This window comes from Micromonospora sp. WMMD1155, assembly GCF_029581275.1.
Taxonomy (GTDB): Bacteria; Actinomycetota; Actinomycetes; order Mycobacteriales; family Micromonosporaceae; genus Micromonospora.
This window is the reverse complement of sequence record NZ_CP120742.1, coordinates 1,536,212-1,592,143: the sequence shown is the minus strand read 5'-3', so window position 1 is coordinate 1,592,143 and position 55,932 is coordinate 1,536,212. Positions and strand designations below refer to the sequence as shown.

Sequence of the window (55,932 nt, the reverse complement as noted above, 5' to 3'; positions counted from 1 at the left end):
GCGGCGGGACGTCTTCGCTGTCGCCGACGCCCACCAGGCTGGCGAGGCGAGTCCACGGCAACTGCTGACCGCCGTCCTGGCCTGGGCTTACGGGCCCATCGGGTACGGCCCGTGGCGCGCCACGAGGTCGCTCGACGCCGATCCGGACGGCAAGCGCCTGGCGTACGCGCTGGAAGAGGCACCCGACGAGGCTCGGTTGCGGTCGGCGTACCACCGCTTCCTCGACCGCGATCAGGCGCGGCTGCCGTGGTTGGGGCCGGGCCTGTTCACGAAGGTGCTCTACTTCGCCGGTTATCGGCGCGGGGTGGGTGGGGTGCAGCCGCTGATCCTGGACCGCGTCGTGGCCGGCGGGCTGCCCGCCGAGGCCGGCGTCGTGCGCCGCAACGGGTGGTCGTCCGAGGAGTGGCTGGCCTACCTGCGGTGGGCGGCCGAGCAGGCCCAGGTCAGAGGGGTCGAGCCGGACGCGGTGGAGCTGGCGCTACCGCGTGGCGCGCAGGCGTAGACGGTGGTTGGGCGAATAACCCGCCCGGCTTGTCAGACGGTTCCAGTACCGTCTGGAAACCATGGACGCGCGGCGCGGCGACGCGATCATCGGCCGGGATCACCCCGTGGGTCTGCTGCGCGCCGAGATGGACCGGGCGACGACCAGTCATGGCGGTCTCGTCCTGGTCACCGGTGAGCCGGGCATCGGCAAGACGACACTCGTCACGGCGGCGGCGCGGGAGGCTCGGCAGCGCGGCGCGCTGGTGCTCGGCGCGGCCTGCTGGGATTCGGACAGCGCCCCCGGCTACTGGCCGTGGGTGCAGGTGCTGCGTGGTCTGCGGCGCTCCGCCGACGACTGGGAGGTGGCCCGCCCCACCGCTGAGCCGGCCCTCGCGGCTCTGCTCGGCGAGGCCGACCCCATCGGCGAGCAGGCCGGCCGCGCCGCCAGTTGGGCCGGCGTCGACACCGGCGCGGACGCCGCCGACCGGGAGGCGTTCGCGCTGTTCGACGCGGTGACCGCCGCACTGGTCGCGGTCTCCCAGCACCGGCCGGTCGTGGTGGTCCTCGACGATCTGCACTGGGCCGACCCGGCGTCGCTGCGGCTGCTGAGCTTCGCCGCCCAGCACACCTGGTTCGAGCGGTTACTGCTGATCGGCACCTACCGGGACGCCGAGGTCGAGTCGGGCGAGCACCCGCTGCGCCCCCTGCTCATGCCGCTCGTCGCGAAGGCCACCGGCATCACCCTCACCGGCCTCTCCCGCGACGAGGTGGCGGCGTTGATGACACGGACCGCCGGGCGGCAACCCGATGCCGGTCTCGTCGACGAGGTGCACCGCCGCACCGGCGGCAACCCGTTCTTCATCGAGCAGACCGCGCGGTTGTGGCACGCCGACGACGCGGCCGGGACCATCGCCCCCGGCGTACGGGAGGCGGTAAGCCGCCGCCTGGCCCAACTACCCCCGACCGTGGTCGAGGCGCTCACCGTCGCCGCCGTACTCGGTCGGGAACTTCACCGTCAGGTGCTGGCGGCCTGCGTGGCGGCCCCGGTGGCGCAGGTCGACAGACTGCTCGACCGGGCGGTGATCGCTCGGCTGATGGTCGCCCGAGGTGGCGGCCGGTTCGCCTTCGCCCACGACCTGGTCCGCGAGACCCTCTACGACGGGCTGTCCGACGACGACCGGCAGGCCCGGCACGGCGCTGTCGTCCGAGCGGTCGACCACCTCCAGGAGCTCAGCGACCGGTTGGTCCCCGCCGACCTGGCCCGGCACGCCTACCTGGCCGGGCCCGTGCTCGACCGGGCCCGGGTGGCGACGCTGCTGGTCGCCGCCGGGCGGGACGCGTTCACCCGGCTGGCGACCGACGAGGCGGCGGTGCACTTCCGTCGGGCCCTGGACGTGGTCGAGGACCCGGCGCAGCGCGTACGGATCCTGGTGGAGTTCGGTGAGGCGCAATACCACCACTCCGGTCGGGACGAGGCCACCCGACTGCTCACCGAGGCGGGGGCGTTGGCCCGCACACTCGACGATCCGGTGCTGCTGGCCCGGGTCGCCCTCATCGTCAACCGCGCCCGACAGGTGGAGACCGCCCGGTCGGCTGAGGCGGCGGGGCTGGTCCGGGAGGCGTACCGGCGGTTGATCGGCGAACCGGACGCCGACGCGTCGGTCGGCACGCTGGTCGCCGACCTGATCACCGCCACCGAGACGATCGCCCGTCGTGGGCAGGACGACGAGGCGCTCACCTTCAGCCTGTGGGCCCGCCACGACACCACCTGGGGCCTGGGCACCGCGACGGCCCGCGCTGCGCTGACCGCCGAGATCCGCGATGTGGCCCGCCGCACCGGCGACCGGGAGACCGAGCTGTGGGCCACCTCGCTGCGCTGGGTGGCGTTGTTGGAGTTGGGCGACCCGCGCTTCAACGACGAGTTCACCACGTTCGTCGGCGCGGACCGGGAGGCCGATCTCCCCAGGCACCGGATGGCGGCATCAGTCGACAGCGGGATCATCGCCGCCTTCCGGGGCGACTTCGCCGAGGCCGACGAGCGGTTCGCCGACCTCACCGACATCGCGGACCCGAGTCACGCCGAGTTCGGGTTCATGGGTCATCACCTGCGCTGGTCGCGGCTGCTGTTGCAGGGCCGGTGCGCCGAGGCCGAGATCCTGCTGGACGGGCTGGCCCCGATCGACTACCCCTACCAGGAGTTGCTGCGGGCGATCACCGCCGCCGAGCGTGGCGACGGCGAGACGGCGATCCGGTTGACCGCGGGCATCGAGGCCGCCGACATCCGGTACCCGCGTCCGGTGTCGCCGCTCTGGCTGCGGTTACGGGCACAGGTCGCCGCGGCGTCCGCCGACCCGCGGCGCTGCGACGACGCCCGGTCCGCGCTCGCCCCGCACCGAGGCGAGTGGATGGTCGGGCTGTTCGGCTGCGACATCAGCGGCCCCGTCGACCACTGGCTGGCCCTGATCGACCTGGCCCAGGAGCGGTGGGGCGACGCCGTCGCCGGGTTCACCGCCGCCCGTGAATCCGCCGACCGGCTGGGTGCCCGACCCTGGTCGCTGCTCGCCCGCGCCGGGCTGGGGAGGGCCCTGGCCGGCCGGGGTCACCCGGGCGACGCCGCGACGGCCGCCGCGCTGCACGCGACCACCGTGCAGGAGGCGACAGCGCTCGGGATGACGCAGGTGCTCCACCGGCTCGCCGCGCCCACAGGGGCCGTGACGGGCGCCGTCGAGCCGGGCCACGCCGTCGAGCCGGGCCACGCCGTCGAGCCGGGCCACGCCGTCGAGCCGGGCCACGGCGTCGCGGCGATCGAGGCCGTCGGGCTGGTCGAGAACGCCGGGCCGGTCCAGGTCGCGCCGGTCATCGAGGGGTACGAGTTTCGGCGCGACGGGCCGGTCTGGCAACTCGCGTACGCGGGTGTGGTGGTGCACCTGCCCGACGCCAAGGGCCTGCACGACCTGCATCTGCTGCTGAGTCGACCGGGCAGTGACGTACCCGCCGTGGAGTTGCTCGATCCGGCCGCCGGGCCGGAGTTGGTCGCGGCCCGGCGACTGGGTGCCGACCCGGTCCTCGACGACGAGGCGAAGGCCCGCTACCGGCGGCACCTGGCCCGACTCGACGAGGAGATCGACCGGGCCGCCGCCCGTGAGGACGACCGGAAGGTGGCCACACTGGACGCCGAGCGAAGTGCGTTGCTCGACGAGTTGCGGGCGGCGGCGGGGCTGGCCGGGCGGAGCCGTCGGTTGGGCGACGAGGCCGAGCGGGCCCGCAAGACGGTGACCGCCCGCATCCGGGACACGCTGCGCAAGCTCGACGAGCGGCACCCGGCCCTCGCCGGCCATCTGCGCGACTCCGTCTCGACCGGCAGCACCTGCCGCTATCTGCCGCCCGAGCCGCTGCGCTGGCGGCTCTGACACCACGACGGGCGCCGCCACGGCCGTGGCGGCGCCCGACGCTCTGACAATCGTCAGCGGCGGTTGTACCGGTACATGGTCAGGGTGCCGAAGACGAGCAGGAAGCCGGCGCTCCACACCAGCAACCACATGGTGGCCGACGGGTCCGAATCGCCGCTCATCGCCCCACGGATCGCGGCGACCAACTGCGTCACCGGGTTGACCTTCACGAACGCCTGGAGCCAGCCGGGCATGGTGCTCGGGTCGACGAAGACGTTGCTGAGGAACGTCAGCGGGAACAGCACCATCATGCTGACCCCCATCACCGACTTCTCGCTGCGCAGGATCAGCCCGAAGAACGTCCACACCCAGGAGAACGCGAACGAGAAGACCACCAGCAGGCCGATCCCGGCGGCCACGCCGACCACCCCGCCCTGCGGGCGGAAACCGAGCACCAGCCCCAGGCCCAGGATCACCAGCGCGGCGAGGACGTAGCGCAGCACGTCGCCGAAGATCATGCCGACCAGTGCGGACGGACGCCAGACGGGCAGCGTCCGGAACCGGTCGAAGATGCCCTTCTCGATGTCGGTGTTGAGGCCGATGCCGGTGTACATGGTGATCATGACGACGCTGGTCACCATGATGCCGGGTAGGAAGAACTGCAGGTATTCGCGCGGGCTGCCGGCGAGTGCCCCACCGAACAGGTACGTGAACATCAGCACCATGATGATCGGGAACGCGGTCACGTCGAAGAGCTGCTCCGGCACGTGCTTGATCTTCAGCATGGCGCGCCAGCCGAAGGTGAGCGACGCGCTCAGCGCGCTGGGCCGGGGCGGTCGGGCATTGGGCGCGAGCACCGTCGCCAGCGCCTCGGCGGACGGGACGTAGACGGACGGGGCCCGTTCGGTGGTGGTGGTCGTGGTGTCGCTCATCGGGCTGCCTCCAGCTCGTCGTCGCGCTCGTCGGCCGGCACGGCGGGGTGATCGGTCAGGGCCAGGAAGACCTCGTCGAGGCTCGGCTGGCCCAGGGAGAAGTTGTCCACGACGATGCCGGCGCGGGCCAGGTCGCTCAGCACCCGGGCGGCCTGGGCGCTGGCGTCGAGGTCGGTGCCGGCCTCGCCGACGCGGGCGGTCAACGCCACCGGGTCGGCGGCGAGCTGCACCGGCACACCGAGCGCCTCCCGGAGCACCCGCTCCGCCTCGGGACGCTGGCCGGGATCGCGCAGTCGAAGGTGGACCGTGCCGGAGCCGATCGACGACTTCAACTCACCCGGGGTGCCCTCCGCGATCACCCGGCCGTGGTCGACGACCGCGATCCGTCCGGCGAGTTGGTCGGCCTCGTCCAGGTACTGGGTGGTCAGCAGCACCGTCGTGCCGTGGGACACCACCGCCCGGACGATCTCCCACACCTGGTTGCGGCTGCGCGGGTCGAGACCGGTCGTCGGCTCGTCGAGGAACAGCAGGTCGGGGGTGTTGAGGATGCTCGCGGCGATGTCGATGCGCCGCCGCATCCCACCCGAGTACTTCTTCACCTGGCGGTCGCTCGCCTCGGTCAGACCGAACGCGGCGAGCAGGGCCGCCGCGCGCTCCCGGGCGGCCGGCTTGCGCAGACCGAGCAGGCGGGCGAGGAGCACCAGGTTCTCCGTGCCGGTCAGGTCCTCGTCGACCGAGGCGTACTGGCCGGTGAGGCTGACCCGGGAGCGGACCTTGTCGGCCTCGGTGACCACGTCGTGGCCGAACACCCGGGCCGAACCGCCGTCGGGGCGCAGCAACGTCGCGAGCACCCGGACAGCTGTGGTCTTGCCCGCCCCGTTGGGCCCGAGCAGGCCGTAGACGGTGCCGGCCGGCACCTGCAGGTCGATCCCGGCCAGCGCCCGGGTGTCCCCGAACGAGCGGGTCAACCCCTCGGCCTCGATGGCCGGCCCGGTGGTGCGTCTATTCATGATCCTTACCTTTCGTCGGACGTGTTCAGGAGACGTAGGGCCGAGCCGCCCGGCCGTCGCGCAGGGCCAGACCCCACCAGCGGAGCTGGTCGATCAGGACGCCGGCGTCGCGGCGCAGCTCGTCGGTGCACTGCGGGGTCGGTTCCCCGGCGAGCAGGTCGATCCCGACGACGTCGCGCACCGTCATGGCGTGCAGCGCGGTGAAGACGGTGCGCAACTGGTCGACGGCGTGCCGGCCGGTGGACCGGCAGCCGTACGACACGAAGCCGACCGGTTTCGCCTGCCACTCGTCGTACGCGTAGTCGATCGCTTGTTTCAAGGGTGCCGGAAAACTGTGGTTGTACTCGGGCGTGACCACGACGAACGCGTCCGCCCGGCCCACCTCGTCGACGAACGCCCGGATGGACGCGGTCGGCTCGGCGGGGTAGCTGGCCGGGAAGTCGTAGTCGGTCAGGTCAACGACCGTCACCGTCAGGTCGTCGTGCCGCGTGACCTGGTCGACGAACCAGCCGGCGACCCGGTCGCCGGCCCGCCCCTCCCGGGTGCTGCCGACGATCACGGCGATCCGTAACTGTGTCATCGCCACCCCCTTCCACCGAGAGGGCGCGAGGTGACGGACGGCCGTCCGCTAGATCCGATCTAGCGGCGCGTTTCGGGGTGGGATGTCACACGGGTCGGCTTGACTGGTGCCGACGGACAGGGGACGGGGAATGGCGCAGGTACGTATCGAACCGTGGCACGAGGACGACCTCGACCTGCTGCGGCAGCTCAACTCGCCGGACACCCGCAAGCACACCGGCGGCCCGGAGACCGATGAGCAGGTGCTCGCCCGGCACGACCGGTACGTGCACTTCTCCGGCACCGAGCAGGGCTGCATGTTCACGCTGGTGCTGCCGGGCGGCGCGCGGGCGGGCAGCGTCGGCTACTGGGCCCGCGAGTGGCGCGAGCATCAGGTGTACGAGCTGGGCTGGGCGGTGCTGCCCGCGTACCGGGGGAAGGGGCTGGCCACGGCGGCGGTGCGCGCGGTCGTCGACGTCGCTCGCGCCCGGCGGGACCGGCGCTACGCCCACGCCTACCCCTCGGTCGACAATCCCGCCTCGAACGCGGTCTGCCGCAAGGCCGGTTTCACGTTGCTCGGCGAGACCGATTTCGAGTACCCGCCGGGGCGGATGATGCGCGTCAACGACTGGCGGCTCGACCTGACCGCCCCGCCGACCTGAAGCTGAGGTCGGCGGGGCGGCCGGTGACGGTCACCAGGTGGTGTCGAGGCGGTGTCGCTGCTCGGCGGTCAGCTCCAGGTCCACCGCCGCCAGGCTCTCTTCCAGTTGCGCCAGGGAGGAGGCGCCCACCAGCGGAATGGACGGCAGCTCGCCGCCGAGCAACCAGGCGAGCACCACCTGGTTGACGGTCGCACCGCACTGCCCGGCCACGTCCCGCAGCGCCTCCAGCCGCCGGGGCGCGCTCGGCAGGTCGTACGCCGAGCTGAGCGGCTTGTCGGGCCGGGTGTAGGCGCCCTTGAGTAGCGGCGAGTACGCCACCAGGGTCAGCTCGGGCTCGGCCCGCAGGTAGCTCAGCAGGTCACCATTGACACCGCCCGGCTCGCCGTCCGGGTCCAGGTCACTCGCCAGGTCCGTGCGGTTGGGCAGGTAGCTGCGGTGGTACTGGAGCACCTCGTACCCCGGTAGGCCGGCGGCGGCGGCCAACGCGCGGGCCCGTTCCACCCGCCAGGCCCGGTGGTTGCTCGCGCCGAGCAGGCCCACAGTGCCCTCGGCGACCAGTTCGGCGAAGCCCTCCACGGTCTCCTGAAGCGGCACCGTGCGGTCCTCGATGTGCGCGTAGAGCAGGTCCAGCCGTTCCACGCCGAGCCGGTCCCGGCTGCGCTCCGCGGACTCGCGGATCACCGTGGCGGACAGGCCCTCGGCGTTGTCCAGGTAACTGGTCCCCGGAGCCAACGGTCGGGCGCCCAGCTTCGTGGCGATGACGATCTCGGCGCCGACGCCCCGGCTGCGCCGCCACCGGCCCAGCAGCTCCTCGCTCTGCCCGCCCTGCCCGCCGTCCACCCAGAACGCGTAGTTGTCGGACGTGTCGATGAACGTGCCGCCGGCCTCGACGTACCGGTCGAGGATCGCGTACGAGGTGGCCTCGTCGGTGGCGCTGCCGAAGAGCATCGCGCCGAGGCTGAGGACGCTGACCTCGCGTCGGGTCGCCGGGTCGGTGCCGATCGTGCGGTACCGCATGGGGATCTCCTCTCGCGCGCCCTACCGGTGGGCGCACCGACCACCCTGCAGGCTGGAGCGCGCTCCAGGTCAAGCTCACCAGGGGAGTACGCCGTATCCACCGCCGGCGTCCATCTGGAAGCCCCAGAGCAGCCCGTTCGGCCCGTCGGCCGGCAGGGTCGCGAGGTGCACGCTCACCTCGGCGCCCTGCTCGGCGGTACGGAAGCCGCTGTTGCCGTTCAGGTCGGTGGCGCAGTAGCCCGGGTTCGCCGCGTTCACCTTGATCGGGGTGTCCCGCAGCTCCTTGGCGTACATCGCGGTGAGCATGTTCAGCGCCGCTTTCGACGACGGGTACGGCACCGAGGTCAGCTCGAACAGCGCTCCGTCCGGGTCGGTCATCACGGTGATCGAGCCGACCTCGCTGGAGACGTTGACGATCCGTGCCGCCGGTGCCCGGCGGAGCAGCGGCAGCAGCGCGTTGGTCACCGCCACCACTCCGAAGACGTTGGTCTCGTACAGCCGACGCAGTGTCGCCACCGTCGTCTCGCTGGGCAGCCCCCGCGCACCGTCGGCGAGGACGATGCCCGCGTTGTTGACGAGTACGTCGAGTCGGCCGTGTTCCTCCTCCACCAGCTTCGTGACCGCTGTCACCGAATCGGCGTCGGTCACGTCGAGCGGCACGAACCGCGCGTCCGCGCCGCCGTCGCGCAGCTCCCGCTCCGCTGCGCGGCCCCGGTCGGCGTCCCGCGCGCCGACCAGCACCGTCATCCCCAGACCGCCGAGCCGGCGGGCGGTTGCCAGGCCGATTCCCTTGTTGGCCCCGGTGACCAGGGCGATCATGTTCGTCATGCCGTCGAGCCTGTATCGGCGGGCGGCCCGCCAGGAGAGACGGGCGGAGGCTGGGACCGGCGGTACCACCCTCGCGGGCGCCCGCCGGGGGCATGCTGGACGGCATGACGAGCAGCCTGCGCCGTGCCGAACTGGCGGCGTTCCTGCGCACCCGTCGGGCCCGGCTGCGTCCGGCCGAGGTCGGGCTTCCCGAGGGTGGGCGCCGACGTACCCCCGGGCTACGCCGACAGGAGGTCGCCCAACTCGCCGGGATGTCGATCGACTACTACATCCGGCTGGAGCAGGGCCGGGGGCCACATCCGTCCCGGCAGGTGCTCGCGTCGATGGCCCGGGCGCTGCTGCTGAGCCGCGACGAGCGCGAGTACCTGTTCCGGCTCGCGGGGGAGAACCCCCCGCCGACCCGTGGGCCGAGCCGGGAGGTGCCGTCGGGCCTGCGGCACCTGCTCGACGCGATGACCGAGACCCCGGCGTACCTCGTCGACGCCGCGTACCACGTGCTGGCCTGGAACCGTCTGGCCACGTACTTCGTCGGGGATCTCGCGACAGTGCCCGACGCGGACCGGAACATGATTCGCTGGACGTTCCGGCAGCCGGCGACCGGCGGCCGTTGGAACGACGCCGAAACACTGCGGTTCGTCCGCGGCACGGTCGCGGACCTGCGGGCCGCCTACGGCCGCTACCCGGCCGATCCGGCGATCCGTGAGCTGGTCACCGAGCTGCTCGGCACGTCATCGCGGTTCGCCCAGCTCTGGGCCGAGCACGACGTGGCCGAACGTCGGCCCATCGTGAAGCGGGTGCCGCACCCCGAGCTGGGGCCGTTGGAGTTCGAGTGCCGGGTGCTGCACGTGCAGGAGACCGACCAGCGGATGATCGTCTACGTCCCCGAGCCCGGCTCGGCGACCCAGGCGGCGTTTCGCCGGATCGCGGAGCGCGTCGACCTCTGAACTCCGCCGTCGGAGGCCGGAACTGCCGCGAGCGATATACCTCAGAGTCATATTTATGACTCTGAGGTATATCGCTCGTTGGGGCATGACCCGCCGGGTGGCGGGCCCGGGTCAGTCGGGCAGGTAGGCGAAGGTGTCCGGGTTCGGGCCCTGCCGCCCGGCCTCGCCCTGGTTCAGCCCGGTGATCCGCTCCATCGCGGCGTCGTCCAGCTCGAAGTCGAAGATCTTGGTGTTCTCCTCGATCCGCTTCGGGGTGGTCGACTTCGGGAAGATGATGTCGCCGCGCTGCACGTGCCAGCGCAGCACCACCTGCGCCGGGGTCCGGCCGAGCTGCTCGGCCAGGTCGACCACCGTCGGGTCGTCGAGCACCTTGCCCTGCGCGATCGGCGACCAGGCCTCGGTGAGGATGTTGTGCGCGCGACCGTAGGCGCGGACCTCGTCGTTCGTGAAGTACGGGTGCGCCTCGATCTGGTTCACCGCCGGCACGACGTTCGCCTCGTCGGCGAGCCGCTCCAGGTGCGGGCCCTGGAAGTTCGACACGCCGATCGAGCGGGCCCGGCCGTCGCGCTGGAACTCCTCGAGCGTCTTCCACGTCGAGACGTAGTCGCCGTCGTAGAGGGTCGGCAGCGGCCAGTGGATGAGGAACAGGTCGATGTAGTCCATCTTCAGCGCCGCGAGCGTCGAGTCGAACGCCCGGCGGGCGTCGTCGGGGCGGTGGAAGGCGTTGCTCAGCTTGCTGGTCACGTAGACCGCGCCCCGGTCGAGGCCGGACATGCGTACCGCCTCGCCGACCTCGGCCTCGTTGCCGTACATCTCGGCGGTGTCGATGTGCCGGTAGCCCGCCTCCAGGGCGGTGGTCACCGCGGCGGCGGTGTCCTTCGGCTCGATCTGGAACACCCCGAAGCCGAGCTGCGGAATGGTGGTGCCGTCGTTCAGGCTGATGTCGGGAATGGTGTTGGCCACCACGGCTCCTTCGCGTCATCGTCGTTGCCTGTCATCCATACCCGGGTGGCCTGTCGAATCACCGCCCAACGCGAGGTGACGAGCGCAACGTCGGAAGGGTTCACCCGGTCGTGTCGAAGAGCACCGGCCAGGGTCGTGCGGCCGGCGCCGACGTCCCGGCCGACGCGGGCGGCGCGGGCTCGGCGTCGGCCGGCACCTCGGCGGCGAGCTGCCCGAACATCGATGCCGCCGGGTGCGCCGACCGGTCCGGCCAGGCCGCCGAGGTGCGCTTCGCCAGCGGCGCGTCGACGATCGGCCGCCAGGCGATCCGGGGCTCGCGGCGCGCCACCGCCGCCGGTTCCACGGCCACCCCGCCCCCGGCCAGCACCAGGCCGAACAGGAACTCCGGGTTGCGGGCCGGGCGTACCCGGGCCGGTCGCCAACCGTGCTCTCGGCACACCGCCAGCAGGTGGTCGTGCCAGCCGGGCGCGGTGGCCCGGGGCGCGGCCACCAGGTCGAGACCGGCCAGCGACGCCAGCGTCACCTCCCGGTCGCGGGCCAGCGGCGAGGTGCGCGGCAGCAACACCCCCAGGGGTACGTCGACAGGTGCGCCGAAGCGCAGCCCGTCCGCCGCCACCGGGTGGTGCACGAGCCCCACGTCCAGGGTGCGCTCGGCGAGCATGCGGACCTGCTCGGCGGTGGTCAGCTCGTGCAACTCCACGTCCAGGCCGGGTGCCCGGGTGGTGAGCCCGTCCAGTAGCGCCCGCAGCGTCACGGCGGGTGTCTCCGGCGGCACCCCGGCCCGCAGTACGCCCAGCTCACCGGCGCGGACCTGCCCCATCAGGTTGCGCAGCCGACCCTCACCGGCGAGCAACTCCTCCGCCTCGCCGAGCAGCAGCTCACCGGCTGTGGTGAGGCGTACCTGGCGACGGGACCTGTCGAACAGCTCGACGGTCAGCTCTCGTTCCAGGCGCTGGATCGACTGGCTCAGGGGCGGCTGGGCCATCCCGAGCTGCTCGGCGGCCCGCCCGAAGTGCAACTCGTGTGCGACGACCACGAAGTGCCGCAGGTGCCGGAGCAGGTCCACGGCCGCGACCCTACGCCAGCCCCGACGTCGGGCCGCTGGATAGCGTGCTGGCGTGGACGTGGACGAACGCATCGGGGCGATCTTCGCCACCGCCGGGGTGACCGCCAGCCTGCACGCCGTGGACCTGGACGCCGTGGACCTCACCGCCACCGGTCCGACCGACGGTGTGCGGGAGGTCGGGGTACGGGCCGACGAGCAGGTGGTGATCGCCTCGATCTTCAAGATCCTGCTGGTGCTGGAGTTCGCCCGGCAGGTCGAGGCCGGTCAGCTCGACCCGACCGAACGGGTGCTGGTCACCGCCGCCGACCGGCTCGGCGGGTGGGGTCTGGCCGGTTGCACCGACGACGCCGAGGTGTCCCTGCGCGACCTCGCGTACTTCGCCATGTCGGTCAGCGACAACACGGCCGCCGACCTGCTGCTGCGGCGGGTCGGCGCGGACCTGCTCCCGATGCTCGCCGCCGAGCTGGGGCTGACCCGTACCCGCATCCGGGGTGGTCCCCGGGAGTTGGTCGAGCTGATGCTCGCCGACGTGGGCGCCCGTACCGAGGCGGACTTCGCCCGGATCTTCCCCACGATGCCGGCGGACCGGGTCCGGGCGATGCGGGTCTTCGACCCCGAGCACACCACGTCCAGTACCGCCCGGGAGATCACCCGACTGCTCACGATGATCTGGCGGGACGAGGCCGGTCCGCCGGCTGCCTGCGCGATGGTCCGTACCTGGATGGCCCGGCAGCTCTTCTGGACCCGGTTGGCCGCCGGCTTCCCGCCCGGTGTGCGGGTCGCCGGGAAGACCGGCACCCTGCCCGGGCTGCACCTGGAGGCCGGGGTCGCGGAATACCCCGACGGCGGCCGGTACGCGATCGCCGTCTTCGCCAGTGCCGACGGGTTGGCGTCGCGCCGGATCGACGTGGACCTGGCGATGGGAGAGGCCGCCCGGACGGCTGTCGAGGCGTTGCGCGGCGACTGATTTCGCGCTCGCCGGAGGGGCGGCGCACCGCCACTGAGCAGGCCCGATATGCGGCGGCGTATCGGATCCGGTGTCCTTTGATCTTGGACCGGACCGTGGTCGCGCTGGTTGGCTCGGGTCGACCAACCGCCCGATCACGGGGAGTAGAACCGCATGCCCAGTCTCGACCGCCGACGCTTCCTGCGCGACACCGCCGCCACCACCGCCCTGGTCACCACCGCCGGCCTCGCCGCCGGGTCGACCACCTCGGCCCAGGCGGCGTCGCCCGCCGCCGCACCCGCCCCGACCGCCCGCCGCAAGGGCGTGGTCAGCTTCCGCTGGTGGGGTACGGCCGGCTGGCGCGTCGACATCGGCGACCGCACGGTCCTCGTCGACCCGTTCCTCAGCCGGATCGACACCGGGCTGTTCAGAGGAGCGTTCAACCCGGCGAAGGCGCTGACCGTGCGCACCGACGTGATCGATCCGCGCGTCGACCGGGCCACGACGGTGCTGGTCACGCACACCCACTGGGACCACTTCATGGATGTGCCGTACATCGCCGAGCGCACCGGCGCACGGGTCTTCGGCACGCTGACCGCGTACCACCTGGGGTTGGCCTACGAGCTGCCGTCGACGCAGCTCAGCGCCGTGAAGGGTGGGGAGGTGCTGGACTTCGGCGACCACACCGTCGAGGTGGTCGGGTCGCTGCACAGCCGCAACGCGTCGTACTCGGTGGCCTTCCCCGGGGTGCGGGTCAGCCGGCCCGCGCGGCCGGAGACCATCGCGGACCTGCCGGAGGGCGACACGCTCGGCTACCTGCTGCGGGTCGACGGCGGCCCGTCGGTCTACTTCACCGGGGCCAGCGACGTCGCCGAGCGCAACCTCACCGGGCTCGCGCCCGACGTGGCGATGGTGGCCATGCAGAGCGCCACCACGACCGGCGACTACCTGCCCCGCCTGCTGGCCGGGCTGGACTACCCGAAGGTCGTGGTGCCGGTGCACTACGACAACTTCGAGACGGAGCTGAAGAACCCGCCACCGGTCGCCGAGACCGACCGCACCCGGTTGAACGAGATGATCGCGGCGATCCGTCGGATCTCGCCGCGCAGCCGGGTGCTGGTGCCCGAGTACGAGACCGCGTACCACTTCTGAGCAGCGCCGGTGGGGGTCGCCGGCCCGCGGCCCCCACCGGGGGTCAGCCGGCGGCCAGCTCGGCCAGGGCCCGCACCGACTTCCAGTTGCGGGTGGTCGCCACCACGCCGAGTCTCTTCTCCAGGTACGCGTTGGTGAACTTCGACCGGCCGTAACCGCCGTCGACGTAGTGCAGGTAGACCTCCCGGCCGGTCACCGTGAACGACACGTTCTCCCCACCGGGCACGGTCAGCGTGTCCACCGTGGACGACGCGGGCGGCGTCGCCAGGAAGGCGACCAACAGCCTCGTGGGGTCGTTCTCCCGGTCGGCGTACGGGTTGCCGCCGGCGATCGCCGCCAGCTCCCGGCCGCTGCGCACCAGCACCGGCACCGGCAACGCCAGCTCGTCGGTGAGCGCCCGCGTGATCCCGGCGGCCAACTTCTCCGCGTCGCGCACCGTGCTGTTGAAGGCGACGTTGCCGCTCTGCAGGTACGTCGTGACGTCCTCGTGGCCGAGGTCGGTGACGATCCGGCGCAGGTCGGCCATCGCCAGCCGGGTGGCGCCGCCGACGTTGACCCCGCGCAGCAGGGCGACGTAACGGGTCATCCAGTCCTCCTCGGGTGGGGCCGACCGGCTCAGCGTAGGCCGCCCGGCCCCACCAGGCCCGTTTCGTAGGCGACGATGACCAGTTGCGCGCGGTCCCGGACCCCCAGCTTGGTCAGCAGCCGCCCGACGTGGGTCTTGACCGTGGCCTGGCTGAGGTTGAGGTGCGTGGCCAACTCCGTGTTGGACAGGCCCCGGGCGATCAACGCGAGCACCTCCCGTTCCCGATCCGTCACCCCGTCCAGTCGACGGGGCAGCGGCCGGGCCGGCTCCGGTCGCCGGGCGAACTCGTCGATCAACCGGCGGGTCACCGTCGGCGCGAGCAGCCCCTCACCGGCGGCCACCACCCGGATGCCGGTCAGCAGGTCCGCCGGTGGGGTGTCCTTGAGCAGGAAACCGCTGGCACCGGCGCGCAGCGCGCCGTAGACGTACTCGTCCAGGTCGAACGTGGTCAGGATGATGACCCGGGTGTCGGCGGTCGCCGGGTCGGCGCAGATCCGCCGGGTCGCCTCGATGCCGTCCATCTCCGGCATCCGCACGTCCATCAGCACCACGTCCGGCCGGTGCTGACCGGTCAACGCGACGGCCTCCACGCCGGTGCCCGCCTCACCGACCGTGGTGCAGTCCGGGGCGAGGTCGACGAGCAGCCGGAAGCTGCCGCGCAGCAGCGCCTGGTCGTCGGCGATCAGGACCCGGATCACGCGGCCACCCGGTACGGCAGGCTGGCCGTCACCGCGAAACCGCCGTCCGAGCGCGGCCCGGCGCGGAACTCTCCACCGTGCAACGCCACCCGTTCCCGCATGCCGATCAACCCGTGCCCCTCCCCGCCGGTCAGGATCGGACGTCGACCGTCGTCGGTCACCTCGACCCGTACCTCGCCGGACGTGACGATCACCGTAGCCCGGCAGGCGGCCGGGGCCGCGTGCTTCACCACGTTGGTCACCGCCTCCTGCACGATCCGGTACACCGCCAGGCCCACCGATTCCGGGACCGCGCCGCCCGGGGCCTCCCGCCGTACGTCGAGCCGTACGTCGACACCGCCGATCGCCGCCTGCCGGGCCAGCGCGGGCAGCTCGTCCAGCCCGGGTGTCGGGGCGTACGAGGTGTCCTCGCGCAGTACGCCGAGCACCCGACGGACGTCGGCCAGGGCGTTGCGGCCGGTCTCCTCGATCACCCGCAGGGCGGCGCCCGCCTCGCGGGGGTCCGCCTCGGCGACGTGGTTGGCGACGGCCGCCTTGACCACGATGAGGCTCAGCGTGTGGGCGACGACGTCGTGCAGCTCGCGCGCCACCCGCAGTCGTTCCTCCGCCGTGGCCTGACGGACCAGGTTGTCACTCTGCCGGGCGGCCAGGGCCCGTCGTTCCCGGACCAGCCATCCGATCACCCAGGCGGGCGCGATCATGACGACCGCGTAGACGACCCCACCGGCACGGGACCAGAGATCACCCGCCGTCAGCACCAAGGCGACGCTCACCAGCGCGAGGCAGCCCGCCGCGCTGAGGATCGAGCGGCGGGTGGCCGTCGACACCGCGACCGTGTAGAAGGACAGGCCGATGGCGAGCGCCGGCGCGGCGGCGGCGAAGTTCGGGATCACCCCGGTGACCAGGGCGACGGTGGCGACGGCGCTGATCACGGCGGCCACCGTCAGCGGCCACCGGCGGCGTACGGCCAGCGGCAGCCCGAGGGCCATCCCGACGAGGACGGACACCCAGAGCGGCTCGCGTACGCCGCCGTGCAGCGGTGACTCCAGTGCCGCGTACGGGCAGAGCAGCCCGCCGACCGCCACGGCCAGCACGGCGTCCACGATGTACAGGTCCACCGGCCGCAGTCGTCGGGTCAGCAGGGGAGGGGTCACCTGCCCGACGGTATCGACCGCCCGACCGGTCCGCGTCCACCCACGGGTGGTCATCCCCGGGGACGACGTACCGACGGTTGCGGGCCTCCGACTCCTTCCGGGGGAGGGGCGGAAACCGACCGCGTCGGCACGACGCGCGGCACCCGCCCGGACCGGCACTGTGGCGGTCATGACCACACACACGGTGACAGTGACGGGGCTGCGCGCGGTGTACGGCACCGGAACCCGACGGGTGACGGCGCTCGACGGCGTGACGACAGGCTTCGCGAGTGGGACGTTCACGGCGGTGATGGGCCCCTCCGGGTCGGGGAAGTCCACCCTGCTGCACTGCGCGGCGGGGTTGGACAGCCCGACCGAGGGGACCGTCACGATCGACGGCGTCCGCCTCGACCGACTCGGCGAGGACGAGGTGACCCGGCTGCGGCGCGACCGGATCGGATTCGTGTTCCAGGCGTTCAACCTGGTGTCCACGCTGACCGCCGCGCAGAACGTCGAGTTGCCGTTGCGGCTGGCCGGACGCCGTCCACCGGCCGGGGACGTCACCGCCGCCCTCGACGCCGTGGGGCTGGCCGACCGGGCCGGGCACCGGCCGAGTGAGCTGTCCGGCGGTGAGCAGCAGCGCGTCGCCGTGGCCCGAGCGTTGATCACCCGTCCGGCGGTGGTCTTCGCCGACGAGCCGACCGGGGCGCTGGACAGCACCGCCTCCCGGCAGGTGCTCCGGCTGCTGCGCGGGCTCGTCGACGACCACGGCCAGACCGTCGTGATGGTGACCCACGACCCCACCGCCGCCGCGTACGCCGATCGGGTCCTCCTGCTCGCCGACGGCCGCGTCGTCGACGAGTTGGACGGCGAGATCTCCGCGGCGGTCGTCGCCGCGCGGATCGCCGAGCGGGAGACGGCCGGGGGGCGTTCATGCTGACCATCCGACGGTCGACGAGCGCGTTCGTGGCCGTCGCCATCGGGGTCGCGCTGGTCGCGGCGGCCACCCTGCTGCTCGCCTCCGGACGCCCGCAGGTGCCGGACCGGCTGGCGCGGGCCGCAGTGGTCGTGCAGAGCCCCGAAGCGGGCGCTGCGGCCGACCAGTTCGTGCCGACCCGGCCGTGGTCAGCCGGTACGGCGGCGGGACTCGTCGGGCGGCTGGCCGCTCTGCCGGGCGTCGTGGCGGCGGTGCCGGACCGGACCTTCTACGCCCAGCCGCTCGTCGACGGCCGACCCTCCGCCGTCGACACCCGGCGGGAGGACGCGTACCAGGGGCACGGGTGGTCCAGCGCCCGGCTGGGTGGGTTGCGCCTCACCACCGGCGAGCCGCCGGGCAGGCCCGGCGAGGTGGTCGTCGACAGCGCGCTCGGACTGCGTACCGGCGCCCCGGTCACAGTGCTGACCGCGGCGGGCCCGGAGGCGTACACCGTCACCGGTCTGGTCGACGGGCCCGGCGTGCACGTCGCGGACGAGGTCGCCGCCGCGCTCGCGCCCGGCGTCCGGGCCATCGGGCTGGTCCTCGCGCCGGGGGCCGACCCCGAGCGGGTCGCCGCGTCGGCTCGCGGTGTCGTCGGCGGCGACGGACGGGTGCTGACCGGCGACGCGCGCAGCGCGTTGGAGCCGCGCGCCGACGCCCGGACCCGGTGGATCGGCATGCAGGTGCTCACCGCCACGGCGGCCCTCGCCGGCTTCGTCACGGTGTTCGTCGTCTCCTCCACCTTCGCGTTCACCATCGCGCAGCGCCGCCGCGAGTTGGGTCTCCTGCGCGCCGTCGGCGCCACCGGACGGCAGGTCCGCCGCCTGGTGTACGCCGAGGCGCTCGTCGTCGGCGTCAGTGCCGGGCTGGTCGGTCTGCTGGTCGGCGCGGCGCTCGCCCCGGTGCTGGGTCGGCTGCTCGTGGACTTCGGCTACGAGCCGGCCACCTTCCGGGTCGGGTACGCCGCCTGGCCGATCGCGCTGTCGCTCGCCGCCGGGCCGGTGATCGCGTTGTCGGCGGTCTGGTCGGCGTCGCGTCGGGCGGCGCGGGTCCGCCCGTTGGAGGCGTTGCGCGAGGCCGCGGTCGAGCAGCGGCCGATCGGGCGCGCCCGGGTCGCCACCGGAGCGCTCCTCGTCGCGGCGGGGATCGCCCTGGGCGTCGGGACGGCGACCGCCGACGAGGCCCGCGTGGCGGCGTCCTACGCCCTGTACGCGGTGATGGCGCTGGTGGCCGGTGCCACAGTGCTCGCCCCGGCGGTGGTCGGGCCGGTGGTGCGGCTGCTGCGGTCCCCGGTGCGACAGCGCGGTGGCGCGATCGGGATGCTGGTCCGGGGCGGCGCGTTGACGGCCACCCGGCGCACCGCCTCGATCGCCGCGCCGGTGCTGCTCACCGTCGCCTTCGCGGTGCTGGTGTCCGGGATGGTGCGGACCACCAGCGCCGCGTACGCGGCAGGTCGGGCGGACGACGTGAACGCCGGCTGGATCGTCGTACCGGATCGGGCGCCCGGTCTGTCGGACGCGGCTGTCGCCGCGACCGGAGGCACCGCCCTGCTGCCGACGACGGTCTTCCGCACCGACCCCGGGAAACTGCCGGAGAACCGGCCGCTGACCGCGCTCGGCGTGGACCCGGCGGGCTTCGCCGCCGCGAACCGGGTGCTCACCGTCGTCGCCGGTTCCCTGGACGACCTGCGCGGCGACGACACGGTGGTGGTCACCGCCTCGGCGAACCTGCGGCCGTCCGAGCCGTACCCGGTGGTCTTCGCCGACGGGACGGTGGTGTCGTTGCGGGTCGTCGCCGTCGTCACCGACGACTCACTCCCGGGCGACCTGCTCGTGCCCCGGGCCGTGGTGCGGACGCACGACCCGTCGGCGTTGACCTCCACGGTGTACGTCCGGGACCGGATCGCCGCGCCGGTCGGCGCGCGGACCGTCGACGTCGCCACCTGGGCGGCCGAGGCGGACGCCGCCGAGGACCGCCTGGTCTGGCTGTTCACGGTGCTGCTGATCGGTGTGTCGGCCGGCTACGGTGCCATCGCGGTGGCCAACACGTTGCTGCTGGCCGCCGCCGGTCGGGTCGCGGACCTGCGGTTGATCCGGTTGGCCGGCGCGACCCGGCGGCAGGTCGTCTGGCTGGTCACGGCCGAGGCCGCCCTGGTGGTGCTGATCGGCGCGCTGCTCGGTGGCGCGGTCGCCTTCGTGGGACTGCTCAGCATCCGCGCCGGTCTGGCCGAGCAGGTGGGTACGTCAGTCGACCTGGTGGTGCCGTGGTCGGTGATCGCCGGTGTGGTGGGGCTGTGTCTGCTGCTCGCCGTGCTGGCCAGCGTGCTGCCGACGTGGCGGTCACTGCGTCACCGCCCCGCGCGGACCCCGGTCGGCGTCGTCGGATGACCGGCCCGCCTACTCGGCGACCGGCAGCACGACCTCGTTGCGGCGCAGGAACCACGGCTTCCACGGCAGGTCGAAGCGCGCGTAGCGGACGGCGCCGGTGGGCTGTAGCCCGGCCGCGGTCACCGAGCGGCCGAGCATGGTGGCCCGCTGGCCGAACGTCTTCTCCGTCCACCGCCCGGAGAAACGCATCGCCGCCGCCAGTTGCGCGGCCACCTCGCGGATCCGCACCCGGGCGTCCACCGGCTCGGGCGCGGTCGCCGCGGTGCAGGCAGCCGGCAGGACGAACTGGATCAGGTACGCGCCCGGCCGCTCGCCCTCGACCTGGACCACCGGCACGGTCATGGCGATCTTCTGCGGGCCGCCGGCCGCCGACGTCGTCGGCTCGGGGGCACCGACCGGGTGTCGGGCCCGGTTCGCGCCGCCGAGGTAGGCGGCCAGCGGCCGGAACGCCTCGATCGGCGCCCGGGTGAACGAGGCCTGGACCTGCATCTCGGCCACCAGGTGGGCGGGGTACCGGCGCAGCTCGAACCCGGGGTGTCGGGACACCACCCGGTACGGCTGCTGTTCGGTCATCGTGCGGCTCCCACTGTCTGCTGGAACCGACGCTACCGCCCGTCCGGCTCCCGCTCGGCCGAAGTCGACTGCTCCGGCCGAGCGGGCACCGCCCGACCGGTCAGCCGCCAGTACTGCCGCTTGCCCTCGTCACGCAGCACCACCCCGAGCAGGCCCAACTCCCGGCGCAACTCCCGGGCGTCGTCGCGGCGGTCCCGCTCGATCGCCCGTGCGCGGGCCCGCAGCAGCGCCTCCGCGCCGGCCGGCAGCCCGGGCAGGTCGGGCACCCACAGCCGGTACGCCGACCGGTGCGGGTCGTCGTCCGCCCAGCCCCAGCCGTGCTCTCGGAACGCCGCCGCCAGTTGCCGGGCCGAATGGTCGGTCGGCTCCCGGACCAGTTCCGCGCCGTCGGCGTCGAGCAGCACCAGGTGCTTGTCGGCGAGGAAGACCACCCGGGTGTCGCCCCGGGCGATGGTCCGGTTCTCATCGGAGCGGCGCAGCTGGACCTGCGCCCCGTCGACGGTGACGATCAGCCGTTCGGCGGTGCCGATCCCGGCGATGACCAGGCCGGCGACGACGCCCACCGCGACGGTGCCGGCGGTGGCCTGTGGCTCGGGCAGCCGGTTTAACCACGCGATCAGGTCGCCGAACGGCACCCAGGGCAGCCGGTCGAGCCAGCCCGTCGCCGCGGCGAGGAGCCACCCGGCGCCCGCGCCGAGCAGCGGGAAGCCACCCCACAGGACCGCCAGCTCCAGCGGGCCGCCGCTGACCACGGTGCGGGGTCGGTAGCCGGCGGTGTCCATGGTCAGGACACCTCGCGGCGCAGCGTCCGGAACAGGCCGGCGGCCAGCGGGAGGACCATCCACACGAGCAGGGACACCGCGAGTCGCCCCCACTGCTCGCCGGTGACGTGGTTGGTGAACAACGGCTCCATGGTCCGGCTGGTGTCCAGCCACTCGGCCGGACCGCGCAGGGGCCGGACCAGCTCGCCGAGCACCGACCAGAGGGTCGGCAGCAGCAGGTAGCCGACGATGGCCAACGGTGGATTGAGCAGCAGCAGACCGAAGGCGGCACCCATCAGTACTCCGGTGACCTGGACGATCGCCCCGTTCACGATCAGCGCCGCGTCGACCTGCCAGGTGCCCGCGCCGCCCGTGGCGGACGCCACCAGCGTCCCGACGCCGGCGACGGCCACTGTGACCAGCAGCGAGGCGAGCGCGGCCAGCACCACGGCGATCAGCTTCGCGGCCACCACCCGCTCCCGCCGGGGCACCAGCGCGTACGTGGTGAGGGCGGTGCGCTGGGACCACTCACTGGTGATCGACAGAATGCCCAGCACCGGCAGGAGCACGTTGACGGGCAACAGTGAGGTGACGAAGAAGGTGAAGAAGGTCTGCTCGGAGTCCTCGGCGTAGATCAGCAGGAGGGTGACGATCGCGACGACGACCAGGCCGATGGTGATCAGCAGCCAACGACCGGCCCGGGTGTCGACGAGCTTGCGCAGCTCCACACCGCTGAGCCGGAGCAGCGACGGGCGGCATACCGGGGCACGGTGCTGGGGCGCGACGGAGGGTGCGGGCGCTGCGGTGGTGGTCATCGGACGGCCTCCTTGGTGGATTCGCCGGCGGTCAGGGTGAGGAAGAGCTGTTCGAGGCCGCCGCCGCCGGCGGGGCGCAGCTCGGCCAGCGCGACGCCGGCGTCGGCGGCGGCCTGGCCGACCGCCTCGGCGTCGGCCTGCACGAGCAGCCCGTCGGGGCTGTCGGCCGCGGTCAGGTTGGCGGCGTCCAGCGCCCGGCGCAGCGCCGCGCCGTCGCGGGCCCGGACCACCGTGCCGCCGCCGGCCAGCAGCTCGTCCTTGTCGCCCTGGGCCACGATCCGGCCGCCCCCGATCACCACCAGCCGGTCCGCGACCGCCTCCACCTCCCGCAGCAGGTGGGAGGAGAGCAGCACGGTGCCGCCCCGGTCGGCGAAGTCGCGCAGCAGGCCGCGCATCCAGAAGATCCCCTCCGGGTCCAGGCCGTTGGCCGGCTCGTCGAGGATCAACACCCGGGGGTCGCCGAGCATCGCCTGCGCCAGCCCGAGCCGCTGCCGCATGCCCAACGAGTACGCCCGGACGCGCCGTTTCGCGGCCACCGCGTTCAACCCGACCAGGTCGAGCTTCGCGGCGACCTCGCGCTTGTCCAGACCCATGGTGTACGCGGACAGCGTCAACGCCTCGCGGCCGGTGCGCCCGGCGTGCTGGGCGGAGGCGTCCAACAGCACACCCACCTCCCGCCCCGGGTTGGGCAGCTCCCGGTACGGGTGCCCGGAGACGGTGGCGCGACCGGCCGTCGGTGCGGTGAGCCCGCAGATCATCCGCATGGTTGTCGACTTGCCGGCGCCGTTCGGGCCGAGGAAACCGGTGACGGTGCCCGGCTCGCACCGGAACGACACGTCGTCCACGGCCGGGTGTGGCCCGTATCGCTTGGTGAGGTTCTCTACGACGATCATGTCGCCGAGCGTGCCGGGGCCGCCCGGCCATCCGCTGCGGCCACCGGTCGGTGCCGCGTCGACCTTGGTCGACCGGCGGGTCTCGACTTTGGTAGCTGGTTGTCGGCCCTCGATGCTGCCTAGCATGGGCGGGTGAGCACCCTCGCCGTTCCGGAGCACCCCTGGCTGCTGCCGGGGGAGCTGGTGGTGCCGCCCGAGCGGGTGCGGGCCCGGCCCCGCCGCACCACCCGGGACTGGGTGGTGGACGGCCTCGCGTTCCTGATCGGGCTGCTCTGGGTGGGGTTCGCCACCGCCGACGCCCTGTCGCCCGCCCCGGAGATGGCGCTCCCGCTGCCGCACGACTGGATGCTCAGCGTCGACACGGTGCTCGGGCTGGTCTGCTGCGGGCTGCTCTGGGTGCGTCGGCGGTGGCCCCTCGGGCTGGCGGTGGCCACCCTGCCGCTGAGCATGTTCTCGATGGCCGCCGCCATCCCGCTGCTGATCTTCTACTTCACCGTGGTGGTGCATCGCCGGACCGCCGTCGCGATCGCGGTCACCGGCGCCGGGCTCGTCACCAACCTGGTCTTCAGTTGGGCACGTCCGGATCCGGCGATGTCGTACTGGCTCACCGTGACCTGGGGTGTGGTGATCACTCTCGCCGTGCTGGCCTGGGGGATGTTCGTCCGGGCCCGACGGCAGTTGATCGTGTCGCTACGGGAGCGGGCCGAACGGGCCGAGGCGGAGCAGCAGCTCCGGGTCGCCCAGGCCCGCCACCTCGAACGCACCCGGATCGCCCGGGAGATGCACGACGTGCTCGCCCACCGGATCTCGCTGCTCAGCCTGCACGCCGGTGCGCTGGAGTTCCGCCCGGACGCGCCGGCCGACGAGGTGGCCCGCGCCGCCGGGGTGATCCGGGGCAGCGCCCACGCCGCCCTGCAGGACCTGCGCGAGGTCATCGGGGTGCTCCGGGCCGAGGGCGGTGGCGACGAAGGCCCGGAGCCTCCCCAGCCGACCCTCGCCGACCTGCCGGCCCTGATCGCCGAGTCGCGGTCGGCCGGGGTACGGGTCAACGTCAGCGACAGCGTCGCCGAGCCGGAGAAGGTGCCGGCGGCGCTGGGCCGGGCCGCGTACCGGATCGTGCAGGAGGGGTTGACCAACGCCCGCAAACACGCGGCCGGGGCGGCGGTGACCGTGGACGTGGCCGGCGGTCCGGGCGACGGCCTGACCGTGGCGATCGGCAACCGGTGGCCGGTCGGAGCGCCGGCCGGCGGCACGCTGCCGGGTGCGGGCACCGGCCTCGTCGGGATCAGCGAACGGGTCACCCTGGCCGGTGGTCGGCTCGCCTACGGTCGAGACGACAGCGGTGACTTCCGGCTGGCGGCCTGGCTGCCGTGGCCGGCGTGACCGGCCTGCTCCTCCCGGCCGGTGAGCGGTGACCGGCCCGTCCGGCGCGGCCGGGCCTGCCGAGCTGAACGCGCCGTCCGGTGCGGCCGGGCCTTCCGGTGTGGCGGGGCCGGAATCGGTGGTGCCGTCGGTGCGCGTGCTGATCGTGGACGACGACGCGCTGGTCCGGGCCGGGCTCTCGATGATCCTCGGCGGCCTGCCGGACCTGACCGTGGTCGGCGAGGCGGCCGATGGTGCCGAGGTGCCCGCAGCCGTCGCCGCGTACGCCCCGGACGTGGTGCTGATGGACATCCGGATGCCCCGGGTCGACGGGCTGACCGCCACCGAGGCGCTGCGCGCCCAGCCGCACCCGCCGGAGGTGCTGGTGCTGACCACCTTCGACGCCGACGAGCAGGTGTTGCGAGCGCTGCGCGCCGGAGCGGCCGGTTTCCTGCTGAAGGACACCCCGCCGGCGGAGATCGTGCACGCCGTGCGCCGGGTCGCGGCCGGCGAGGCGACGCTCTCCCCGACGGTCACCCGGACGCTGATCGCCCACGTGACCGCCGCCGCCCCCGGCCCGGTCGGCCCCGACCCACGTCGGGAGCGGGCGCTGCGGTTACTCGCCGGGCTCAGCGAGCGGGAGCGGCAGGTGGCTGTCGCACTCGGGCGGGGGCACACCAACGCGGAGATCGCGGGGGAGTTGTTCATGAGTGTGGCGACGGTGAAGGCGTACGTCTCCCGGCTGCTGACCCGCCTGGATCTCAACAACCGGGTCCAGGTGGCCCTGCTCGTCCACGACGCCGGTCTCGTCTGACGCAGGCCGGTCGATCGACTCGGCTTCGTTGAAGTCGCGGTGTCCCGCCGTGGAGATGCCCCGACATCAAGGAATCCGATTCGGTACCAGGATTGAACTTTCGTCCGACGTCTCCCGTACCAATGGCCGAGGATGTCGGTGCGGTGAGTCCGCCGTACCGCTGCCGAGCTGCGGGAGGCCTGCCGTGCGAGTTGGTGAGCAGTCGACGGATCCCATCGACCAGGTACTGGGTGAGGTGCCAATGCCGGCACCACTGACCCCGGAGGATGTTCGGCTCGCGGTCCGGGCGGTGGTCGTACACACCGCTGAGGAGTGGCCCACCGGGCCGCTGTGCCGCAACGACGGTGCCTCCTACCCGTGCCGCCTGCACCGGTGGGGGCGGCGCGTGTTGGAGGCGCACGGGCTCAACGAGCGGCAGATCGAGGCGTTGATCCGGCACGGCAACCCGTTCGTGCACGTACCCTTCCCGTTCACGGCGACCGGGCCGTCCCCGGCGCGTCCCGCCGGTAGCCGGCCGCCGACGACCGGCTACCCGGCACCGGCCGGGCGTACCGGCGGGTTGCCGGCGCGGCAGCAGGCCGCGCGGGCCGTGCCTCCGGGTGTACGGCCCACCGCTGCCGGCCGGCCGGTGACTGCCCCCGTCACCGCGCCGCGCTGGCCCCGGGCGAGCTGAGCGCTACCCCTCCGCTCGCGGACCCGAGGCCGACACGACGTCGGCCCGACGCGGAGATTCCCCTCCGCGTCGGGCCGGCGTCGCTCCGACCGTCGGCTCAGTCGTTGCCGGCTCCGATGCCGCAGTCCGGCGCGGACCAGCTCGTCGTGTTCGAGCTGCGGTCGCTGTTGTTCTCCCGACGCGAGTCGACGTGCACGTGGTCGTCGTGGTCGGGGTAGCCCGGCCCGTAGATCCCGCTGAACCCGTTGTCACGGGCGGTACGGGCGACCTGGCACAGCGACGACGTCCGTGAGGTGACGTCGGCCGCGTTGCCGTAGAGGTGCTGGCTGTCCGACGCGCCGCCGACCTGGTTGTTGCAGCCGCGACTGCGGAAGCCGCTGGAGACGTAGAGCGGCTTGTCGCCGAGGCTCTTGCGGAGCGCCTCCAACTTCCACATCGTGCGCAGCGCGTTCTGCTTGGTCTGCGCCGCGGACAGCGGGCCGCCACTCCATCCGCTGCCGCCGCAGCCGTTGTCCATCTCGCCGTAGCTGAAGTGCGCGGGTGTGCAGTCGTTGTCCTGGAGCTGGTACAGCTTGGCGTAGGTCTGCGGGCCGGCGATGCCGTCGGCGCGCAACCCGTACGCCTGTTGGAACCGTTTGACCGCGGCGGCGGTCTTCGGCCCGTAGCGGCCGTCGTTCTCCACGATGTCCCGGTAGCCGGCCCACCCGGCGACGCGGATCTGCAACTGGCGGACGTCGTCGCCGGAGCGCCCCTGGCTCAGGGTGCGGTTCCACGTGTAGCAGCCGTCCGCGTGTGCCGCCGGGGCGGCTACCACCGCGGCGATCGCTGCCCCGGGCAGTGCCAGGGCGAATGCGATGGCAGCACGCTTCAAGGTGTTTACGCGCACAGAAGTCCTCCCGATAGGAGAGCGATTGGGGTGGCTACGGGGCATCGACCAAGAAGTCCCGCGATTTCCACCCTGACACTGATCGAGACGGTTGGAGGCGATTAACGAGAATCGTCCTCACAAATCGCTGCTCCTGGGTATCGGCTGTGAATTCGACTGATTTGCGAAACAGCCATTCACCGCCGATCGGCGCTGTTGCGGCCAACCGCACCGAACGTCGCAATCAGCCACACCGAGGGTGATGTTCCCTGGCCCGTGGTGGCCGGTAACGTCAGCTCCGGGCGGCGGACTGGCGGAGGTGCACGTGGCACGCGGTGGCGTCTTCTGTGTCGAGGGTCAATGGCACCGCGACCTCAACGAGCGGGGCTCCGTGCTGCCCACCCTCGAGCTGCTGGAGCGGCTGGGCAAGATCCGCTTCATCCACAAGGACGCCGCGACCCGGGACGAGCTGTTCTACTTCCTGGACCGCTGGCTGCTCAAGCAGTACGCAGACCACCGGGTCGGCTTCTTCGCCATGCACGGCGAGCCGAGCCGGCTCTGCCTCACCGACTGGCAGTCCGTGGAGCTGAACGAGGTCGCCGACCTGATGGCCGGCCGTGCCGAGGGCCGCCGGCTCTACTTCGGCAGCTGCTCCGTCCTGCGCGCCTCCGACGCCGTGCTGCGCGAATTCCTCGAGGTCACCGGAGCCGCCCTGATCTGCGGTTTCACCCGGGAGGTCGACTGGGTCGAATCGGCGGCCTTCGAGACCGTCCTCCTCGACGTGCTCGCCAACGGCCAGCGACACAATGCCGCCGAGCTGCGGATGGGCTCCGCCCACTGGGCGCCGCTGGCGTCGTACCTCGGCTTCCGGGTGATCTACGCCAACGGGCGGGCCTGGCGCCCGTCCGGCCGCCCCCGGGTGCCCACCCAGGCGGTGCACCGCTCCACGGCCCGACCGCGCTGACCCGCCGCCGCCCCCGCCAGCGCGCCCTGGTAGGAACGACGAATGGCGCGCAGCATCGCACGGAACACCCGGGTCGACCGGGACGACCTGCTCGACTTCCTCCGGCCGCGACACCGCGTCGTGCTGATGACCACCCGGGCCGACGGGCGACCGCAGTCCTCCCCGGTCTCCGCCGGCATCGACGGGCAGGGCCGGCTGGTCGTCTCGACCTACCCCGAGCGGGCCAAGGTGACCAACATCCGCCGCGACCCCCGGGTGTCGGCGTGCGTGCTCAGCGACGACTGGAACGGCCCCTGGGTGCAGATCGACGGCACCGCCGAGGTGCTCGACCTGCCCGAGGCGCTGGAGCCGCTGGTCGACTACTTCCGCAGCATCTCCGGCGAGCACCCGGACTGGGACGACTACCGGGCGGCGATGGTGCGCCAGGGGAAGTCGCTGATCCGGGTCACCATCGACGCGTGGGGCCCGATCGCCACCGGAGGCTTCCCCGCGCGCCTCGCCGACTGACCGGCAGTCGCGGCCGTCAGTCGGTCAGCGCCGCGTAGACGAGCTGGCGCAGCTGTGAGCGGAGCGGGTAGGTGCTCGACGGCATCAGCTGGGTGAACAGCAGCGCGGTGATCTCCTCGGCCGGGTCCACCCAGAACGCGGTGCTGGCCACCCCGCCCCAGTAGTACTCGCCGACGCTGCTCGGCACCCGGCTGGGGATCGGGTCCTCGACGACGGCGAAGCCGAGGCCGAAGCCGATCCCGTCCAGGGTCGTCTCGGCGAAGCCGCCGGTGGACAGGGTGCCCAGGTCCTGCCCGCCGGGCAGGTGGTTACGGGTCATGAACCGCACCGTGCGGGGCCCGAGCAGGCGGACGCGGTCCAGTTCACCGCCGCGCAGCAGGAGTTGGGTGAAGCGGTGGTAGTCGGCGGCGCTGGAGATCAGACCGCCTCCACCGGACAGCAGGGCGGGCTTGCGGAACGCGAGTGCGCCGAGGCTGTCGTAGCGGACGGCCTTCCCGCTACGCGGGTCCGGTACGTAGAGCGCGGCCATCCGGTCGGCCTCGTCGCCGTCCACCCACCAACGGGTGTCGGTCATGCCCAGCGGGCCGAAGATCCGGTCGGCGAAGAACGCGTCGAGGCTCTGCCCGGAGATCACCTCGACGAGCCGACCGAGCACGTCGGTGGCGACCGAGTAGCCCCAGGCGGAACCGGGCTGGAACAGCAGCGGCAGCTCGCCGAAGACCGCGCAGGCGCCGGCCAGGTCGACGTCCGCCGGCGGGTACAGGTCGTAGCCGGCGGCCCGGTACAGGCCGTCGACCACCGAGGTCTGCATGAAGCCGTACGTCAGGCCGGCCGTGTGGGTGAGCAGGTGCCAGACCCGGATCGGCTCGGTCGCCGGCACCGTGTACGGCTTGAGCACCGACCCCTTGGAGTAGACCCGCAGGTCGGCGAACTCGGGGAGCCAGCGGCTGATCTCGTCGGTCAGCTCGAACCGACCCTCCTCCCAGAGCATCATCGCCGCGACCGAGGTGACCGGCTTGGTCATCGAGTAGATCCGCCAGAGCGTGTCCGCCTCGACCGGCGCGCCCGACTCCCGGTCCCGCAGCCCGCACGTCGAGGAGTGCGCCACCTCGCCGCGGCGGGTGACCACGACCTGCCAACCGGCCAGTCGGCCGTCGTCCACGTACCGGCCGAAGTGCTCGTCGATCCGCGCCAACCGCGCCGGGTCGAAACCGATCTGATCCGGGTCCTTGCCTCGGGCCACACTCACGCCGCCGAACCTACTCGCCGGTACGGCCGGACCGGAAGGGGGGCCGACACCTGTCGGGCCGGCAGCCGATCGTCGCCGGTGACCACTAGCCTGGCCGGATGCCGGAGTCGACCGAGGACGTGACCTTCCGCAACGAGGACTGGTACGCCGAGGAGTTGACCGACCGGCACTTCGTGGGTTGCGAGTTCTTCGACGTCGACCTGACCGAGGCGGTGAGCCGGGGAGCGGTCTTCACCGGGTGCACGTTCGGCAACGTCCGGTTCAACGCGTCCCGACATGTCGACTCGGCCTTCACCCGTTGCGTCTTCCGCCGGTGCAACTTCTTCGAGGCCGAGTTCACCGGCTGCAAACTGGTCGGCAGCACCTTCGCCGAGTGCGACCTGCGCCCGTTGACAGTCGACGGCGGTGACTGGTCGTTCGTGGCGTTGCCCGGTGCCGACCTGCGAGGCGTCCGGCTGACCGGGGTGCGGATGCGGGAGGTGGACCTGACCCGCGCCAACCTGACCGGCGCCACCGTCACCGGCGTCGACCTGTCCGGCGCGCAACTGCTCAACGTGCGGCTCGGCGGGGCCGACCTGAGGGGCAGTGATCTCACCGCGCTCGACCCGACGGTGGTCGAACGGGCCGGCGCCATCGTCGACGTCGAGCAGGCCGTCGTCATCGCGCAGTTGCTCGGTTTCCGGATCGGCTGACCCGGGCGGCGCTCGTGGCCTGCCCAAGTGCCCACCCGCGCGGGCGTGGTCAGGTGGCATCGCCGGGATGCGGGCTGGACACGTCCGGCAGTCCGGATCTAGCGTGTCGTCCACACCGGTACGAACGCGAAACGGCCCACAGTGGACGGTGTGATTCGCTGTCGTCGGCGGCGGCCGGGTGGTGGAGTTGGAGGGGTCGGTGGCGGACGAAGACCGCACGCGGACTGATTCGGGTGCTGGGGACGCATCGGCGAAGCACCGCCCGGGTGCCGCCGCCTCCGGGCAGACCCGCACCGCGTCGCGCCGGTTCGCCCGTGCCCGACAGCGCCGTCGGTGGGCCGTGGAGGGGGTCGCCGCACTCGCCTGCCTGGCGGCGTTGATCTCGTACCTCGGCATCCGGTCGGACCCGGCGCCCGACGACGAGCAGGCGGCTCGACCGGACGGTGTGACCGGGGTCGCCGCCCGTTCTCCCGGTTTCCCGGCCACCGACGGGCGCACCGCTGACGCGGGGGTGGCGGAGCCCGGCCTGCGTCCGCGCCAGCGTCCGCCCTCGCCGGACCCGACACCGTCGGCGACCGCCCCGGCCCCGCCGCCGGCACAGCAGCCGCCGGTGCTGTCGGTGACCCGGGCCGAGATGCCCGCCGAGGTCGACCTCACCGCCGTGGGCACCCGGGACTGGATGCACTGGGGGCAGCGCGGGGCCGACTCGTCGGTCCGCAAACGTGCGGGCTCCGGCGAGATCGTCGACGAGGGCGGTGCCGGCACCCGGGTCGCCTGGGACGGCAACCAGGAGCACATCAGGTGGTCCGACGGCTCGTCGCAGCGGTCGGCGCGGGACAGCGCCGACGGTGTCTACACCTGCGGTGCCGGCAACGGGTTCTCCCTGTCGGTGGCCGGCAGCGGTGAGCCGCGCACGGTCCAGCTCTACGGCGGCACCTGGATGGCCCGGGGGCGTCTGGAGGCGCGGCTGTCCACCGGCGGGCCGGCCGGCAGCGTGGCGCTGGAGGACCCGTACACGAGCAAGAGCGCCCAGTTCACCGTCACGTTCACCGTGCCGAAGGGCGCCCGACTGCTGCTGACCTGGAAAGTCGAGAAGGTCTTCACTCCGCACTGCGGCAACGTCGGTCTCCAGGCCGTGGCGGTGCGCTGACCGGCCGATCGCTGCGCGGCCGCACAGCGGGGACAGTTTGTCCGTCGCCGACTGTCGACCAGGCCGTAGCTTTCTGCTGTCCCCATCCAACCATCCAGTGTGGAGGCAGTGGAGATGAGCAGTAGTACCGCCCACCGCATCCGTCGCGCCGCTTCGTCCGGTGCCGGTGCAGCGTCCGGGGAGGGGCTCCGCGACATCCCCCTGCCGCCGTACGTGACGGGCGAGGACACCCAGTTCGCGGTGCGGGCCGTGGTGGTGCACGCCCCTCGGAGGTGGTCCGGGGGAGTTGTCTGCCGCAACGATGCCAGCCCACATCCGTGCCGCCTGCACCGCTGGGGCACCCGGGTGCTGGCGCTGCGCGGGCTGCGGGCCGCCGAGATCGCCGCGCTGATCGAGCGCGGTGACCCGACGGCGGTGGTCCCCCCGCCGGACCGTCCGGCCTGAGGCCGCGTTACTGCCAGCCGGGCTACGTGGGCCGTCCGACCGACTTCTCGTGCCCGCCCCAGTAGTGCCGCTGCGCGCCCATCACCAAGGGGGCGACCAGGGCGGCGAGCGCCCCGCCGAGCAGCGGGAAGACGATGAACACCCAGAGTTGCCGCAGGGCCACGCCACCCTCGAAGACCGCCGGGCCGAACGCCCGGGCCGGGTTGACCGCCGCACCGGTCAGCGTCACGCCGACCAGTTGGGTCGCCGCGAGGGCCAACCCGATGGCCACCCCGGCGGTACCCGGGTTCTCGCTCCGACTGGTCACCACCAGGACGACGAGGACGAACAGGAATGTCAGCACGACCTCCAGTACCGCCGCGCCGCCCCGGTTGATGTGGGCGCCGTAACCGTTCGTGCCCAGCGCCCCGGTCTGGTCCGCGACGTCACCCCAACGCGTCAGCGCCCAGAGCACGAAGGCGGCCACCGTCGCACCCACGAACTGGGCGATCCAGTACGCCACCGCGCCGAGCACCGAGATCTTTCCGGAGAGCAGGACGCCGAGGGTCACCGCCGGATTGACGTGACTGCCGGAGAGCGGGCCGATCGTGTAGACGAGCGCCAGCATCACGAACCCGAACGACAGGGCGACCACCACCACGCCACCCTGAACCCGCGCGGCGACCGCGCTGCCCACTCCGAAGAAGACCAGCAGCAGAGTGCCGAGGAACTCAGCCGCGTACCGCCGGAAGTCGCTCATTCACTCAGCGTAGGCGCAGGTCAGGGGGGTGTTGGCAAAAGTCTGTGATCGGCGCGACGGCCGACGGCGGGCACAGCGGTGCCGGGCTCGGCGTTGCACACCACGTGGACACCCACCCCGTGGACGTCGTGGTGATCGGCGCCGGTCAGGCCGGCCTGAGCGCCGGCTACCACCTGCGCCGCACCGGCTTCCTGCCCGGCGCCGGCTTCGTCATCCTCGACGGCGACGACGGGCCGGGTGGGGCGTGGCAGCACCGCTGGCCGACGCTCGTCTTCGACCGCGTGCACGGCTTCCACGACCTGCCCGGGCTGCCTCTTCCGCCCGTGCAGCCCCACCGCCCGGCGGCCGAGCAGGTACGCGCCTACTTCGCCGCGTACGAGAAGACGTTCGACCTGCCGGTACGACGGCCGGTGCGGGTCCGTGCGGTGCGCTCCCGTCCGGACGGGCGGCTGGACGTGCACACCGACCAGGACCGGTGGATCGCCCGGGCACTGATCAACGCGACCGGCACCTGGACCAGGCCGTTCTGGCCGCACTACCCGGGTCGGGAGTCGTTCCGGGGCCGGCAACTGCACACTGCCGACTACCGGGGGCCGGCCGAGTTCGCCGGGCTGCGGGTGGTGGTCGTGGGCGGGGGAACCTCCGCCGTGCAGCTGCTCGGCGAGGTCTCCACCGTCGCGGCGGCCACCACCTGGGTGACCCGTCGACCGCCCGAGTTCCGGGACGAGGAGTTCGGCCCGGAGTCGGGCCGCGCCGCGGTGGCCCGGGTGGACGAGGCGGTCCGGGAGGGCCGCCCACCGGGCAGCGTGGTGGGCGTGACCGGGCTGCCGGTCACGCCGGAGGTACGCCGGCTGCGTGAGCGGGGCGTCCTGGACCGGCTACCCGTGTTCGACCGGATCACACCCGACGGGGTGGCCTGGGCGGATGGGCGCTTCGTGCCGGCGGACGTGATCCTCTGGTGCACCGGCTTCCGTGCCGCCATCGACCATCTCGCCCCCCTGGGGCTGCGCGCGCCGGGCGGCGGTATCACGATGGACGGCACCCGGGTGGTCGCCGACGAGCGGGTTCACCTGGTCGGTTACGGCCCCTCGGCCAGCACGATCGGCGCCAACCGGGCCGGTCGCGCGGCGGTCAACGAGATTCGCGCCCGGCTCGCCCCGGCCCCCGCCCTCGACTGATCCGGCTCTATTTGACGGATCGCCGGTCAGCGGGCACGGTGGTGGTGGCGGGGCCTGCAGCTGCCCCGATGTCGATGCGACGGCGATGGCCGTTCGCCCCTTCTGTCGCCTCCCCGGTGTGCTCGTACGCGGGCCGATCGTTCGGTCTGCGAAGGTTCCGACCGGGAGCCGAGATTCCACGAGGAGTTCCGCTCATGCTCACCATGACCGACAATGCCGTGCTCGTCATCCGTGACCTCGCCAACCAGCAGGACGTCGCCGAGGGCGGCGGAGTGCGGATCGCCGCCGACACCGAGGCCGGCTCGCTCACCGTGGAGCTGGTGCCCGAGCCGGTGCAGGGCGATCGGGTGGTCGACAACCAGGGCGCCCGCATCTTCCTGGACGAGGACGCCGCCGAACTGCTCGGCGACGCCTCGGTGGACGCCACCGTCGACGACGAGGGCATCATCCAGTTCGGCTTCACCGAGAAGCAGTAGCCACCCGTCTCACCGCAGCGAGCGCCCGCGCTGCGGCGGACCGGGCCGGTGGTGCCGGCTCGGTGCGGTGTCGCCGTCCGGGCGCGACAGCGTGGCGAGCACGTACGCCAGGTGGTGTGAGGTGCTCCAGGCCGCCCAGTTGGCGGCCGAACCGGCACCGGCGCCTCGGCGGGCCCGGCGGGCCAACTCGTGGTCGCCCCAGGAGAACGCCGCACCGGTGCTCGGCCAGTGCGACGCCGACACCAACGTTCGGCACAGGTCGGCGAACCGCTCCTCGCCCCGGCCACCCCTGCGTGCCCAGCGGTAGACCCACCAGCTGCCGTCGTCGGTGTACCGCACCGTCGGCAGCCGGTCACCGGGGTCACCGGTGCCGGGAACGGCCGGGTGGACCCCGTAGTCGCCGTAGTCGACCCCGACGTCGGCCAGCCGCTGCCAGAGCTGCCAGTCCCAGCGTTCCAGCCGGACCGGCTCGTCGGTCGGCAGTCGGGACAGGGTGGGCGGCATGCCGCCCGCTGCCACGGTCACCGACCGCCAGGCGTGCCGGCGCGCCCAGTCCAGCAGACGGCGTACCCGTGGCTCGGCCACCCGCACATCCGCCGGGCAGCACACGTCTCCCGCGTCCACCAACAGGTCGCACTCCTCCGGGGCGAGGTCGGTGGACCGCCAGACCCGTTCGACGGCCGCGGTGCTCGCGTCCGGCCCGGCCCGGTCCTGTGCGGCCCGCAGGCGGACCAGCGCCCGCCGACCGCAGGCCCGCGCCGCCGCGCCGTGCGCGACCAACCGGTGGTCGCTCTCCGCGAGACCGATGACCGGCACCAGGGGTACGCCCCAACGACTCAGCTCCGCCGCGCGGCCGTCGGGAATGCCGCTGACGTCGACGGCCGGCAGCAACCCGGCCGGTAGTCGGCGGAGGGAATCCAGTGTGGACCGGTCGATCGTGCCGATCTCCAGGATCGGGGCGACGAGTGTGGTGGCCGTGGGGTCGAGGTGGCTCAGGGCGTCCAGCTCACCTCGACGGCAGGCGAGGATGGGGCGGTAAACCGGTTCCGCCGCCCGGCTCCCGTGGGCGGGCACCATACTTCAATCTAGCCAGGCATAGGCATATGTCACAGCTCGTGGAGTCGGAATTCGGCTGCGCGACTGTCGCCTGCGCGACTACCATCCTCCGATGCCCGAGCCAGCGCACCGATACCGTTCCGACGACGAGGACAGCGCCCGGTGGGCCGGATTCCCGTTCCGCGACGGCGACATCGTGATCAGTACCCGGTCCAAGAGCGGCACCACCTGGATGCAGATGATCTGCGCGCTGCTGGTGCTGGGCACTCCCGAGCCGCCGGCGCCGCTGAACGTGCTGTCGCCCTGGCTGGACTGGCTCGCCGAGCCCCGGGACGTGGTGTTCGACAGGTTGGCCGCGCAGCCGCACCGGCGGTTCATCAAGACACACACCCCACTGGACGGGGTACCCCTCGAACCCCGGGTGCACTACGTGGTGGTGGCCCGGCACCCGTTGGACATGGCGGTCTCCCTCTACCACCAGGCGGGCAACCTGGATCGCGTACGCCTCGCCGAGCTGACCGGCCAACCTGCCCCGTCCGGGCCGACCCGCGAGCGCGCGCCGGTGGAGCAGTGGCTGCGCAGCTGGGTCGACCACGAGGTGGACCCGCGCGCCGAGCTGGATTCGCTGCCCGGGGTGCTGCTGCACCTGAACGACGCCTGGGCGCGTCGACACGAGCCGAACGTCGAGCTGGTGCACTACGACGACCTGCTGGCCGACCTGGGTGGTGAGATGCGCCGGCTCGCCGAGCGATGGGATCTCCCGAGCCCGGGGCCGGACCTGGTCGAGGCGGCGACCTTCGGTCGGATGCGGGAACGCGCCGACCGGCTCGCTCCGGACACGCTCGGCGTGCTGCGCGACCGCCGGGCCTTCTTCCGGCAGGGCGGCTCGGGGCAGGGCCGCGATCTGCTGGACGCCGACGACCGGGCCCGCTACGAGAAGCGCGTGGCCGCGCTGGCCCCGCCCGACCTGCTCACCTGGCTGCACCGCTAGCCCCTCCGCCGACCCTGCGCGGGTGGGGTGGGGTGGAACGAGCGCGCGGCGCCGTTGGACCGTGGTCGCAACGTCGCCGCGCTCTGGCCGTCTCCCACCACCGCAGCCGTTCGGCGGTACGCCGGCGGGGACCTGGCTCGACCGGCTGTTCGTGCCGGTCGGGTTGTCGATCCCCGGTCCGGGCGGGTCCAAACCCGCCGGACGTGGGGAATTCCACCATCTGCGAGTCCCGGCGTGGCGTACTGCCGAACGGGGTATGAGCGTCGGCATGGAGCATTTCACGATCGCGACGGTCGCCGAGAAGAGCCCGGATTTCCGGCGGGTGCTGTGGACCGGTGAGCACACCCAGTTGGTCATCATGACCATCCCCGCCGGTGGCGAGATCGGCGAGGAGGTCCACGAGGGCATCGACCAGATCCTGACGTTCGTCAGCGGCGTCGGCGAGGCCCGGGTCGCCGGCGAGAAGCGGAAGGTCGCCGCGGGCGATCTGGTCGTGGTGCCGTCCGGCACCACGCACAACTTCGTCAACACCGGGCCCAACCCGCTGGTGCTCTACACCGTCTACGGCCCGCCGGAGCACGCCGACCAGGCCGTGCACCGGACCAAGGAGGAGGCCGACGCGGCGGAGGCGGCGGGCGAGGACGAGCCACCGACCGAGTGATCGGGCCGCCGGCTGCCTGATCCGGCCCCACGTGGGTACCCGCGGCGGGTGGAGCAGCAGCCGGCGATCTCCGACTACGGATTCCTCTCGGACTCCCGTTCCGGTGCCCTGGTCGGCAAGGACGGGTCGGTCGACTGGTGGTGCCCGCACCGGTTCGACGGGACGTCCGTGTTCGGGCGACTGCTCGACCCGGGGGCCGGGCACTTCAAGCTGGCACCGGTGGGCGTCGGCGGACCGGGGCATCGGATGGAGCGGGCGTACCTGCCGGACTCCCTGGTGCTGCGGACGGTGCACCACACGCCGCAGGGCAGTGTGGCGGTCACCGACGCCCTCGCCGCCGAGGTCGGGGCCCGTGCGCACGAGTTGGGCAAGAACTCGCCCGCCGTGCTGATCCGGGTGGTGCAGGGGCTGTCCGGGCGGGTACGAATGGCGTTGGACTTCGCGCCCCGACCGGAGTACGGGCTGCTCACGCCGTACTTTCACGAGCAGCCGGACGGCGGCGTGCTGGCCGGCGCGGGCCCGGTGGTGCTGGTGTTGCGCGCCGACGATCTGGACCTGCGGGCGGACGTCGACCGGGTGCACCACGAGTTCGAGATCTCCGCCGGTCAGGTGATCGGGATGGACGCGGCGTTCGGTGAGGTGTACGGCAGCCCGCCGGCCCGGATTGAACCGCTGGCCGCCCTCGCCGAGACGACGCGGGCATGGCAGGCGTTCCGCGACACGCACATCTACAAGGGTCGGTATCCCGAACTCGTCCGGCACAGCGCGGCGGTCCTGACCGGCCTCACGTACGCCCGCAGTGGCGCGGTCGCCGCCGCGCTGACCAGTTCGCTGCCCGAGCAGATCGGTGGCGACCGGAACTACGACTACCGCTACTCCTGGCTGCGGGACTTCTCGTTGACGATGCGCGCGCTCTGGGTGGCGGCCTGTCCCGAGGAGACGTCCCGGCTGTTCGCCTGGGCGGCCCGCTCGATCGGCCGGTTCGGCGACGAACCCGTGCCGGTGCTCTTCGGGTTGGAGGGCGAGCGGGACATCTCCGAGCACCACTGCGACCACCTGCGCGGATACCGCGACAGCAGGCCGGTCCGGGTCGGCAACGACGCCTGGCGGCAGCGGCAGCTCGACGTGCCCGGGGAGGTGATGTCGGCGGTGTGGCGGCTGCGCGACTACCTCGGCGCGAGGTTCGACGGTGAGCTGGAGGAGATGGTGCTCGGGTTGACCGACCAGGTGGCCGCGACGTGGCGCATGCCCGACCGGGGCATCTGGGAGACCCGGGACGAGGAGCGCCACTACGTCTCGTCGAAGGTCTCCTGCTGGCTGGCGCTGGACCGGGCGGTGGGGCTCGCCGACCGGCTCGGCGACCGGGCCGACCCACGTCGCTGGGCCGCGGTACGCGACGAGATCCGGGACACCGTGCTGCGCGAGGGGTGGAACGAGCGGATCGGGGCGTTCACCGGGGCGTTCGGGTCGCCGGAGCTGGACGCCTCGGTGCTCGCCATGCCGGTGGCGCGTTTCCTGCCGGCCACCGACCCGCGGATGCGCTCCACCATCGAGTTGGTCGAGCGTGCCCTGGGCACCGAGAGCGGGTTGCTGCGGCGGTGGACGACCGACCCGGCCGGCTTCCTGCTGTGCTCGTTCTGGCTGGTGGAGTGCCTGGTGATGGCGGGGGAGCCGAAGCGGGCCGAGACGCTGTTCGAGCGGGTGGTCGGATTCTCCAACGACCTGGGACTGTTCAGCGAGCAGATCGACCTGACCACCGGGATGCAGCTCGGCAACACCCCACAGGCGCTCTCGCACATCGGGCTGATCAACGCGGCCTGGCGGTTGACCGAGCCGAACAGTTTCTGACCGGCCCCGCCCACCGGCTCAGCCCAGCACGGGTACGCCGGACACGTCGACGGTGTCCGGATACTTCAGCCCGGCCCCGGTGTTGAGCACCACCACCCGTTCACCGGCCCGGATCCACCCGCCGGCGCGCAGGTGCCGGGCCGCCGTCAGGCAGGCCGCGCCCTCCGGGCACAGCAGCAACCCCTCCCGGCCGGCGAACTCCCGCAGGTCGGCCAGCAGTTCCGCGTCGTCCACGGCGACGGCTGTGCCGGACGACTCGCGCAACGCCGCCAGGATCAGTTCGTCGGCCAGCGGGGCCGGCACGGTGATGCCGAACGCCACGGTGTGCGCGTCCTCCCACGGTTGCGCCCGGTCCTCACCGGCGGCGAACGCCCGGACGATCGGCGCGCAGCCGCTCGACTGCACCGCCACCAGTCGAGGCAGCTTGTCGCCGATCCAGCCCAGCTCGCGCAACTCGTGCATCGCCTTGTGGATGCCGATCAGACCGACACCGCCGCCCGTCGGATAGATGATCACGTCCGGGATCTGCCAGCCGAGCTGCTCGACGATCTCGTACCCCATCGTCTTCTTGCCCTCGAGCCGGTAGGGCTCGCGCAGCGTGCCGGCGTCGAAGATGGTTCCGTTCGACTCCGCGATCAGCTCGGCCACCCGCCGTCCGGCGTCGCTGATCAGCCCGTCGACCAGGCGCAGATCGGCACCGGCGGCGATGCACTCGCGTCGGCAGATGCCCGGCGCCTCCAGCGGCATGACGATCGTCGCGCCCATCCCGGCCCGCGCGGCGTACGTGGCCCAGGCCGACCCGGCGTTGCCGTTGGTGGGCATCGCGATCCGCTCGACGCCCAGCTCGCGGGCCCGGCTCACCCCGACCGCCGCGCCGCGTGCCTTGAACGAGCCGGTCGGGATCAACCCCTCGTCCTTGACCAGCAGGTCGGTGATGCCGATCTCGGCGCCGTACGCCGGGGCGCGCAGCAGCGGCGTCCAGCCCTCACCGAGCGTCGTCACGTGCCGCGGGTCGGCGACCGGCAGCAGTTCCCGGTAGCGCCACAGGTCGGCCGGACGCAGCGGGAAACGTTCCGGGGTGACCGCCTTCGCCACCGCCGGCAGGTCGTAGCGGGCCAGCAGCGGTGAGCCGCACTCGCAGAGGTTCTGCAACCGGTCGGCCGCGTGCTCCCGGCCGCAGCGCGGGCAGTCCAGGTGGGTCAGGTACACGTCGCTCCTCGCCGTCAGACCGCGTCGACGCTCAGCCAGCGCCGGCTGCGCCGCCCGTCGTCGCCGGTACTCCTCCAACCGGTCGGTCACACCCGCATTCTCCGGCAGACCGGACCGTCCCGCTGGACGCCGGACTGTCCGGTTCGCTCGGCGGCAGCGGGCCCGGCGGGGTAGAACGGACCTCATGGACCTCACCGACCAGCCCGCCGCCCTGCTCCCCGGTGACGTGCGGATGCCCCTGCTCGGCTTCGGCACCTGGCAGGCCACCGGCCAGGCCGGCTACGACGCCGTGCTGGCCGCGCTCGACACCGGCTACCGACACATCGACACCGCCACCGTGTACGGCAACGAGCGGGAGGTCGGCCGGGCGGTGCGGGAGAGCGGGCTGCGCCGCGAGGACGTCTTCATCACCACCAAGCTCCCGCCGAACCGGGTGGGTCAGGAGCGCGCGACGCTGGAGGCGAGCCTGGAGGCGCTCGGCGTCGACCACCTGGACCTCTGGTTGATCCACTGGCCGCCGTCGTCACCGTCGGACAGCATCCCGCTGTGGCGCGAGTTGCTCGCCGCCCGGGACGAGAACCTGACCCGGGCGATCGGCGTCAGCAACTACAGCACCGGGCAGATCGACGAGTTGATCCAGTCGACCGAGGAGAACCCGGCGGTCAACCAGATCGAGTGGAGTCCGGCGTTGTACGACAGGCAGCGGCACGCCGAGCACCGGGACCGGGGAGTCGTGCTGGAGGGGTACAGCCCGTTCAAGACCAGCGACCTCAGCGACCCGGTGCTCACCAGGATCGCGGCCGCGCACGACGTCTCTCCGGCGCAGGTGGTACTGCGCTGGCACATCGACCACGAGATCGTGGCGATCCCGAAGTCGGTGACGCCGGAGCGGATCACCGCCAACTTCGACGTCTTCCATTTCGCCCTGACCGCGGAGGAGATGCGCGACATCGACGCGCTCGGCAGCGCCTGACCCCCGGCGGTTTCCTTCAGCTTCCGTCTTAGCTGTGAAGGGTATCGACATCGACGATCGTGACGGTATAGCGTGCCCGTCATCACGATCGTCGATCCGTTCGTGCCCGTCGTCGCTGGAGGATCGCCATGACCCGATCACCATCCGTCCGTCTCCGCCGCCGCGGGGTGCTCGGCATCCCCGCCCTGGTCGTCGCCGCGTTGGCAGTCGTCGCCCGCCCCGACCCGGCACGTGCCGCACCGAAGGCCGAGTGCCTCGCCGACCTGCTCCAGGACGCCTGATGGCGACGATCCCGTGGCTCGTGGACGTGCTGCGAGGCGCCGGGGTCCAGGTCGTCGTCGAGGGCGACTGGCTCAACCGGATGCGACCCGGCTCCTTCGACCCGATCGGTGTGCTCTGGCACCACACCGCCTCCACCAGCAGCGCGAGCAACCCGCACCCGGCGCTCGGCATCTGTATCAACGGCCGGTCCGACCTGCCCGGGCCGCTGTGCCAGGCGCTGGTCGACTACCACGGCGTCTTCCACGTCATCTCCGCCGGCCGCTGCAACCACGCCGGGGTCAGCGGCGGCAGCGGGCCGATCCCGGCCGGGGACGGCAACACCCTGATGATCGGGTGGGAGATCGACTACAACGGCGTCAACCAGGAGATGACCGCCGCGCAGTACAACGCGTCGATCGCCGCCACCGCCGCCGTGCTCACCCGCCTCGGCCGGGACAGCAGCTACGCCCGGGGGCACCGGGAGACCAGCACCACCGGCAAGATCGACCCGTCCTTCATCGACCTCAACGTGATGAGGGCCGACGTCGCGGCGAAGATGGCCGGCAGCGGCACGGCATGGTCCTCCACCGTGGACAACACCACCGCCGGCCGGTTCACCGCGAGCGCCAACTGGGGTGTCTCGACGTACTCCAGCCAGCGGTACGGCGCCGACTACCGCTACGCCGACCCGGTCGCCGCCAGCGACCCCGCCTGGTACCGGTTCAACGTGCCGGCGGCCGGCAACTACCGGGTCGAGGCGTGGTGGCCGACGAACAGCGGCTACAACAGCGCCACCCCCTACATCGTCGCCACCAGCACCGGCAACCGCACCGTCTACGTCGACCAGCGGGCGACCGGAGGGCAGTGGCGGACCCTCGGCACGTTCGCGCTGCCGGCCGGTGACGCCAACCGGGTGGCGGTGAGCCGGTGGAGCAACGCCGCCGGCCTGGTCATCGCCGACGCGGTACGCCTCACCCGCGTCTGACCGACCCCGCCGCCCGGCGAAACCGGGCGGCGGGGTGTCGGTGCGTTGATCTAAGGTCATCGCTCCGCCTCATGAAGGAGCAACGTGATCCGTTTCCGCACCATCCTGGCGACCGGTATGACGGCCGCCGCGACGGTCACCCTGTTCGCCGGCCCCGCGCAGGCCGACAGCGTCAGCCGCCACGCGCACGCCCACTTCGACGGCGACGGCAGCATGTTCGTCGACGTGACCCGTCCCGCGGTCGGCGCCACCGTCGTCGACGTCGAGTGGCAGAAGAGCGCGTGTGGCGTCACCGACGGCGTGTACGGCTGCGACAGCGTCTCCCGTCGCGCGTACGACGTGCCGGTCACCCGCTTCTCGTTCTCGTTGACCGACGGCGCGAAGCTCACCGCGACCGTGCCGTACCTGGAGTCTCGGCAGCACTGCGACGTCGTCGACGGGGACGAGATCTGCGGTGAGCGGCAGGAGAGCACGGGCAGCACCGTCCTCAAGGTCACCTGGGTGCCCAACGGCGAGCCGCTCGAGCGGGAGCGGTGGGCGGGCGAGGACGGCACCGTCCACATCAGCACGTCCGCCTGGACGACCGTCTCGGGCAGCGGGTTCGGCAGCACGTACGACGACCCCGCGTCCAGCTTCGGCAAGCTGTCCCGGTCGCGGAGCATCCCGCCGACCGCCTGAGCGGACCGCGAACGACACCAGGGCCGTGCGGTGGTGACCATCTGGTCGCCACCGCACGGCCCTGGCCGTGTCGGTCAGTTACGCGAGCAGGTCGCCCCGTTGAGCGAGAAGCTCGTCGGTGACGAGTACGACCCGTTCAGGGTTCCCTGGTAGCCGAAGCTGGCAGTGCCCCCGGGTGGGATGGACCCGTTGTGGCCGACGTTGCGGGCGGTCACCGCGGAGCCGCTCTGGCTCACCGTGGCGTTCCACGCGTTGGTGACCGTCTGCCCGCTGGGCAGGCTGTAGTTGAGCGTCCAGCCGTTGATCGCGCTGGACCCGGTGTTGGTGACGAGCACGTCGGCGGTGAAGCCGTTGTTCCAGGAGTTGGCCGTGTACTTCACCGCGCAGCTCGCGCCGCCGCCCGGCGGCGGGGTGGTCGGCGGCGGGTTGCCGCCGCCGTTGACGTTCGCCGAGAACGACGTGACCGCGAGGCCGACGCCACCCTGCCACGGCTCGAAGCCGGCCTGGATGCTGGTCAGGTACCAGGAGTTGGTGATAGCGCCCCGGTTGCGGGTGTCGTTGATGAAGTCCAGCACGCTGAAGTTCAGGCTGGAGATCGCGGACGACGCGACGTAGGAGATGACGTTGTTGGAGCCGTTGCTGCCCCGCCAGACCTCCCAGGTGCGGCCGGCCAGGTTGGTGGTGCCGACCACCGAGCCGATGGGCTGGATCGGGCCCTGCCGGTTGAGCCAGATCATGATCTCCATCTGGTTCACCCCGTCCCGCTTGGGAGACGGGTCCAGCCAGATGTCGTACGACGCGTTGTAGGTGGCGCCGCTGACGTAGCGGTAGGAGATGCTGCTGGTCGCACTGCTGATCTGGGACACCTGGATGGGCAGGTTCGTGCCGGGGGAGCAGTTGGTGTAGTGACAACCGAGGAACACCGAGGGGTACGCCGTGGGCGCGCCGTTGGTCGGGCTGCTGCCGTTCAGCGTGGTGATCTCGAAGCCGTTGTTGGTGACGTTGATGCACTGCTGGGCGGTGGTGCCCCAGCGGTTGTTCTGCACCACGTAGCGGCCCTGGATGGTGGTCGAGCCGTACTGCTCGCAGATCAGGGTGTCGGCGGAGGCGGTCCCGCCGAGGGCCACGGCCACCAGTGAGCTGGTGAGGAGGAGCCCGGCGGCGGCCAGGGCCCGAAGTTGACGTTTCATGACGCTCCTTGACTCGGCGCGTGCCGGGCGCCGGATGTGGTGGGGTGGTGCGGGAGCGCTCCCACGCTCAACGACACATTTACATGCTTGAAACTGGGGCGCAACTGCATGCGTCAAACTGGCGAATTGTGAGGATTGCCACGCCCGCGCCGGACGGCCGCCACCCGACGGCCAGCTGAGCGCCGCGAACCGCCGACGAGCGCCGCCGAGCGAGCCGATCGGGGCCTGGTGTGGGCCGATAGCTCCGAGTAGCGTGTTGCCTCCAACGCGTTCCGCTCCCCCTCCGGAGGCGTACACCACCATGGGTGGCTCCCCCCTGCGCATCCTCGTCGTCGGCGCGGGCATCGCTGGCCTCGCCGTGGCCCGGGCGCTGCGCCTGGCGGGCTTCCGGCCGGACGTCACCGACAAGCTGCCGCCGGGGGAGTCCACCGAGACCGGCCTCTACCTGCCCGGTAACGCCGCCCGCGCGCTGCACCGGCTCGACCTGCACGACCCGGTCCGCCCGCTCGGGCAGGTGATCCGCCGGCAGCACTTCTTCGACGCCGCCGGCGCGCACCTCTGCGAGGTCGACCTCGACACCCTCTGGGCCGGCGTCGGCGAGTGCCGGGCGCTGCCCCGGGCCGACCTGCACCGGGTGCTGCTCAGTGGGGCCGGCGGTGCCGTCCGGCACGGCGCCGAGGTCCGCACCCTGGAACTGCTGCCGGGGGCGGTCGGCGTCACCTTCACCGACGGCACCACCACCGAGTACGACCTGGTCATCGGTGCCGACGGGCCACGCTCCTCGGTGCGGGCGCTGGCCGCGCTCGGCGGGCCGCCCCGCCCGGTCGGGCAGGTGGTCTACCGCGCCGTACTGCGCGACGGCCCGCCGGTCGCGGAGTGGACCGCCCTGCTCGGCCGGCGCTCCGGCTTCCTGATGGTGCCCATCGGTGCCGGACGACTGCACCTCTACGCCGACGAGGCCGGCACCGAGGAGCCCGCCAAGCCCCTCGCGCGGCTACGGGAACTCTTCGCCGACTACCGGGGCCCGGTGCCCGAGGTGCTGGCCACCCTCGACGAGGTGCACGTCGGCATCACCGACGAGGTGGAGCTGGGCCGCTGGCACCGGGGACGGGTGCTGCTGGTCGGCGACGCCGCGCACGCCACCGCGCCGACGCTCTCCCAGGGTGCGGCCATGGCGCTGGAGGACGCCGTGGTGCTGGCCGAGTCGCTACGGGCCGCCAACAGCGTGGAGGCGGCGCTCGTGGCGTACGAGAGTCGCCGCCGCCCGCGTACCCGATGGGTGCGGGACCGGACCCGGGACCGCAACCGGACCAGGGACGTGCCGCCGGCGCTGCGTGACCCCCTGCTGCGCGGACGCGGCGGCCGAATCTTCGGGGAGCACTACCGGTTGCTGCTCGGCCCGCTGTAGCCCCGTTGTAGATCGTGTCACGCCACCCCACGCGGCGCTGCGACCTGCCGGGGACTATCCTCCTTGCGGATGACGGCCCGCCGATAACCAGCGTGTGCCGAGCGGGACAACCGAGAACCGGAGGCCACTCGTGACCACCGTCGCACCCAAGCCGGTCGTGACCCGGCCCTGGCCGGTCCGGGAGCCGGTCAAGGGGTCGGCCATCGCGCGGCTGCTGCGAACCACGGACGCGAAGCAGATCGGGATCATGTACATGATCACCGCGTTCGTGTTCTTCATGATCGGTGGCCTGATGGCCCTGATCATGCGGGCTGAGCTGGCCCGACCCGGGCTGCAGTTCCTGTCGCCGGAGCAGTACAACCAGCTCTTCACGATGCACGGCACGATCATGTTGCTGTTCTTCGCGACGCCGATCGTGTTCGCCTTCGCGAACTACATCGTGCCGATCCAGATCGGCGCGCCCGACGTCTCCTTCCCCCGGCTGAACAGCTTCGCCTACTGGCTGTACCTGTTCGGCGGCACGATGGCGACCGCCGGATTCATCACCCCGGGTGGCGCCGCCGACTTCGGCTGGTTCGCGTACGCGCCGCTGAGCAGCGTCGAGCACTCGCCCGGTGTCGGCGCCAACATGTGGATCATGGGTCTGGCCATCTCCGGTCTGGGCACCATCCTCGGCGCGGTGAACATGATCACCACGGTGCTGACCCTGCGCGCGCCCGGCATGACCATGTTCCGGATGCCGATCTTCACGTGGAACATCCTGGTCACGAGCCTCCTGGTGATCCTGGTCTTCCCGCTGCTGGCCGCCGCGCTGTTCGCGCTCGCCGCGGATCGCATCCTGGGCGCCCACGTGTACGACCCCGCGACCGGCGGGCCGATGCTCTGGCAGCACCTGTTCTGGTTCTTCGGGCACCCCGAGGTCTACATCGTCGCGCTGCCGTTCTTCGGCATCATCAGCGAGGTCATCCCGGTCTTCTCCCGCAAGCCGATCTTCGGTTACAAGGGTCTGGTCGCCGCGACCGTCGCGATCGCCGCGCTCTCGATGAGCGTCTGGGCGCACCACATGTTCGCCACCGGTCAGGTGCTGCTGCCGTTCTTCAGCTTCCTGAGCTACCTGATCGCCGTGCCGACCGGTATGAAGTTCTTCAACTGGATCGGCACCATGTGGCGGGGCCAGATCAGCTTCGAGACGCCCATGCTCTGGGCGGTCGGCTTCCTGGTCACCTTCCTCTTCGGTGGTCTGACCGGTGTGCTGCTGGCCAGCCCGCCGATCGATTTCCACGTGTCGGACTCGTACTTCGTGGTGGCGCACTTCCACTACGTGCTCTTCGGCACCATCGTGTTCGCGGTGTTCGCGGGCATCTACTTCTGGTTCCCGAAGATGTTCGGCCGAATGCTCGACGAGCGTCTGGGCAAGGTGCACTTCTGGCTCACCATGATCGGCTTCCACACCACGTTCCTGGTGCAGCACTGGCTCGGCAACGAGGGCATGCCCCGTCGGTACGCCGACTACCTGCCCGGTGACGGCTTCACCACGCTGAACATGATCTCCACGATCGGCGCGTTCATCACCGGTATCTCCACGCTGCCGTTCATCTACAACTGCTGGAAGTCGTACAAGACCGGCCCGGTGGTCGAGGTGAACGACCCCTGGGGTCACGGCAACTCGCTGGAGTGGGCGACCACCAGCCCGCCGCCGCTGCGCAACTTCGACCGGATGCCCCGCATCCGCTCCGAGCGGCCGGCGTTCGACGCGAAGTTCCCGGAGCTGGCCGCCGGCGGCCAGAGCCTGGCCGGCCCGCCGGAGGGTGGCGCCAAGCCGCTCACCAGCGAGTCCGACGGTGGCGCCAGCTACCGCGAGGACACCGCCAGCGACATCGACCGGCACTGACGCTCCACGCTCGGCAGCACGACGGGCGCCGCCCCCGGGACCACCCGGGAGCGGCGCCCGTCGCCATTGCCAACCCGTCCCCGCTCGGCCCCCGGCCCCTGCGCTGGCTCGGCCCCCGGCCCCTGCGCTGGCTCGGCCCCCGGCCCCTGCGCTGGCTCGGCCCCCGGCCCCTGCGCTGGCTCGGCCCCCGGCCCCTGCGCTGGCTCGGCCCCCGGCCCCTGCGCTGGCTCGGCCCCCGGCCCCTGCGCTGGCTTTGGCCCGGCTGGCGCGGCTCGATCCCATCCGCCCCCTGCCCGTCCGGCGGTGCTGCTTTTCAGCGATATACCTGTGAGTCATAAATATGACTCACAGGTATATCCGCTGTTCGGGTACGTGCCTCCGCAGCAGCAGCGCACGGCGGTTTCACGGGGGCGGTGGCCCCGGTTGCGTCGGGGGATGAGGGGAGGCAGCCCTCAGCGAACGGCGGGGGTGAGGTCCGCCTCGACCGGTGGTGGGGTGGTTGCGGCGGCGCGGCGGCGGCGCAGCTCGATCGGGAGCACGACCAGCGTGACCAGCGCGCCGAGCGCTCCGGTGACCACGAAACCCCAGACCGGCGAGCTGGCGTCGATCACCGCACCGGCGAGCGGCGCGCCGATCGCGATGCCGACGGTGACCGCCGAGCCGTGCAACCCCATCGCCTCGCCGCGTACCTGGGCCGGGACCAGGCGACTCACCGCGTCGGAACCGGCCGCGATCGTCGGCGCGCAGAGCGCGCCGGCCGGGATCAGCGCCAGGGACAGGAGCCACCAGTGCGCGCCGCCCAGCCCGACCGGGATGGTGCACAGGGCGAGTGCGGCGGTCAACGCCAGCGGCGAGAACGAGCGGTGCACAGCCCCGTAGGCGAACCCACCGACCAGCGAGGCGACCGCCCAGATGGCCAACACCGCGCCGGTCCAACCGACCTCTCCGCTGGCCCGCAGCACCGCGACCACCGCGACGTCGGTGCCGCCGAGCACCAGGGTCGCCGCCGCGCTGAGCGCCAGTACGGCTAGCAGTCGCGGAGTCAGCCACTCCCGCCGGGACACCCGCTGTGGCGGGCCGCTCGGCTCCTCGGTGCCCTCGCGGATCGGCGGGTTGACCACCCACAGGGCGATCCCGGCGGCGACGATGCCGCCGCCGACCAGGTACATGGTGGTCTGCGCGGAGATCGCGGTGACCAGGGCCACGGCCAGCGCCGGGCCGATCATGAACGACAGCTCCACCGACATGGAGTCCAACGCGTACGCCGGGCGACGCTGGTCCTCCGGGACCAGCGCGGCGATCGACTGCCGGACCACGGAGAAGATCGGCAGCGCCAGCGAGCCGGCCACGAAGGCGAGCGGCAACAGCAGGGGGTACGGCAGTGTCGGCGCGGTGGACCAGAAGATCGCCTCGGCGATGCCGGTGAGCACCAGCACCGGGCGTAGGCCCCGCCGGTCCACCAGTCGGCCGAGGATCGGCCCGCCGATCGCCGCGCCCACCGTGACGGCCGTGCCCACCAGGCCGGCGGCTCCGTAACCTCGGCCGAGGTCGAACACCACGTGGAAGGTCAGCGTCACACCGGTCGCGGTGAGCGGGATGCGGGCGAGGACGGCCACCACCAGCAGCGACCGCAGGCCGGGCAGCGCGAGTGCCTGCCGGTAAGGCTTCATGTTCACGTGGGTCCGTACCTCCGGCGACATCCTCGACGGGAGACGGCCCGATGGCCAACCATTTACGCCCTCATGCGGCAGTGATCACAGGATCCCCGTGCAGAGTCACCCCGGCGCCCTCCATCGCACGCAGCGCCACGTCGGTGGTCGCCGGGGCGACGGCTGCGGTCAGTTCGAGCAGCACGGTGGTGGCGAAACCCTCCCGGGCGGCGTCCAGCGCGGTCGCCCGTACGCAGTGGTCGGTGGCGATGCCGACCACGTCGACCCGGTCCACGTCGTGCCGGCGCAGCCAGTCGGCCAGGCACTCGCCGCCGTCGGCGTGCCCCTCGAACCCGGAGTACGCCGCCGCGTGCTCGCCCTTGTGGAAGATCGCCTCGATCCGACCGGTGTCGAGTTCGGGGTGGAACTCCGAGCCGCTGGTCCCGACCACGCAGTGCCGGGGCCAGGACTCCACGAAGTCCGGCGGATCGCCGAAGTGAGCGCCCGGGTCGACGTGGTAGTCCTTCGTGGCGACGACGTGTGTCCACCGGTCCGGCTCTCCGGCGAGCAGCCGGGAGATGCCCGCGGCCACCCCCGCGCCGCCCGCGACGGCCAACGAGCCGCCCTCGCAGAAGTCGTTCTGCACGTCCACGATGATCAGCGCGTTGGCCATCGGGTTCCCTTTCCAGATCGGGTCGGCGGGAGGGCTCAGCCAGCGGGTACGACGGTGACCGGCACGGCCGGGTCGCCGGCCGACAGTTTCAACCCCTCCCAGGGGATGGAGATCAGGCACTCCCGCAGGTGCTCCCGGGACTGGTCGAGGGTGGGCAACGACACCGGCTCGCCGCCGACCACGTACGAGTGCTGGAGCATGCGGTCGTTGGGCTTCCGGTCCGGCACACCCTGCGGGACGATGATCTCCTCCGTGGCGGTGCCGGTCGGCTTGTGCCGGCGGACCGCGACCTTACGACCGCCGATCGTCGCCTTCTGCTCGGAGCGCTTCACCACCGGCCGTCCCTCGACCTCGACGAGCTTGTAGACCAGCCCGGCGGTCGGCGCTCCGGAGCCGGTGACGACTGCCGTGCCGGCGCCGTACATGTCCACCGGTTCGGCGGCCAGCGCGGCGATCGCGTACTCGTCGAGGTCGCCGGACACGATGATCTTGGTTTCGGTGGCGCCCAGCGAGTCGAGCAGTTCCCGGGATTGCTGGGCGATCACGGCCAGGTCACCCGAGTCGATCCGGACGGCTCGCAGCTCCGGCCCGGCCACCGCGATCGCGTTGCGGATGCCCTGGCTGATGTCGTACGTGTCGACCAGCAGCGTGGTGTCCTTGCCCAGCGTGGCGACCTGCGAGGCGAACGCCGCCCGCTCGTCGTCGTGCAGCAGGGTGAACGCGTGCGCCGCCGTGCCCGCCGTCGGGATGCCGTAACGCGCGCCGGCGGCGAGGTTGGACGTGAACCGGAAGCCGGCCAGGTACGCGGCCCGCGCCGCGGCCACCGCGGCCTCCTCGTGCGCCCGACGCGAGCCCATCTCGATGAGCGTCCGGCCCCGTGCCGCGGTCACCATGCGTGCCGCCGCCGCGGCCACCGCGCTGTCATGGTTCAGCACGGAGAGCACCAGTGTCTCGAGCACCACGCACTCGGCGAAGCCCCCGGAGACGGTGAGGATCGGTGAGCCGGGAAAGAACAGCTCACCCTCGGCGTACCCGTCGATGTCGCCGGTGAAGCGGTAGTCGGTGAGCCACGCGGCGGCCGCTTCGTCGACCACGCCGGTCCGGCGCAGGAAGTCGACCTCGGTGGGGTCGAACCGGAAGTCGCGGATCAGCTCGACCAGCCGGGCGGTGCCGGCGACCACGCCGTACCGGCGGCCACTGGGCAGCCGGCGGGTGAACACCTCGAAGACACACCGGCGGTCGGCGGTGCCGTCCCGCAGTGCCGCGCTGACCATGGTCAGCTCGTAGTGGTCGGTCAGCAGCGCGGGTCGGTTGTCGCTCACCGCCCCAGCCTAAGGTTCAGCCCGCGTCGCCGCCCTCGTGGCCCGGGATCGAGCGCAACGCCGCCCACAGCTCGGTGCGGCCGGTCACGCCGAGCTTGGCGTAGATCCGCTGGAGGTGGTTCTCCACCGTGCGGGCCGAGAGGTAGAGGCGTTCGGCGATGGCCCGGCTGGGAGCGCCGTGTGCGGCGAGACGGGCCACCTGCCATTCCCGCTCGGTGAGCACCGGCGCCCCGGCGTGCAGCGCCGGCGTCCGGATCAGGTCACAACGCCCGAGCAACCCGGCCAGGCGCTCCCGCGCGTCGTTGACCGCTGCCGAGTGCTGCCGGCGCAACCGCTGCACGGCCTGGGAGGTGGCCTCGGCCGCGTACACGGTCAACTCCAGGGCGGCGTAGTCGTCGGCGACCGCGAGCAGGTCGGTGGCCGAGTCGGTCACCGCGGCGCGGGCGTGCCGGGCCAGCAGCGGCGGGAGCACCCCGTCGACCCGTTCGGAGAGCTCGGCGAGGCGCTGGGCCACTGTCCGGCGGCCACCGTCGGAGCAGGTGGGACCGACCGCCATGCTCGCCTGGTCCAGCCGCACCAGGTCGTGCAGGACGTGCACCTCGTGCCCGGCGAAGCCATCCGCGCGCAACCGGTCCACCAGGTCGCCGAGGTGCTTGACCGCGCCCGGCAGGTCGCCCGACGCGGCGAGGGCCGCGCCCCGGGCCTGCTCCAACCACGGATACAGCACCGCCATGCCCGGCGCGTGGGTGCGGTCCGCCTCGGCCATCGCCGCGGTCGCCTGCGCGGCGTCACCGCGGAGCGCCGCCGACTGGGCGCGCTCGGCCTGGGCCAGACCGGCGTAGACCCGGCTGGTGGCCAGCACCGCGCAGGCGCCCAGGGCGGTCCGCATGGCCGCGTCGCTCTGCCCACGCATCCGGGCCGCGTACGCCTGGAGGATGGCGAGGTAGCCGGTGCCGAGCCGGAAGTCACCGGCACCGGCGAGGTCGGCGAACTCGTCGGCGACGATCGCGTCGATCCCGGCAAGGTCGCCGGTGAGCATGAGTCGGGTGCCCCGGGCCAGTTCCAGTGCCAACTGCAGGTACGGCATGTCGGTGCGCCAGTTGGCGGCGGCGGAGTGCACCTGGGCGATCGCCGTACCGCTGCGGTTGAGCTGGCCCTGAGCGGCCTGCACGTACGCGATGGTGGAGCGCGCCAGTTCGCGGGCGGCGACGCCGGCCGCCGGTCGGTCGAGGACGCGTTGGCTGAGTCGCACGGCCGTCGTCGTGTCCATCCCGTGCAGACGCATGATCGCCTCGAAGGCGTGCACCCGGGACCGGTCGGCGGAGTCGCCCAGTTGCTCGACCCGACTCGCGATCTCCTCCACCGTGGACTGTCGGCTCAACCCCCAGTAGCTGACCATCCCGCGCACCGTCAGCCAGCGGCAGAGTCGCCGTTCGTCGCCGGGTTCGGGGGTCACCGCGTCGAGGACTCCGATCGCCTCCTCGGGCCGGTCGGCGAACATCAGGATCGTGGCCAGCAGCTCCGCCGCGTCCGAACCGCCGTCGGCGTTGAGCGCGGCGCGCGCCAGGCGGGTGGCCAGCGGCACGTCGTAGCGGGTGAACGCCTGGACCGCGGCATCCAGCAGCAGCGCCGGGTCCTGTGCGGTGCCCGAGTCGAGGCGCCAGACCGCCACCCGCAGCAGGTCGTCGCGGCGGCGCTTGCCGACCTGTTCGAGCAACTCCGCGAGGTGCGCCTGGAGGCGGCGGGTGCGGCTGACCGGGCAGCGGCGGCGCATCACCTCGCCGTAGAGCGGGTGGGCCAACCGGACGTCGGTCCGCCGGTCGTGCTGGATCACACTGATCAGGCCGCGTTCCTCGGCGGTCTCCACATCCGCCTGGTCGGCCGCCTGCTTGAGCAGGTGCAGACCGAGTGGTTCGCCGAACGCCACCAGCTCGACGACGGCGCGGACGCCGTCGGTGAGCTTGCCGACCCGGGTGTCGATCAGGTCGGTGAGGTTGGGCGCCAACTCCAGCCGCCCGGTCCACTTCCAGATCCCGTAGGTGCGCTTCAGCTCGGCGCTGCCGCTGGCGGCGTGCACCAGCTCGCGTAACAGCAGCGGGTTGCCGGCCGAGAGCTCACCGAGCCGGTCGGATGAGCCGGCGTCGACCGGGCCGCCGAGGATGGCCGCCAGCAGCCCCGCCGTCTCCTCCTGTGGCATCGGGCTCAGCTCGACGTGCTCGACCAGGTCGTCGGTCCAGAGTGCGCGGATCGGCAGCGGAATCTGCTCGCCGTCGCGCAGGGTGCCGACCACTGTGGCGTTCTCCGCACGGGCGACCAGGTGCACCAGCGCCGCCGAGGGCGGGTCGAGCAGGTGGGCGTCGTCGATGGCGAGCACGATGCGTCGGCCCGCCGCCTGCTGTTGCAGCACGTTGAGGGCCCAGCGCAGGATGCCGGCGGGGGACAGGCCCTGGGGTTGCTCGGCGGGGAGGACCTGCACCAGCCCACCGAACGGCAGCGCGGCGGTGGTGGCGCTGGCCGCGATGGACCAGATCGCGAACCGGTCGGTGGGCAACGCGTTGACGCCCTCGCGCAGTAACCGGCTCTTGCCGATGCCTGCGCTGCCGCTGAAGAAGAGCCCGCGCCCAGCCTCGCCGGTCACCGCCGCCAGCAGGCGGTTCAGCTCGTCCGTCCGGCCGACGAACTCCCATCGACTCATCCGCGCAGCATATCGATCGGAATCCGTCCGCGCCCGTACCGTCACGGAACGAAGTTGAGTAGTCGCACAATTACCGATGAGTATCCGATGTGTTCCGCGCGGTCGCCGGCCCGCCCGTACTGTTCGGGCATCCGGGTTGTGCACCGGCTCTACCACGCGACCGCCGTAACCGGTCACCTGCCACGGGAGGTCACCTGATGAAGCAGGGCCCTCTCCCCTCGGTCGACTCGCCGGACGACATGGCCGGCCCAGCCGACCTGCCCATCTGCGGCCCGCTGCCCGCCCGGGTCGGCGTGACCGGCCCCGCCCCGGAGGAACCGCTCGGCGTGGTCGCCGTCGGCCCGGCCGGCGCCGACCGGCGTGCCGTGCTCGCCACTCTGCTCGGGCTCGACCCGGTCATGCTCACCGTGCCGACCGGCAGTTGGCTGGTGGTGCGCAACGCCAAGGTGCCCACCCGGGCCGCGTTCGTGCCCGGCTACCGCCAGCCGCACTCCTACGGCGCGGACCGCAACGCCGCCGGCCCGGCGTTGGCCCGTCCGCCCCGGCGTGTCGAGCTGAGCGTGCCCGAACCACTTCTGCGGCACTTCACCCTGATCGACAGTCCGGACACCGCCATCCTGGGCGTGGCCGGCACCCGGGTGCTGCTCGACGCGGTGGGCCGGGCCGGCGCGCTGCTCTTCGTGATCGCTGCCGACCAGGCGTTCACCGCCGCGGAGCTGACCCTGCTCACCGAGGTCGCCCCGACCTCGGTGGAGGTCGTCTTCGCGGTGACCCCGGGTGCGACGGGTTGGGCCCCGTCGGCCGACGGTGCGGCGACTACGGAGGGCGCGGGGGCGTCCGTCCCGCCGGCCGAGGGTGCGGCGACGGAGGTCGACTCGGCCTCGGTGAGCGTGGCGGCACACCGCGCGGCGCTGTTGGCCGCCGTGCCGGCGCTGGCCGGCGCGCGGTGGTTCGCGGTCGGTGACGCCGACTCCGCCGCCGATCTGCGGCGGGCGCTCGTCGGTTGGTCGTCGCGGGAGGGCCTGCAGCGGGCCAGTGTCGACCCGCCGGTGTTGCCGGGCGGGCAGGGCCGCATCCCGGTGGTCGCCGACCCCGGCGACTGGTCCGAGCGACTCGACCGGCACACCCGCTCGTGCGCCCAGCGGATCCGCCAGCACCTCGCCCTGGAGTTGGCGAACATCCACCTGCGGGCGGTCCAGGAGATCGTGTTCGGGGTCGGGTGCGCGGGCCTACCGGACCTGCTGGACCGGGAGATGGCGGCGTTGTCGCTGTTGGCCACCGCGCAGTGCGACCAGGCGGTGCGCGGAATCGTGACCGACGTCGCGGGCCGGGTGCTCGGCGCACCGCCGACCGAGGGCGTGCGGCGGCGGATCGCCACCGCCGTGCAGTACGGCCTGGTCGACGACCGGCCCGGCCACGAGCTGGACAAGGTGCTACTGATCACCAGCACGGCCGGGGTCGCGACGTTGACCGGCCCGGAGGCGATCGACGCCCTCGCGAGCTATCCGGCGGCGGCCCGCGCCGAGGTGCTCCCGCCGGTCGCGGTCGCGCTGTCCGGCGGGTGCTGGCAACAGTGGCGTACGCCGGGCAACGACGACCACAGCGCGGCGCGGGCCTGGTCCCAGCGGGCGGTGCGGGAGGTCGAGCTGGGGTTGTCCCGGGAGATCTCCCGTCGGTTCGAGGTGATCCGTCTCTCGCTGGGCGCGGTGCTCTCCGATGCAGTCGACCACGGCATCCTGCTGGCCTGACCGCGCGGTGGCACCTCGGTCCGAGTTCGTCTCGCACCGCGCGTCGGACGGCGTGCGGGGCGACTCAGGCGTGCCCGGAGTAGGCGATCCACGACGGGCCGGCGTTCCGGTTCCTCGGTTCCGGGAAACCGGTGGCACGATGGGGGGCATGGCGGCTCCGCAGGTTGCACCGGTCGAGACGCCGGCCACTGACGAGGTGCCGGCGTCCGACCGGCAGTGGGTGACGATCGTGTGGGACGACCCGGTCAATCTGATGACGTACGTGACCTGGGTCTTCCAGAAGCTTTTCGGCTACAGCCGGGAGAGGGCCGAGCAGCTGATGCTGGACGTGCACCACAAGGGCCGTGCCGTGGTCTCCACCGGTGCCCGGGAGCGGATGGAGCACGACGCGTCGCAGCTGCACGCGTACGGGCTGTGGGCGACGGTGGACAAGTCGTGAGCATGTTCCGTCGCCAGGCCGGCTGCTACGTCGCCACGTTCGCCGTGGACGAGGCGCGGGTGTTGCGCAAGGTCGCCTCCGAGGTGGTCGGCCTGCTCACCGATGGCTTCGACCACACCGACCCGGTCGTCGGTCGGCTCTTTCCCGCCGTCTACCCGCAGGACGCCTCGGGCACGGCGGAGTTCCGCCGCTACACCGAGGGCGACCTGAAGACCGCCAAGATCGACCAGGCGGGGGCGATCCTGGCCGCGCTGCCCGACGAGGCCGGTGGTGAGGTGCGGCTGGACGCCGAGGCGGCCGAGGCGTGGTTGCGGGCGCTCAACGACGCCCGGCTCGCGATGGGTGTCCGGCTGGAGATCAAGGACGGCAC

General features: G+C 72.5%; 54 protein-coding genes (2 of these 54 only partly in view). 30 read left to right on the top strand and 24 right to left on the bottom strand.

The genetic code is table 11. The features are described from left to right. Both O7617_RS07000 and O7617_RS06995 read left to right on the top strand, forming a co-directional pair. Window positions 1–502 carry the 3' portion of a hypothetical protein gene (locus tag O7617_RS07000; RefSeq protein WP_282262305.1) on the top strand. 110 nt of this gene lie to the left of the window's left edge, so the window shows 502 of its 612 coding nt (coding positions 111–612); the start codon falls outside the window, past its left edge; the stop codon is at window positions 500–502. A 61-nt stretch (window positions 503–563) separates the two neighbouring features. After that, complete coding sequence (locus O7617_RS06995) at window positions 564–3,893, top strand: AAA family ATPase (RefSeq protein WP_282262302.1); 3,330 nt, start codon at window positions 564–566, stop codon at window positions 3,891–3,893. A 53-nt stretch (window positions 3,894–3,946) separates the two neighbouring features. Here O7617_RS06995 and O7617_RS06990 read toward each other — a convergent pair whose 3' ends face one another. From O7617_RS06990 to O7617_RS06980, 3 genes are read right to left on the bottom strand one after another with little or no spacing between them, the layout of a single operon-like run. After that, the gene (locus tag O7617_RS06990) at window positions 3,947–4,804 is read right to left on the bottom strand and encodes an ABC transporter permease (protein WP_282262301.1); all 858 of its coding nucleotides are present in this window, start codon (window positions 4,802–4,804) and stop codon (window positions 3,947–3,949) included. Further along, window positions 4,801–5,814, bottom strand: coding sequence for an ATP-binding cassette domain-containing protein (locus O7617_RS06985; protein ID WP_282262300.1), 1,014 nt, complete (start codon window positions 5,812–5,814; stop codon window positions 4,801–4,803). The genes O7617_RS06990 and O7617_RS06985 overlap by 4 nt, the downstream gene beginning before the upstream one ends. Before the next feature lie 25 nt (window positions 5,815–5,839). Further along, window positions 5,840–6,394: an NAD(P)H-dependent oxidoreductase gene (locus O7617_RS06980; RefSeq protein ID WP_282262299.1), complete on the bottom strand. Its 555-nt coding sequence runs from the start codon at window positions 6,392–6,394 to the stop codon at window positions 5,840–5,842. Between the two features lie 130 nt (window positions 6,395–6,524). Between O7617_RS06980 and O7617_RS06975 the strand changes: the two genes are divergently transcribed. Further along, window positions 6,525–7,034: a GNAT family N-acetyltransferase gene (locus O7617_RS06975; RefSeq protein ID WP_282262298.1), complete on the top strand. Its 510-nt coding sequence runs from the start codon at window positions 6,525–6,527 to the stop codon at window positions 7,032–7,034. A gap of 30 nt (window positions 7,035–7,064) precedes the next feature. On the opposite strand, the gene O7617_RS06970 is transcribed toward O7617_RS06975, so the two are convergent. Both O7617_RS06970 and O7617_RS06965 read right to left on the bottom strand, forming a co-directional pair. Next, window positions 7,065–8,051 (bottom strand): aldo/keto reductase, encoded by a 987-nt coding sequence (locus tag O7617_RS06970; RefSeq protein ID WP_282262297.1) that lies wholly within the window; start codon window positions 8,049–8,051, stop codon window positions 7,065–7,067. A 75-nt stretch (window positions 8,052–8,126) separates the two neighbouring features. Beyond that, window positions 8,127–8,879, bottom strand: a complete 753-nt coding sequence (locus O7617_RS06965; protein ID WP_282262295.1) for an SDR family oxidoreductase — start codon at window positions 8,877–8,879, stop codon at window positions 8,127–8,129. Between the two features lie 104 nt (window positions 8,880–8,983). On the opposite strand from O7617_RS06965, the gene O7617_RS06960 reads away from it, so the two are divergent. Further along, window positions 8,984–9,823 (top strand): helix-turn-helix transcriptional regulator, encoded by an 840-nt coding sequence (locus O7617_RS06960; protein WP_282262294.1) that lies wholly within the window; start codon window positions 8,984–8,986, stop codon window positions 9,821–9,823. Between the two features lie 111 nt (window positions 9,824–9,934). Here the strand turns inward: O7617_RS06960 and O7617_RS06955 are convergent, their stop codons facing one another. Together O7617_RS06955 and O7617_RS06950 are read right to left on the bottom strand one after the other, a co-directional pair. Beyond that, complete coding sequence (locus O7617_RS06955) at window positions 9,935–10,789, bottom strand: aldo/keto reductase (RefSeq protein ID WP_282262292.1); 855 nt, start codon at window positions 10,787–10,789, stop codon at window positions 9,935–9,937. A 97-nt stretch (window positions 10,790–10,886) separates the two neighbouring features. After that, window positions 10,887–11,852 (bottom strand): LysR family transcriptional regulator, encoded by a 966-nt coding sequence (locus tag O7617_RS06950; RefSeq protein WP_282262291.1) that lies wholly within the window; start codon window positions 11,850–11,852, stop codon window positions 10,887–10,889. Between the two features lie 52 nt (window positions 11,853–11,904). On the opposite strand from O7617_RS06950, the gene O7617_RS06945 reads away from it, so the two are divergent. Both O7617_RS06945 and O7617_RS06940 read left to right on the top strand, forming a co-directional pair. Next, window positions 11,905–12,819, top strand: coding sequence for a serine hydrolase (locus O7617_RS06945; RefSeq protein ID WP_282262290.1), 915 nt, complete (start codon window positions 11,905–11,907; stop codon window positions 12,817–12,819). A 153-nt stretch (window positions 12,820–12,972) separates the two neighbouring features. Further along, window positions 12,973–13,950 (top strand): MBL fold metallo-hydrolase, encoded by a 978-nt coding sequence (locus O7617_RS06940; protein ID WP_282262289.1) that lies wholly within the window; start codon window positions 12,973–12,975, stop codon window positions 13,948–13,950. Window positions 13,951–13,993: 43 nt separating this feature from the next. Here the strand turns inward: O7617_RS06940 and O7617_RS06935 are convergent, their stop codons facing one another. From O7617_RS06935 to O7617_RS06925, 3 genes are read right to left on the bottom strand one after another with little or no spacing between them, the layout of a single operon-like run. Continuing rightward, window positions 13,994–14,536 carry a DUF1697 domain-containing protein gene (locus O7617_RS06935; protein WP_282262288.1) on the bottom strand — a complete coding sequence of 181 codons (543 nt, stop codon included), beginning with the start codon at window positions 14,534–14,536 and terminating at the stop codon, window positions 13,994–13,996. Window positions 14,537–14,565: 29 nt separating this feature from the next. Next, the gene (locus O7617_RS06930) at window positions 14,566–15,234 is read right to left on the bottom strand and encodes a response regulator transcription factor (protein WP_282262287.1); all 669 of its coding nucleotides are present in this window, start codon (window positions 15,232–15,234) and stop codon (window positions 14,566–14,568) included. Continuing rightward, window positions 15,231–16,388 carry a sensor histidine kinase gene (locus tag O7617_RS06925; protein WP_282262286.1) on the bottom strand — a complete coding sequence of 386 codons (1,158 nt, stop codon included), beginning with the start codon at window positions 16,386–16,388 and terminating at the stop codon, window positions 15,231–15,233. The genes O7617_RS06930 and O7617_RS06925 overlap by 4 nt, the downstream gene beginning before the upstream one ends. 169 nt (window positions 16,389–16,557) lie before the next feature. Here O7617_RS06925 and O7617_RS06920 point away from each other — a divergent pair, with 169 nt between their 5' ends. Together O7617_RS06920 and O7617_RS06915 are read left to right on the top strand one after the other, a co-directional pair. Further along, window positions 16,558–17,307 carry an ABC transporter ATP-binding protein gene (locus O7617_RS06920; RefSeq protein ID WP_282262285.1) on the top strand — a complete coding sequence of 250 codons (750 nt, stop codon included), beginning with the start codon at window positions 16,558–16,560 and terminating at the stop codon, window positions 17,305–17,307. Next, entirely contained in the window at window positions 17,301–19,730 is a 2,430-nt protein-coding gene (locus tag O7617_RS06915) for an FtsX-like permease family protein (protein ID WP_282262283.1), read from the top strand. Before O7617_RS06920 ends, O7617_RS06915 begins: the two co-directional genes overlap by 7 nt. A 9-nt stretch (window positions 19,731–19,739) precedes the next feature. Here the strand turns inward: O7617_RS06915 and O7617_RS06910 are convergent, their stop codons facing one another. From O7617_RS06910 to O7617_RS06895, 4 genes are read right to left on the bottom strand one after another with little or no spacing between them, the layout of a single operon-like run. Beyond that, a complete protein-coding gene (locus tag O7617_RS06910) occupies window positions 19,740–20,303 on the bottom strand; it encodes a heme-binding protein (protein WP_282262282.1) in 564 nt (187 codons plus the stop codon). A 32-nt stretch (window positions 20,304–20,335) separates the two neighbouring features. Continuing rightward, window positions 20,336–21,085, bottom strand: coding sequence for a hypothetical protein (locus O7617_RS06905; protein WP_282262281.1), 750 nt, complete (start codon window positions 21,083–21,085; stop codon window positions 20,336–20,338). 2 nt (window positions 21,086–21,087) lie between these two features. Next, window positions 21,088–21,879, bottom strand: coding sequence for an ABC transporter permease (locus O7617_RS06900; protein ID WP_282262280.1), 792 nt, complete (start codon window positions 21,877–21,879; stop codon window positions 21,088–21,090). Then, on the bottom strand, window positions 21,876–22,772 hold the full coding sequence (locus tag O7617_RS06895; RefSeq protein ID WP_282264661.1) for an ATP-binding cassette domain-containing protein: 897 nt from the start codon (window positions 22,770–22,772) through the stop codon (window positions 21,876–21,878). Before O7617_RS06895 ends, O7617_RS06900 begins: the two co-directional genes overlap by 4 nt. 132 nt (window positions 22,773–22,904) lie before the next feature. Here O7617_RS06895 and O7617_RS06890 point away from each other — a divergent pair, with 132 nt between their 5' ends. From O7617_RS06890 to O7617_RS06880, 3 genes are all read left to right on the top strand, one after another. Then, the gene (locus O7617_RS06890) at window positions 22,905–24,155 is read left to right on the top strand and encodes a histidine kinase (protein WP_282262279.1); all 1,251 of its coding nucleotides are present in this window, start codon (window positions 22,905–22,907) and stop codon (window positions 24,153–24,155) included. Between the two features lie 118 nt (window positions 24,156–24,273). After that, window positions 24,274–24,948: a response regulator transcription factor gene (locus O7617_RS06885; protein ID WP_282264660.1), complete on the top strand. Its 675-nt coding sequence runs from the start codon at window positions 24,274–24,276 to the stop codon at window positions 24,946–24,948. A 241-nt stretch (window positions 24,949–25,189) separates the two neighbouring features. Continuing rightward, window positions 25,190–25,621 carry a hypothetical protein gene (locus O7617_RS06880; RefSeq protein WP_282262278.1) on the top strand — a complete coding sequence of 144 codons (432 nt, stop codon included), beginning with the start codon at window positions 25,190–25,192 and terminating at the stop codon, window positions 25,619–25,621. Between the two features lie 97 nt (window positions 25,622–25,718). Here the strand turns inward: O7617_RS06880 and O7617_RS06875 are convergent, their stop codons facing one another. Then, on the bottom strand, window positions 25,719–26,507 hold the full coding sequence (locus tag O7617_RS06875; protein ID WP_282262277.1) for a D-Ala-D-Ala carboxypeptidase family metallohydrolase: 789 nt from the start codon (window positions 26,505–26,507) through the stop codon (window positions 25,719–25,721). Window positions 26,508–26,811: 304 nt separating this feature from the next. On the opposite strand from O7617_RS06875, the gene O7617_RS06870 reads away from it, so the two are divergent. Together O7617_RS06870 and O7617_RS06865 are read left to right on the top strand one after the other, a co-directional pair. Then, window positions 26,812–27,450 (top strand): hypothetical protein, encoded by a 639-nt coding sequence (locus O7617_RS06870; RefSeq protein WP_238645255.1) that lies wholly within the window; start codon window positions 26,812–26,814, stop codon window positions 27,448–27,450. A gap of 42 nt (window positions 27,451–27,492) precedes the next feature. Continuing rightward, window positions 27,493–27,957 (top strand): PPOX class F420-dependent oxidoreductase, encoded by a 465-nt coding sequence (locus O7617_RS06865; RefSeq protein WP_145785295.1) that lies wholly within the window; start codon window positions 27,493–27,495, stop codon window positions 27,955–27,957. A 16-nt stretch (window positions 27,958–27,973) separates the two neighbouring features. Here the strand turns inward: O7617_RS06865 and O7617_RS06860 are convergent, their stop codons facing one another. Continuing rightward, window positions 27,974–29,206 carry a serine hydrolase domain-containing protein gene (locus tag O7617_RS06860; RefSeq protein ID WP_282262274.1) on the bottom strand — a complete coding sequence of 411 codons (1,233 nt, stop codon included), beginning with the start codon at window positions 29,204–29,206 and terminating at the stop codon, window positions 27,974–27,976. 98 nt (window positions 29,207–29,304) lie between these two features. On the opposite strand from O7617_RS06860, the gene O7617_RS06855 reads away from it, so the two are divergent. The 3 genes from O7617_RS06855 (at window position 29,305) to O7617_RS06845 (ending at window position 31,492) form a co-directional block, all read left to right on the top strand. After that, window positions 29,305–29,898, top strand: a complete 594-nt coding sequence (locus O7617_RS06855) for a pentapeptide repeat-containing protein (RefSeq protein ID WP_282262273.1) — start codon at window positions 29,305–29,307, stop codon at window positions 29,896–29,898. A 199-nt stretch (window positions 29,899–30,097) separates the two neighbouring features. Further along, window positions 30,098–31,048, top strand: a complete 951-nt coding sequence (locus tag O7617_RS06850) for a hypothetical protein (protein WP_282262272.1) — start codon at window positions 30,098–30,100, stop codon at window positions 31,046–31,048. A 114-nt stretch (window positions 31,049–31,162) separates the two neighbouring features. Beyond that, a complete protein-coding gene (locus O7617_RS06845) occupies window positions 31,163–31,492 on the top strand; it encodes a hypothetical protein (RefSeq protein ID WP_282262271.1) in 330 nt (109 codons plus the stop codon). A 22-nt stretch (window positions 31,493–31,514) separates the two neighbouring features. Here O7617_RS06845 and O7617_RS06840 read toward each other — a convergent pair whose 3' ends face one another. Continuing rightward, entirely contained in the window at window positions 31,515–32,231 is a 717-nt protein-coding gene (locus tag O7617_RS06840) for an aquaporin (protein ID WP_282262270.1), read from the bottom strand. A 44-nt stretch (window positions 32,232–32,275) separates the two neighbouring features. Here O7617_RS06840 and O7617_RS06835 point away from each other — a divergent pair, with 44 nt between their 5' ends. Together O7617_RS06835 and O7617_RS06830 are read left to right on the top strand one after the other, a co-directional pair. Then, a complete protein-coding gene (locus O7617_RS06835; protein ID WP_282262269.1) occupies window positions 32,276–33,409 on the top strand; it encodes an NAD(P)-binding domain-containing protein in 1,134 nt (377 codons plus the stop codon). A 194-nt stretch (window positions 33,410–33,603) separates the two neighbouring features. Beyond that, a complete protein-coding gene (locus tag O7617_RS06830) occupies window positions 33,604–33,885 on the top strand; it encodes an adhesin (RefSeq protein ID WP_282262267.1) in 282 nt (93 codons plus the stop codon). A gap of 9 nt (window positions 33,886–33,894) precedes the next feature. On the opposite strand, the gene O7617_RS06825 is transcribed toward O7617_RS06830, so the two are convergent. After that, window positions 33,895–34,962: a hypothetical protein gene (locus O7617_RS06825; protein ID WP_282262266.1), complete on the bottom strand. Its 1,068-nt coding sequence runs from the start codon at window positions 34,960–34,962 to the stop codon at window positions 33,895–33,897. A 91-nt stretch (window positions 34,963–35,053) separates the two neighbouring features. On the opposite strand from O7617_RS06825, the gene O7617_RS06820 reads away from it, so the two are divergent. The 3 genes from O7617_RS06820 to O7617_RS06810 all read left to right on the top strand — a co-directional run bounded on the left by O7617_RS06820 (window position 35,054) and on the right by O7617_RS06810 (window position 38,441). Beyond that, a complete protein-coding gene (locus O7617_RS06820) occupies window positions 35,054–35,932 on the top strand; it encodes a sulfotransferase domain-containing protein (protein WP_282262265.1) in 879 nt (292 codons plus the stop codon). A gap of 268 nt (window positions 35,933–36,200) precedes the next feature. Next, entirely contained in the window at window positions 36,201–36,593 is a 393-nt protein-coding gene (locus O7617_RS06815) for a cupin domain-containing protein (RefSeq protein WP_282262264.1), read from the top strand. 48 nt (window positions 36,594–36,641) lie between these two features. Further along, the gene (locus O7617_RS06810; protein WP_282262263.1) at window positions 36,642–38,441 is read left to right on the top strand and encodes a glycoside hydrolase family 15 protein; all 1,800 of its coding nucleotides are present in this window, start codon (window positions 36,642–36,644) and stop codon (window positions 38,439–38,441) included. 18 nt (window positions 38,442–38,459) lie between these two features. On the opposite strand, the gene O7617_RS06805 is transcribed toward O7617_RS06810, so the two are convergent. Next, a complete protein-coding gene (locus O7617_RS06805) occupies window positions 38,460–39,650 on the bottom strand; it encodes a threonine synthase (RefSeq protein WP_282264659.1) in 1,191 nt (396 codons plus the stop codon). A gap of 184 nt (window positions 39,651–39,834) precedes the next feature. On the opposite strand from O7617_RS06805, the gene O7617_RS06800 reads away from it, so the two are divergent. The 4 genes from O7617_RS06800 to O7617_RS06785 all read left to right on the top strand — a co-directional run bounded on the left by O7617_RS06800 (window position 39,835) and on the right by O7617_RS06785 (window position 42,547). Beyond that, window positions 39,835–40,623, top strand: coding sequence for an aldo/keto reductase (locus O7617_RS06800; RefSeq protein WP_282262262.1), 789 nt, complete (start codon window positions 39,835–39,837; stop codon window positions 40,621–40,623). A gap of 128 nt (window positions 40,624–40,751) precedes the next feature. Then, a complete protein-coding gene (locus O7617_RS06795) occupies window positions 40,752–40,904 on the top strand; it encodes a hypothetical protein (protein WP_282262261.1) in 153 nt (50 codons plus the stop codon). After that, entirely contained in the window at window positions 40,904–41,869 is a 966-nt protein-coding gene (locus O7617_RS06790; protein ID WP_282262259.1) for an N-acetylmuramoyl-L-alanine amidase, read from the top strand. The genes O7617_RS06795 and O7617_RS06790 overlap by 1 nt, the downstream gene beginning before the upstream one ends. Before the next feature lie 84 nt (window positions 41,870–41,953). Further along, window positions 41,954–42,547, top strand: a complete 594-nt coding sequence (locus tag O7617_RS06785) for a hypothetical protein (RefSeq protein WP_282262257.1) — start codon at window positions 41,954–41,956, stop codon at window positions 42,545–42,547. A 74-nt stretch (window positions 42,548–42,621) separates the two neighbouring features. On the opposite strand, the gene O7617_RS06780 is transcribed toward O7617_RS06785, so the two are convergent. Continuing rightward, window positions 42,622–43,737, bottom strand: coding sequence for a cellulose binding domain-containing protein (locus tag O7617_RS06780; protein WP_282262255.1), 1,116 nt, complete (start codon window positions 43,735–43,737; stop codon window positions 42,622–42,624). A 301-nt stretch (window positions 43,738–44,038) separates the two neighbouring features. Here O7617_RS06780 and O7617_RS06775 point away from each other — a divergent pair, with 301 nt between their 5' ends. After that, window positions 44,039–45,145: an FAD-dependent monooxygenase gene (locus O7617_RS06775; protein ID WP_282262253.1), complete on the top strand. Its 1,107-nt coding sequence runs from the start codon at window positions 44,039–44,041 to the stop codon at window positions 45,143–45,145. Between the two features lie 130 nt (window positions 45,146–45,275). After that, the gene (gene ctaD / locus O7617_RS06770) at window positions 45,276–47,036 is read left to right on the top strand and encodes a cytochrome c oxidase subunit I (RefSeq protein WP_282262252.1); all 1,761 of its coding nucleotides are present in this window, start codon (window positions 45,276–45,278) and stop codon (window positions 47,034–47,036) included. 452 nt (window positions 47,037–47,488) lie between these two features. Here ctaD and O7617_RS06765 read toward each other — a convergent pair whose 3' ends face one another. From O7617_RS06765 to O7617_RS06750, 4 genes are read right to left on the bottom strand one after another with little or no spacing between them, the layout of a single operon-like run. After that, on the bottom strand, window positions 47,489–48,736 hold the full coding sequence (locus O7617_RS06765; protein ID WP_282262251.1) for an MFS transporter: 1,248 nt from the start codon (window positions 48,734–48,736) through the stop codon (window positions 47,489–47,491). Between the two features lie 40 nt (window positions 48,737–48,776). After that, entirely contained in the window at window positions 48,777–49,358 is a 582-nt protein-coding gene (locus O7617_RS06760; RefSeq protein ID WP_282262250.1) for an isochorismatase family protein, read from the bottom strand. Window positions 49,359–49,393: 35 nt separating this feature from the next. Continuing rightward, window positions 49,394–50,680: a nicotinate phosphoribosyltransferase gene (locus O7617_RS06755; protein WP_282262249.1), complete on the bottom strand. Its 1,287-nt coding sequence runs from the start codon at window positions 50,678–50,680 to the stop codon at window positions 49,394–49,396. A gap of 16 nt (window positions 50,681–50,696) precedes the next feature. Next, window positions 50,697–53,375, bottom strand: a complete 2,679-nt coding sequence (locus tag O7617_RS06750) for a LuxR family transcriptional regulator (RefSeq protein ID WP_282262248.1) — start codon at window positions 53,373–53,375, stop codon at window positions 50,697–50,699. A 197-nt stretch (window positions 53,376–53,572) separates the two neighbouring features. On the opposite strand from O7617_RS06750, the gene O7617_RS06745 reads away from it, so the two are divergent. The 3 genes from O7617_RS06745 to O7617_RS06735 form a co-directional block, all read left to right on the top strand. Further along, the gene (locus O7617_RS06745) at window positions 53,573–55,123 is read left to right on the top strand and encodes a hypothetical protein (protein WP_282262246.1); all 1,551 of its coding nucleotides are present in this window, start codon (window positions 53,573–53,575) and stop codon (window positions 55,121–55,123) included. 148 nt (window positions 55,124–55,271) lie between these two features. Then, the gene (clpS, locus tag O7617_RS06740; protein WP_030487198.1) at window positions 55,272–55,562 is read left to right on the top strand and encodes an ATP-dependent Clp protease adapter ClpS; all 291 of its coding nucleotides are present in this window, start codon (window positions 55,272–55,274) and stop codon (window positions 55,560–55,562) included. Between the two features lie 2 nt (window positions 55,563–55,564). After that, window positions 55,565–55,932, top strand: the 5' portion of a protein-coding gene (locus O7617_RS06735) for a DUF2017 domain-containing protein (protein WP_197699390.1). 127 nt of this gene lie beyond the right edge of the window; 368 of the gene's 495 nt are visible here — the first part of the coding sequence; its start codon is at window positions 55,565–55,567; its stop codon lies off the right edge, out of view.

Bases quoted from the DNA above. Each gene is read 5' to 3' on its own strand.
- O7617_RS06995 (WP_282262302.1), top strand. From the start codon at position 564: ATGGACGCGCGGCGCGGCGACGCGATCATCGGCCGGGATCACCCCGTG.
- O7617_RS06990 (WP_282262301.1), bottom strand. From the start codon at position 4,804: ATGAGCGACACCACGACCACCACCACCGAACGGGCCCCGTCCGTCTAC.
- O7617_RS06985 (WP_282262300.1), bottom strand. From the start codon at position 5,814: ATGAATAGACGCACCACCGGGCCGGCCATCGAGGCCGAGGGGTTGACC.
- O7617_RS06980 (WP_282262299.1), bottom strand. From the start codon at position 6,394: ATGACACAGTTACGGATCGCCGTGATCGTCGGCAGCACCCGGGAGGGG.
- O7617_RS06975 (WP_282262298.1), top strand. From the start codon at position 6,525: ATGGCGCAGGTACGTATCGAACCGTGGCACGAGGACGACCTCGACCTG.
- O7617_RS06970 (WP_282262297.1), bottom strand. From the start codon at position 8,051: ATGCGGTACCGCACGATCGGCACCGACCCGGCGACCCGACGCGAGGTC.
- O7617_RS06965 (WP_282262295.1), bottom strand. From the start codon at position 8,879: ATGACGAACATGATCGCCCTGGTCACCGGGGCCAACAAGGGAATCGGC.
- O7617_RS06960 (WP_282262294.1), top strand. From the start codon at position 8,984: ATGACGAGCAGCCTGCGCCGTGCCGAACTGGCGGCGTTCCTGCGCACC.
- O7617_RS06940 (WP_282262289.1), top strand. From the start codon at position 12,973: ATGCCCAGTCTCGACCGCCGACGCTTCCTGCGCGACACCGCCGCCACC.
- O7617_RS06935 (WP_282262288.1), bottom strand. From the start codon at position 14,536: ATGACCCGTTACGTCGCCCTGCTGCGCGGGGTCAACGTCGGCGGCGCC.
- O7617_RS06920 (WP_282262285.1), top strand. From the start codon at position 16,558: ATGACCACACACACGGTGACAGTGACGGGGCTGCGCGCGGTGTACGGC.
- O7617_RS06915 (WP_282262283.1), top strand. From the start codon at position 17,301: ATGCTGACCATCCGACGGTCGACGAGCGCGTTCGTGGCCGTCGCCATC.
- O7617_RS06910 (WP_282262282.1), bottom strand. From the start codon at position 20,303: ATGACCGAACAGCAGCCGTACCGGGTGGTGTCCCGACACCCCGGGTTC.
- O7617_RS06905 (WP_282262281.1), bottom strand. From the start codon at position 21,085: ATGGACACCGCCGGCTACCGACCCCGCACCGTGGTCAGCGGCGGCCCG.
- O7617_RS06900 (WP_282262280.1), bottom strand. From the start codon at position 21,879: ATGACCACCACCGCAGCGCCCGCACCCTCCGTCGCGCCCCAGCACCGT.
- O7617_RS06895 (WP_282264661.1), bottom strand. From the start codon at position 22,772: ATGATCGTCGTAGAGAACCTCACCAAGCGATACGGGCCACACCCGGCC.
- O7617_RS06880 (WP_282262278.1), top strand. From the start codon at position 25,190: ATGCCGGCACCACTGACCCCGGAGGATGTTCGGCTCGCGGTCCGGGCG.
- O7617_RS06865 (WP_145785295.1), top strand. From the start codon at position 27,493: ATGGCGCGCAGCATCGCACGGAACACCCGGGTCGACCGGGACGACCTG.
- O7617_RS06855 (WP_282262273.1), top strand. From the start codon at position 29,305: ATGCCGGAGTCGACCGAGGACGTGACCTTCCGCAACGAGGACTGGTAC.
- O7617_RS06845 (WP_282262271.1), top strand. From the start codon at position 31,163: ATGAGCAGTAGTACCGCCCACCGCATCCGTCGCGCCGCTTCGTCCGGT.
- O7617_RS06840 (WP_282262270.1), bottom strand. From the start codon at position 32,231: ATGAGCGACTTCCGGCGGTACGCGGCTGAGTTCCTCGGCACTCTGCTG.
- O7617_RS06830 (WP_282262267.1), top strand. From the start codon at position 33,604: ATGCTCACCATGACCGACAATGCCGTGCTCGTCATCCGTGACCTCGCC.
- O7617_RS06825 (WP_282262266.1), bottom strand. From the start codon at position 34,962: ATGGTGCCCGCCCACGGGAGCCGGGCGGCGGAACCGGTTTACCGCCCC.
- O7617_RS06820 (WP_282262265.1), top strand. From the start codon at position 35,054: ATGCCCGAGCCAGCGCACCGATACCGTTCCGACGACGAGGACAGCGCC.
- O7617_RS06815 (WP_282262264.1), top strand. From the start codon at position 36,201: ATGGAGCATTTCACGATCGCGACGGTCGCCGAGAAGAGCCCGGATTTC.
- O7617_RS06800 (WP_282262262.1), top strand. From the start codon at position 39,835: ATGGACCTCACCGACCAGCCCGCCGCCCTGCTCCCCGGTGACGTGCGG.
- O7617_RS06795 (WP_282262261.1), top strand. From the start codon at position 40,752: ATGACCCGATCACCATCCGTCCGTCTCCGCCGCCGCGGGGTGCTCGGC.
- O7617_RS06790 (WP_282262259.1), top strand. From the start codon at position 40,904: ATGGCGACGATCCCGTGGCTCGTGGACGTGCTGCGAGGCGCCGGGGTC.
- O7617_RS06780 (WP_282262255.1), bottom strand. From the start codon at position 43,737: ATGAAACGTCAACTTCGGGCCCTGGCCGCCGCCGGGCTCCTCCTCACC.
- O7617_RS06775 (WP_282262253.1), top strand. From the start codon at position 44,039: ATGGGTGGCTCCCCCCTGCGCATCCTCGTCGTCGGCGCGGGCATCGCT.
- O7617_RS06765 (WP_282262251.1), bottom strand. From the start codon at position 48,736: ATGTCGCCGGAGGTACGGACCCACGTGAACATGAAGCCTTACCGGCAG.
- O7617_RS06760 (WP_282262250.1), bottom strand. From the start codon at position 49,358: ATGGCCAACGCGCTGATCATCGTGGACGTGCAGAACGACTTCTGCGAG.
- O7617_RS06750 (WP_282262248.1), bottom strand. From the start codon at position 53,375: ATGAGTCGATGGGAGTTCGTCGGCCGGACGGACGAGCTGAACCGCCTG.
- O7617_RS06745 (WP_282262246.1), top strand. From the start codon at position 53,573: ATGAAGCAGGGCCCTCTCCCCTCGGTCGACTCGCCGGACGACATGGCC.
- clpS (WP_030487198.1), top strand. From the start codon at position 55,272: ATGGCGGCTCCGCAGGTTGCACCGGTCGAGACGCCGGCCACTGACGAG.